Source organism: Variovorax sp. efr-133-TYG-130, from assembly GCF_030208835.1.
Lineage (GTDB): Bacteria > Pseudomonadota > Gammaproteobacteria > Burkholderiales > Burkholderiaceae_C > Variovorax.
Genome location: NZ_JARVTD010000032.1, coordinates 56,517 through 110,954 on the forward strand (window position 1 = coordinate 56,517; position 54,438 = coordinate 110,954).

60 protein-coding genes (2 of these 60 running past the window's edge) are annotated in these 54,438 nt (G+C 64.6%); 34 read left to right on the forward strand and 26 right to left on the reverse strand.

The annotated features are described in order from the left end of the window. Positions 1–766: the start of an FAD-dependent oxidoreductase gene (locus QRN67_RS26855; protein ID WP_350226948.1), read on the reverse strand. 908 nt of this gene lie to the left of the window's left edge; only the first 766 of its 1,674 coding nucleotides appear in the window; its start codon is at positions 764–766; its stop codon lies off the left edge, out of view. Positions 767–837: 71 nt separating this feature from the next. Here QRN67_RS26855 and QRN67_RS26860 point away from each other — a divergent pair, with 71 nt between their 5' ends. After that, a complete protein-coding gene (locus QRN67_RS26860) occupies positions 838–1,776 on the forward strand; it encodes a LysR family transcriptional regulator (RefSeq protein WP_285414343.1) in 939 nt (312 codons plus the stop codon). Positions 1,777–1,796: 20 nt separating this feature from the next. On the opposite strand, the gene QRN67_RS26865 is transcribed toward QRN67_RS26860, so the two are convergent. The 14 genes from QRN67_RS26865 to QRN67_RS26930 are packed head-to-tail and all read right to left on the reverse strand — an operon-like array spanning position 1,797 to position 13,947. Continuing rightward, positions 1,797–2,516, reverse strand: coding sequence for a class II aldolase/adducin family protein (locus QRN67_RS26865; RefSeq protein WP_285414344.1), 720 nt, complete (start codon positions 2,514–2,516; stop codon positions 1,797–1,799). A gap of 7 nt (positions 2,517–2,523) precedes the next feature. Next, positions 2,524–3,993 carry an NAD-dependent succinate-semialdehyde dehydrogenase gene (locus tag QRN67_RS26870; protein ID WP_285414345.1) on the reverse strand — a complete coding sequence of 490 codons (1,470 nt, stop codon included), beginning with the start codon at positions 3,991–3,993 and terminating at the stop codon, positions 2,524–2,526. After that, a complete protein-coding gene (gene hpaI / locus QRN67_RS26875; protein ID WP_285414347.1) occupies positions 3,993–4,796 on the reverse strand; it encodes a 4-hydroxy-2-oxoheptanedioate aldolase in 804 nt (267 codons plus the stop codon). Before hpaI ends, QRN67_RS26870 begins: the two co-directional genes overlap by 1 nt. 9 nt (positions 4,797–4,805) lie before the next feature. Next, positions 4,806–5,606: a 2-oxo-hept-4-ene-1,7-dioate hydratase gene (gene hpaH / locus QRN67_RS26880; RefSeq protein WP_285414349.1), complete on the reverse strand. Its 801-nt coding sequence runs from the start codon at positions 5,604–5,606 to the stop codon at positions 4,806–4,808. Positions 5,607–5,611: 5 nt separating this feature from the next. Further along, a complete protein-coding gene (locus QRN67_RS26885) occupies positions 5,612–6,022 on the reverse strand; it encodes a 5-carboxymethyl-2-hydroxymuconate Delta-isomerase (protein WP_285414351.1) in 411 nt (136 codons plus the stop codon). 22 nt (positions 6,023–6,044) lie between these two features. Further along, positions 6,045–6,968 carry a 3,4-dihydroxyphenylacetate 2,3-dioxygenase gene (gene hpaD / locus QRN67_RS26890; protein WP_285414353.1) on the reverse strand — a complete coding sequence of 308 codons (924 nt, stop codon included), beginning with the start codon at positions 6,966–6,968 and terminating at the stop codon, positions 6,045–6,047. 2 nt (positions 6,969–6,970) lie between these two features. Continuing rightward, complete coding sequence (hpaE, locus tag QRN67_RS26895; protein ID WP_285414355.1) at positions 6,971–8,431, reverse strand: 5-carboxymethyl-2-hydroxymuconate semialdehyde dehydrogenase; 1,461 nt, start codon at positions 8,429–8,431, stop codon at positions 6,971–6,973. 17 nt (positions 8,432–8,448) lie between these two features. After that, entirely contained in the window at positions 8,449–9,219 is a 771-nt protein-coding gene (locus tag QRN67_RS26900) for a fumarylacetoacetate hydrolase family protein (RefSeq protein ID WP_285414356.1), read from the reverse strand. After that, the gene (locus tag QRN67_RS26905; protein ID WP_285414357.1) at positions 9,216–9,899 is read right to left on the reverse strand and encodes a fumarylacetoacetate hydrolase family protein; all 684 of its coding nucleotides are present in this window, start codon (positions 9,897–9,899) and stop codon (positions 9,216–9,218) included. The genes QRN67_RS26900 and QRN67_RS26905 overlap by 4 nt, the downstream gene beginning before the upstream one ends. Before the next feature lie 56 nt (positions 9,900–9,955). Beyond that, entirely contained in the window at positions 9,956–10,138 is a 183-nt protein-coding gene (locus QRN67_RS26910) for a hypothetical protein (RefSeq protein WP_184605429.1), read from the reverse strand. Positions 10,139–10,151: 13 nt separating this feature from the next. Further along, positions 10,152–10,733, reverse strand: a complete 582-nt coding sequence (locus QRN67_RS26915) for a 3-phenylpropionate/cinnamic acid dioxygenase subunit beta (RefSeq protein WP_184605428.1) — start codon at positions 10,731–10,733, stop codon at positions 10,152–10,154. Positions 10,734–10,755: 22 nt separating this feature from the next. Further along, positions 10,756–11,544, reverse strand: a complete 789-nt coding sequence (locus QRN67_RS26920; protein WP_285414358.1) for an SDR family NAD(P)-dependent oxidoreductase — start codon at positions 11,542–11,544, stop codon at positions 10,756–10,758. 2 nt (positions 11,545–11,546) lie between these two features. Then, positions 11,547–12,914 carry an aromatic ring-hydroxylating oxygenase subunit alpha gene (locus tag QRN67_RS26925; protein WP_285414359.1) on the reverse strand — a complete coding sequence of 456 codons (1,368 nt, stop codon included), beginning with the start codon at positions 12,912–12,914 and terminating at the stop codon, positions 11,547–11,549. Positions 12,915–12,951: 37 nt separating this feature from the next. Beyond that, entirely contained in the window at positions 12,952–13,947 is a 996-nt protein-coding gene (locus QRN67_RS26930) for a 2Fe-2S iron-sulfur cluster-binding protein (protein WP_184605425.1), read from the reverse strand. 127 nt (positions 13,948–14,074) lie between these two features. Between QRN67_RS26930 and QRN67_RS26935 the strand changes: the two genes are divergently transcribed. The 7 genes from QRN67_RS26935 to QRN67_RS26965 all read left to right on the forward strand — a co-directional run bounded on the left by QRN67_RS26935 (position 14,075) and on the right by QRN67_RS26965 (position 22,203). Continuing rightward, positions 14,075–14,848, forward strand: a complete 774-nt coding sequence (locus QRN67_RS26935; RefSeq protein WP_184605424.1) for an IclR family transcriptional regulator — start codon at positions 14,075–14,077, stop codon at positions 14,846–14,848. Between the two features lie 152 nt (positions 14,849–15,000). Continuing rightward, positions 15,001–16,002, forward strand: a complete 1,002-nt coding sequence (locus QRN67_RS26940; protein WP_285414360.1) for a Bug family tripartite tricarboxylate transporter substrate binding protein — start codon at positions 15,001–15,003, stop codon at positions 16,000–16,002. A gap of 20 nt (positions 16,003–16,022) precedes the next feature. Next, positions 16,023–16,997 (forward strand): tripartite tricarboxylate transporter substrate binding protein, encoded by a 975-nt coding sequence (locus QRN67_RS26945; RefSeq protein ID WP_285414361.1) that lies wholly within the window; start codon positions 16,023–16,025, stop codon positions 16,995–16,997. An 11-nt stretch (positions 16,998–17,008) separates the two neighbouring features. Next, positions 17,009–17,980: a Bug family tripartite tricarboxylate transporter substrate binding protein gene (locus tag QRN67_RS26950; RefSeq protein ID WP_285414362.1), complete on the forward strand. Its 972-nt coding sequence runs from the start codon at positions 17,009–17,011 to the stop codon at positions 17,978–17,980. A 115-nt stretch (positions 17,981–18,095) separates the two neighbouring features. Further along, on the forward strand, positions 18,096–19,787 hold the full coding sequence (locus tag QRN67_RS26955) for a thiamine pyrophosphate-dependent enzyme (RefSeq protein WP_285414363.1): 1,692 nt from the start codon (positions 18,096–18,098) through the stop codon (positions 19,785–19,787). Then, a complete protein-coding gene (locus QRN67_RS26960) occupies positions 19,784–21,202 on the forward strand; it encodes an aldehyde dehydrogenase family protein (protein ID WP_285414364.1) in 1,419 nt (472 codons plus the stop codon). Before QRN67_RS26955 ends, QRN67_RS26960 begins: the two co-directional genes overlap by 4 nt. Before the next feature lie 125 nt (positions 21,203–21,327). Continuing rightward, a complete protein-coding gene (locus tag QRN67_RS26965) occupies positions 21,328–22,203 on the forward strand; it encodes a Bug family tripartite tricarboxylate transporter substrate binding protein (RefSeq protein WP_285414366.1) in 876 nt (291 codons plus the stop codon). Positions 22,204–22,396: 193 nt separating this feature from the next. Here QRN67_RS26965 and hisC read toward each other — a convergent pair whose 3' ends face one another. Further along, positions 22,397–23,509: a histidinol-phosphate transaminase gene (hisC, locus tag QRN67_RS26970; protein ID WP_285414367.1), complete on the reverse strand. Its 1,113-nt coding sequence runs from the start codon at positions 23,507–23,509 to the stop codon at positions 22,397–22,399. A gap of 94 nt (positions 23,510–23,603) precedes the next feature. Here hisC and QRN67_RS26975 point away from each other — a divergent pair, with 94 nt between their 5' ends. Then, on the forward strand, positions 23,604–24,533 hold the full coding sequence (locus QRN67_RS26975; protein ID WP_285414368.1) for a LysR family transcriptional regulator: 930 nt from the start codon (positions 23,604–23,606) through the stop codon (positions 24,531–24,533). 35 nt (positions 24,534–24,568) lie between these two features. Here the strand turns inward: QRN67_RS26975 and QRN67_RS26980 are convergent, their stop codons facing one another. Further along, entirely contained in the window at positions 24,569–25,543 is a 975-nt protein-coding gene (locus tag QRN67_RS26980; protein WP_285414369.1) for a Bug family tripartite tricarboxylate transporter substrate binding protein, read from the reverse strand. 1,039 nt (positions 25,544–26,582) lie between these two features. Between QRN67_RS26980 and QRN67_RS26985 the strand changes: the two genes are divergently transcribed. Further along, the gene (locus tag QRN67_RS26985; protein WP_285414370.1) at positions 26,583–27,470 is read left to right on the forward strand and encodes a substrate binding domain-containing protein; all 888 of its coding nucleotides are present in this window, start codon (positions 26,583–26,585) and stop codon (positions 27,468–27,470) included. Here the strand turns inward: QRN67_RS26985 and QRN67_RS26990 are convergent. Continuing rightward, positions 27,388–28,761, reverse strand: a complete 1,374-nt coding sequence (locus QRN67_RS26990; protein ID WP_285414371.1) for a tyrosine-type recombinase/integrase — start codon at positions 28,759–28,761, stop codon at positions 27,388–27,390. The genes QRN67_RS26985 and QRN67_RS26990 overlap by 83 nt on opposite strands. On the opposite strand from QRN67_RS26990, the gene QRN67_RS26995 reads away from it, so the two are divergent. Then, entirely contained in the window at positions 28,760–28,987 is a 228-nt protein-coding gene (locus QRN67_RS26995; protein ID WP_081266057.1) for a hypothetical protein, read from the forward strand. The two genes, QRN67_RS26990 and QRN67_RS26995, sit on opposite strands and share 2 nt — an antisense overlap. Positions 28,988–29,014: 27 nt before the next feature. On the opposite strand, the gene QRN67_RS27000 is transcribed toward QRN67_RS26995, so the two are convergent. After that, positions 29,015–29,782 carry an AraC family transcriptional regulator gene (locus tag QRN67_RS27000; protein WP_285414373.1) on the reverse strand — a complete coding sequence of 256 codons (768 nt, stop codon included), beginning with the start codon at positions 29,780–29,782 and terminating at the stop codon, positions 29,015–29,017. A 134-nt stretch (positions 29,783–29,916) separates the two neighbouring features. On the opposite strand from QRN67_RS27000, the gene QRN67_RS27005 reads away from it, so the two are divergent. Continuing rightward, positions 29,917–30,720, forward strand: a complete 804-nt coding sequence (locus QRN67_RS27005; RefSeq protein WP_285414403.1) for a sulfite exporter TauE/SafE family protein — start codon at positions 29,917–29,919, stop codon at positions 30,718–30,720. Positions 30,721–30,796: 76 nt separating this feature from the next. Continuing rightward, entirely contained in the window at positions 30,797–31,525 is a 729-nt protein-coding gene (locus tag QRN67_RS27010; RefSeq protein ID WP_106936632.1) for a glutathione S-transferase, read from the forward strand. A gap of 14 nt (positions 31,526–31,539) precedes the next feature. Here QRN67_RS27010 and QRN67_RS27015 read toward each other — a convergent pair whose 3' ends face one another. Beyond that, complete coding sequence (locus QRN67_RS27015) at positions 31,540–32,091, reverse strand: hypothetical protein (protein WP_285414374.1); 552 nt, start codon at positions 32,089–32,091, stop codon at positions 31,540–31,542. 43 nt (positions 32,092–32,134) lie between these two features. On the opposite strand from QRN67_RS27015, the gene QRN67_RS27020 reads away from it, so the two are divergent. Beyond that, positions 32,135–33,031, forward strand: a complete 897-nt coding sequence (locus QRN67_RS27020) for a LysR family transcriptional regulator (RefSeq protein WP_106936633.1) — start codon at positions 32,135–32,137, stop codon at positions 33,029–33,031. Continuing rightward, complete coding sequence (locus QRN67_RS27025) at positions 33,028–33,564, forward strand: RNA 2'-phosphotransferase (protein WP_285414375.1); 537 nt, start codon at positions 33,028–33,030, stop codon at positions 33,562–33,564. The genes QRN67_RS27020 and QRN67_RS27025 overlap by 4 nt, the downstream gene beginning before the upstream one ends. Here QRN67_RS27025 and rsmI read toward each other — a convergent pair. After that, positions 33,561–34,508 carry a 16S rRNA (cytidine(1402)-2'-O)-methyltransferase gene (gene rsmI / locus QRN67_RS27030; RefSeq protein ID WP_106936635.1) on the reverse strand — a complete coding sequence of 316 codons (948 nt, stop codon included), beginning with the start codon at positions 34,506–34,508 and terminating at the stop codon, positions 33,561–33,563. The two genes, QRN67_RS27025 and rsmI, sit on opposite strands and share 4 nt — an antisense overlap. 46 nt (positions 34,509–34,554) lie before the next feature. On the opposite strand from rsmI, the gene QRN67_RS27035 reads away from it, so the two are divergent. The 3 genes from QRN67_RS27035 (at position 34,555) to QRN67_RS27045 (ending at position 36,457) form a co-directional block, all read left to right on the forward strand. Continuing rightward, the gene (locus tag QRN67_RS27035) at positions 34,555–34,923 is read left to right on the forward strand and encodes a YraN family protein (RefSeq protein WP_081266049.1); all 369 of its coding nucleotides are present in this window, start codon (positions 34,555–34,557) and stop codon (positions 34,921–34,923) included. A gap of 86 nt (positions 34,924–35,009) precedes the next feature. Beyond that, positions 35,010–35,654: an SIS domain-containing protein gene (locus QRN67_RS27040; protein ID WP_081266048.1), complete on the forward strand. Its 645-nt coding sequence runs from the start codon at positions 35,010–35,012 to the stop codon at positions 35,652–35,654. Further along, the gene (locus QRN67_RS27045; protein ID WP_081266047.1) at positions 35,651–36,457 is read left to right on the forward strand and encodes a BON domain-containing protein; all 807 of its coding nucleotides are present in this window, start codon (positions 35,651–35,653) and stop codon (positions 36,455–36,457) included. The genes QRN67_RS27040 and QRN67_RS27045 overlap by 4 nt, the downstream gene beginning before the upstream one ends. Positions 36,458–36,500: 43 nt before the next feature. On the opposite strand, the gene QRN67_RS27050 is transcribed toward QRN67_RS27045, so the two are convergent. Continuing rightward, a complete protein-coding gene (locus QRN67_RS27050; protein ID WP_285414377.1) occupies positions 36,501–37,409 on the reverse strand; it encodes an NAD(P)-dependent oxidoreductase in 909 nt (302 codons plus the stop codon). Positions 37,410–37,496: 87 nt separating this feature from the next. On the opposite strand from QRN67_RS27050, the gene QRN67_RS27055 reads away from it, so the two are divergent. Together QRN67_RS27055 and QRN67_RS27060 are read left to right on the forward strand one after the other, a co-directional pair. After that, complete coding sequence (locus tag QRN67_RS27055; protein ID WP_285414378.1) at positions 37,497–37,979, forward strand: MerR family transcriptional regulator; 483 nt, start codon at positions 37,497–37,499, stop codon at positions 37,977–37,979. Then, positions 37,976–39,526 (forward strand): MFS transporter, encoded by a 1,551-nt coding sequence (locus QRN67_RS27060; protein WP_285414379.1) that lies wholly within the window; start codon positions 37,976–37,978, stop codon positions 39,524–39,526. The genes QRN67_RS27055 and QRN67_RS27060 overlap by 4 nt, the downstream gene beginning before the upstream one ends. Positions 39,527–39,630: 104 nt before the next feature. On the opposite strand, the gene QRN67_RS27065 is transcribed toward QRN67_RS27060, so the two are convergent. Continuing rightward, positions 39,631–40,767 (reverse strand): PilT/PilU family type 4a pilus ATPase, encoded by a 1,137-nt coding sequence (locus QRN67_RS27065; protein WP_081266043.1) that lies wholly within the window; start codon positions 40,765–40,767, stop codon positions 39,631–39,633. A gap of 136 nt (positions 40,768–40,903) precedes the next feature. Beyond that, complete coding sequence (locus QRN67_RS27070; RefSeq protein WP_081266042.1) at positions 40,904–41,947, reverse strand: type IV pilus twitching motility protein PilT; 1,044 nt, start codon at positions 41,945–41,947, stop codon at positions 40,904–40,906. 51 nt (positions 41,948–41,998) lie between these two features. Here QRN67_RS27070 and QRN67_RS27075 point away from each other — a divergent pair, with 51 nt between their 5' ends. Beyond that, positions 41,999–42,709 carry a YggS family pyridoxal phosphate-dependent enzyme gene (locus QRN67_RS27075; protein ID WP_285414381.1) on the forward strand — a complete coding sequence of 237 codons (711 nt, stop codon included), beginning with the start codon at positions 41,999–42,001 and terminating at the stop codon, positions 42,707–42,709. 4 nt (positions 42,710–42,713) lie between these two features. Here the strand turns inward: QRN67_RS27075 and QRN67_RS27080 are convergent, their stop codons facing one another. Both QRN67_RS27080 and QRN67_RS27085 read right to left on the reverse strand, forming a co-directional pair. Further along, positions 42,714–43,181, reverse strand: coding sequence for an Lrp/AsnC ligand binding domain-containing protein (locus QRN67_RS27080; RefSeq protein WP_081266040.1), 468 nt, complete (start codon positions 43,179–43,181; stop codon positions 42,714–42,716). A gap of 144 nt (positions 43,182–43,325) precedes the next feature. Beyond that, positions 43,326–43,748, reverse strand: coding sequence for a hypothetical protein (locus QRN67_RS27085; protein WP_285414382.1), 423 nt, complete (start codon positions 43,746–43,748; stop codon positions 43,326–43,328). Positions 43,749–43,978: 230 nt separating this feature from the next. On the opposite strand from QRN67_RS27085, the gene QRN67_RS27090 reads away from it, so the two are divergent. From QRN67_RS27090 to QRN67_RS27150, 13 genes are all read left to right on the forward strand, one after another. Beyond that, positions 43,979–45,253: a Glu/Leu/Phe/Val family dehydrogenase gene (locus QRN67_RS27090; protein ID WP_081266038.1), complete on the forward strand. Its 1,275-nt coding sequence runs from the start codon at positions 43,979–43,981 to the stop codon at positions 45,251–45,253. Positions 45,254–45,296: 43 nt separating this feature from the next. Beyond that, complete coding sequence (locus QRN67_RS27095; RefSeq protein ID WP_106936642.1) at positions 45,297–45,818, forward strand: alpha-ketoglutarate-dependent dioxygenase AlkB family protein; 522 nt, start codon at positions 45,297–45,299, stop codon at positions 45,816–45,818. Positions 45,819–45,843: 25 nt separating this feature from the next. Continuing rightward, complete coding sequence (locus QRN67_RS27100; protein WP_285414383.1) at positions 45,844–46,497, forward strand: nucleoside/nucleotide kinase family protein; 654 nt, start codon at positions 45,844–45,846, stop codon at positions 46,495–46,497. A 97-nt stretch (positions 46,498–46,594) separates the two neighbouring features. Further along, positions 46,595–47,284, forward strand: coding sequence for a DUF2242 domain-containing protein (locus tag QRN67_RS27105; RefSeq protein ID WP_081266036.1), 690 nt, complete (start codon positions 46,595–46,597; stop codon positions 47,282–47,284). Positions 47,285–47,325: 41 nt separating this feature from the next. Then, positions 47,326–47,799 carry a MarR family winged helix-turn-helix transcriptional regulator gene (locus QRN67_RS27110; protein ID WP_285414384.1) on the forward strand — a complete coding sequence of 158 codons (474 nt, stop codon included), beginning with the start codon at positions 47,326–47,328 and terminating at the stop codon, positions 47,797–47,799. Beyond that, entirely contained in the window at positions 47,796–48,833 is a 1,038-nt protein-coding gene (locus QRN67_RS27115; protein ID WP_285414385.1) for an FUSC family protein, read from the forward strand. The genes QRN67_RS27110 and QRN67_RS27115 overlap by 4 nt, the downstream gene beginning before the upstream one ends. A 56-nt stretch (positions 48,834–48,889) precedes the next feature. Then, on the forward strand, positions 48,890–49,408 hold the full coding sequence (locus QRN67_RS27120) for an RDD family protein (RefSeq protein ID WP_285414386.1): 519 nt from the start codon (positions 48,890–48,892) through the stop codon (positions 49,406–49,408). Positions 49,409–49,414: 6 nt separating this feature from the next. Next, complete coding sequence (locus QRN67_RS27125; RefSeq protein WP_285414388.1) at positions 49,415–50,152, forward strand: RDD family protein; 738 nt, start codon at positions 49,415–49,417, stop codon at positions 50,150–50,152. Continuing rightward, positions 50,149–51,150 carry a stage II sporulation protein M gene (locus QRN67_RS27130; RefSeq protein WP_285414389.1) on the forward strand — a complete coding sequence of 334 codons (1,002 nt, stop codon included), beginning with the start codon at positions 50,149–50,151 and terminating at the stop codon, positions 51,148–51,150. Before QRN67_RS27125 ends, QRN67_RS27130 begins: the two co-directional genes overlap by 4 nt. Beyond that, positions 51,140–51,871: a hypothetical protein gene (locus QRN67_RS27135; RefSeq protein ID WP_081266031.1), complete on the forward strand. Its 732-nt coding sequence runs from the start codon at positions 51,140–51,142 to the stop codon at positions 51,869–51,871. The genes QRN67_RS27130 and QRN67_RS27135 overlap by 11 nt, the downstream gene beginning before the upstream one ends. Then, positions 51,858–52,634 carry a DUF4129 domain-containing protein gene (locus QRN67_RS27140; RefSeq protein ID WP_285414390.1) on the forward strand — a complete coding sequence of 259 codons (777 nt, stop codon included), beginning with the start codon at positions 51,858–51,860 and terminating at the stop codon, positions 52,632–52,634. The genes QRN67_RS27135 and QRN67_RS27140 overlap by 14 nt, the downstream gene beginning before the upstream one ends. Next, complete coding sequence (locus QRN67_RS27145; protein ID WP_285414391.1) at positions 52,631–53,878, forward strand: DUF4350 domain-containing protein; 1,248 nt, start codon at positions 52,631–52,633, stop codon at positions 53,876–53,878. The genes QRN67_RS27140 and QRN67_RS27145 overlap by 4 nt, the downstream gene beginning before the upstream one ends. A gap of 17 nt (positions 53,879–53,895) precedes the next feature. Beyond that, on the forward strand, positions 53,896–54,438 hold the 5' portion of the coding sequence (locus QRN67_RS27150; protein WP_106936649.1) for an AAA family ATPase. 453 nt of this gene lie beyond the right edge of the window; only the first 543 of its 996 coding nucleotides appear in the window; the start codon lies at positions 53,896–53,898; its stop codon lies beyond the right edge, outside the window.

The window sequence follows — 54,438 nt, forward strand, 5'->3', positions numbered from 1 at the left end:
GCAGATAGTTGTGCAAAAGGAACGTTTCCCGACCATCGATTGCGTACACGTTCCCACTGCGCCTGGGGTTCAGTGAAAACGTAGCCCATGCCGGAGCGTCCTTGGCCCGAGAAAGCAGATCCGGCGCTCGAAAGAATGTCGACTGGACGCGGCCAACCACATCGGTGCCTGAGAACCTGGCACCGATCGCTTTTCTCACGAAAGATTTGCCGCCATCGCAGCCGATCATGTATTTGCAGCGAATCCGAATCCTCTTGCCGTCATCCAAGTGGATTCCGATGGCGTCTACGCCTTCAGCGTTCTGAGTGAACCCATCGACACGCACGCGATTGAGGATTCGAACTCCGGCTGTAGCTTGCGCGTGTGCGAACAGGATCGGTTCAAGATAGATCTGGTTGATCCGATGCGGGGGTTCGGGTGTCGGCCACCAGCCGTCTGGCCCGCTCTTGTCGGTGTATCGATGCTCGCGGGCCGGTATCTTGATGCGAGAGAGCTCGTCTCCTGTGAAAGTAGTCCGGTAGGAGACGTCGTTGGGATAGTGGGGCGGAAGGCCTGCGTTCCGAACCGCATGGGCTACTCCCAATCGACGGAAGATCTCCATAGAGCGAGCCGAAACATGATTGCATTTGACGTTTGGCGCCTCGCCCCGATGGCGAATCTCTGCGACGAGCACCGAGATGCCACGTTGAGCCAAGTCGATAGCGAGTGTCAGTCCAACTGGGCCGGCGCCCACGATCAGTACCTGAGAATGAAGAGGTGGCGACATTGTTTTCCTTGATCTTGAGAGCAGTCCCCTGATTACAGTCAGAGCCAAAGAAAATAGGAAATGAATCTTCCATGTCGATTCATAAAGCATCTTTATATTTTCTGCCCTCAGTACGCCAGCTGCGAGCTTTCGTGGCGGTCTATCAATCTGGCAGTGTCTCGGCCGCAGCTCGGGAGTTATCTCTGACTCAGCCGGCGGTGAGCGTTCTCCTGAAGGAACTGGAAGAGCGCTTGGGATTGCGCTTGTTCGATCGCAGTACGAGGATTCTGCGAAGAACCGAAGCCGCATCGCAGGTCATCGACTATGCGGAGCGCGCCCTGACAGAACTCCATGCGATGGCGGCGGCGACGCGGCGGCTGACGGATGTATCAGAGGGACGAATCCGAGTCGCGGCCACCGCCGCGGTCGCTCAGACTTTGCTGCCGCATGCACTTCGGCAGTTCGAGCGTGAACACCCCGGCATCACCATCGAGATCTTCGAAGTGACACCAAGTGATTTTGTGGAAGCTGTCGCTGCGGAGCGTGTCGATTTTGCGGTTGGAACCCTAGAGGCTCCAGTTCCCGGTCTTCGGGAGGACGCCGTGATGCACGACGTTCTGGTCGCTGCGGCGGGCACTTCGGATGGTTTTCCGGAAGGGACGTCAATGACATGGAGGCAGCTTTCCGCGCTGCCGATTGTGACCGTTCGCCCTGGCTATGGGATTCGTCGAAAGATAGAAATCGCGGCTGCAGAAGCGGGAGTGAGCCTACGGATCGCCCATGAGGTCACGCTGTTGGGGACCGCAGTCGCCCTTGCGGCTAGTGGCTTGGGTGTCACCGTCGTTCCCTCTTCTGTCGTTGCGCGCACGCCGGGTCTTGCCATCCGGCGCCTGACACGCCCTATCGTCGAGCGTGTCATCTCCATCGTGACCAAGCACGAGAGATCTCTCTCGCCGGCAAGCGAAGCTTTCGCCAAGTTCCTTCGTCGAACTAGCCTTGAATTTGCAACGCGGCACCGCGGCCGACGCTAGATGAGGAATGCCGGCGCTGATTACCCTGCGATGCCCGCTCGTCGCAGCATTGCATCGAAGATCAGGCGATGGATCTCACTGCCGCTAGCGACGCGCGTTTCCGGAACGGTCTTGAGGATTTCAGCCGGGATTTCCCGATTGGAGCCGCGACCACCGTCAGAGGCCAGTTGTATTTCGCAGCCGCGCTGCAAAGTCCACAACCTGTTGAATGCCGTGGGAATGTCGGGACCGACGACCAGCAGGCCATGGTTGCGAAGGATCAGATGGTTCTTCTTCCCGAGGGAAGCAACCAGCCGAGGCTGCTCGTCTTCATTGGTCGTGACGCCCTCGTAGTCGTGATAAGCGACATCCCCATACAGCATGGCGCTGTAGAAGTTGTCGTGACGCAGCCCTTCTTCCTTGCAAGAGATAGCGCACCCCGCAGTGGTATGCACGTGCATGATGCAGTGGGCGTCATCCCGTGCAGCATGGATGGCGCTATGGATGATGAAGCCAGCCTTGTTCACGCGTGCGGTGCTGCCGTCTCGGATATTCCCGTCGACGTCGATGCGCACCAGATTGTGTGGCGTGACCTCTGAATAGTGCAGGCCGAACGGGTTGATCAGGTACTGCGGCTTTTCCTCCGCAGGCGCCGGTACGCGGGTCGTGATGTGGTTGAAGATGAGTTCGCTCCAGCCCAGCCAGTCGAAAAGCCGGTAGCAATTGGCGAGATCAGTTCGAAGGTTTGCTTCGGTTTCCATCGTGCGTTCACCTCTTTTCCTGGTTCAAGCCGCCGACACACATGTACTTGGTGTGCATGTACTCTTCGATGCCCACTCGCGATCCCTCGCGGCCCATGCCCGATTGCTTGATGCCGCCAAAAGGGGCGACCGCGGTGCTGATGATCCCCGTGTTGATGCCGACCATCCCGGCTTGCATGGCGTCGGCCACTCTCCAGACACGAGCGATATCGCGCGAGTAGAAGTAAGAGGCGAGACCGAACTCCGATGAGTTGGCGATCGCGACGGCCTCCTCTTCTGTACTGAACCGGATGATCGGGGCCACCGGACCGAAGATTTCTTCATTAGCAATCTTCATCTCGCCCGTCACGTCGGCAATAACCGTCGGCTCGAAGAAGGTACCTCCCAGAAGATGGGGTGTTCCACCCGCGACGATCCGCGCGCCCTTGCCGAGCGCGTCTGCGAGCAGCGTCTGCACCTTGTCCAACGCATCGGTGTCGATCAGCGGGCCTTGCTGAACATTGGCGTCCCGACCATCGCCGACCTTAAGGGCTTTCACGGCGGCAGACAGCTTGGCGACGAAGACGTCGTGGATGCCTTCTTGCACAAGAAGTCGGTTCGCACAGACGCAAGTCTGGCCGCTGTTGCGGTACTTGGAGGCGATTGCACCCTCGACGGCAGCGTCGACATCCGCATCGTCGAAGACGATGAATGGCGCATTGCCACCGAGCTCGAGCGAAAGCCTCTTGAGAGACGGAGCGCACTGAGCCGCAAGGATGCGGCCAACCTCCGTGGAGCCCGTGAAGCTGAGCTTGCGAACGACCGGATTGCTCGTCAGCTCTGCGCCGATTTCCCGCGCCTTTCCTGTTATCACGTTCAAGACGCCTGCAGGAACGCCGGCTCGTTGTGCGAGGGCCACCAAGGCCAGCGCTGAAAGCGGCGTCTGTTCCGCCGGTTTGACGATGATCGTGCATCCCGCGGCCAAAGCCGGTGCCACCTTGCGGGTGATCATGGCTGCAGGGAAGTTCCAGGGCGTGATGGCTGCACAAACACCCACCGGCTCGCGTTTGACCAGAATCTGCTTGTCGGACCAGGGGGATGGCACGACGTCCCCGTAAGTGCGTTTGGCCTCCTCGGCGAACCATTCGATGTAAGAGGCGGCATAGCCAATCTCGCCCTTGGCCTCCGCGAGCGGCTTTCCCTGCTCTGCGGTCATGATCGCTGCCAGGTCGTCCTGGTGCGCAAGCATCAGCTCGTACCAGCGGCGCAAGATGCGCGCCCGGTGCTCGGCGGTGGTGCGGCTCCAGTCGCGGAAGGCTGCATCTGCGGCCAGGATTGCTCGACGAGTTTCGAGTCCGCCGGCGCACGGGACAGTTCCGACAAGGGAGCCATTGGAAGGATTGCGAACCTCGATGGGTTGGGTGCCCGCATCGTTGAGCCACTGGCCGTCCACGAAGATCTGCGAGCGCAGCAGAGATGAGTCTTGAAGCTGCAGCATCAGTATGCTCCTGAAGAAAGAGCGGGCGCGGCAGGCGCTCCCCTGAACTGGCCCAGCAGATCCTTGGCTGCGCGCACCAGAAGCGTCGTATCGACGCCTACGGCAGTGAAGGTCGCACCTGCCTCCAGATACTTTCTGGACAGCGACTGGTCTGCGGACAATACGCCTGCCGCCTTGCCCGCGGCGACAACCGAGCGGATGCCCTGGATGATGGCTTCCTGGACTTTAGGATGGCCAGGCTGACCCAGCAGGCCCATCGAAGCTGACAGGTCCGCCGGTCCGAAGAACACGCCATCCACGCCATCGACCATCGCAATTTCACCAACCTGGGTGAGTGCTGCAGCGCTTTCGACTTGAACCAGAAGGCAAATGTCGTCTGCGGCCTTGGTGAGATACCCGTCGATCTGGTTCCAGCGGGAGGATCGCGCGAGAGCGCTACCCACGCCCCGGATGCCTTCGGGCGGGTAGCGCGTTGCAGCCACGAGTTGCCCAGCCTGCTGCGCTGTCTCCACCATTGGGATCAGCAGAGTCTGTGCACCGAGATCTAGAAGCTGCTTGATACCGGCCACCGTTCCCTCGGGAGGACGCACGACCGGGTGAGACCTGTACGCGGCGACTGCCTGCAGTTGAGCCAGGACGCTCCTCAGATCGTTGGGGGCATGTTCTCCATCGATGAGGAGCCAGTCATAGCCAGTTGTCGCGAGTGCTTCTGCGACATAGGGGTCGGCGAATCCGACCCAGAGACCCAGTTGGACTTGTGCGCTGCGAATCGCTTGCTTGAAGGTGTTCAGAGGCATATGCATGACCAGCCCTCAAATGAAGCGGAACTCGAACCGGCCCAACGTACCGTAGTCGGCATCGAAAACGTCGCCACGTTTCGCCGCGACGGGCCGGGTGAACGATCCTGCGAGGACGACCTGACCGGGCTGCAGGGACTCACCCCAAGGCGCAAGCTTTTGAGCCAACCAAGCAATCCCGACCGCGGGGTGCCCTTGGACGCCGGCGGCAAGACCGGTCTCCTCGACGACGCCGTTCTGCCTCAACACGGCACCGCACCAGGGGAGATCGATCTCGGAAGGTGTGGCCTTTCGGCCACCGAGAATGATCCCCGCGTTGGCGGCGTTGTCGCTGATCGTGTCGTACACCTTCCGCATGACCTTCGTGTGCCGGTCGAACTGTTCGATCCGAGAGTCGATGATCTCAATCGCGGGCTGGACATACTCGGTGGCCGCGAGCACATCGGCGACCGTCGTACCTTCGCCTTCGAGCTTGTCCTTAAGGATGAAGGCGAGCTCGACTTCCACGCGAGGTGCGATGAAGCGGTCGGAGGGGATGTCGCCGGGCTCGAAGAACATGTCGTCGAGCAGTGTTCCGTAGTCGGGCTCGGTGATCTGGCTGGCTTGCTGCATGGCGCGAGAAGTCAGGCCGATCTTGTGTCCCTTGATGATGCGGCCTTCGGCCAGCTTGAGCTTCATCCAGGCGCGCGAGATGGCGTAACCATCCTGGATGTTCATTTCCGGAAAACGCTTGGAGAAATGCTCGACTTGTACGCGGGATTTCTCGCTCGCGTAAAGCTCAGTCGCGAGCTGATGAATCAAGTTGTCATTGAGCATGAAGATCACTTTTCCTTGTTGAAGAGGGGGTGCAGGTTGCTGTGCTTTCCGTCGTAAACCTGTCCTGGACTCTCGTCGATCTGCAGAGTGCAGCCCATCAGCTGATTGCTGAAGATCGGTTCGAAATGGGCTTTGACTGCATCCATGAGTTCGTCGCCGGCCCTTTTTTTCACTGCCGCCGAACGGCCTGAGCCCATTCGCAGATTCAGGTAGACGAACGCATAGTCGTTCTTGCCGTCGGCCACGGCATGGTGCGCAGCCGGATAGGCCAACACTCGTGTGCCGCCCGTCGGGAAAACTTGACGGCCCGTCTCGTCGCGCTGCTCGAGCATGACGTCGGCCAGGCGCCGACATAGCGCTGTCAAATCGGTGCGGCTTTCGGTGTTCGGTGTGTAGAGAACGATCAGATGAGGCATTGTTCGATAGATGCTGGACAGCCTACAGTCGAGAGACTGTCTGGAAGCCGTCGGCACTGGACGCTTGTGGTTTCGGAATGGCTCGACCGTCTTGCGGCGTCACTGGGAAGAGCGCGTTGATCTGTCCTGTGGCCGAAGAGCCGAAGTAGGGTGTAACCACCTCGGCCCTGCCGTCATAGGCAGACCACCCCAGTGCGCCAAGCACCATGGCTGTGTCGTGCATGAACCCCTCGCCGTGGCCTTTGGACGCGTACTCGGGAAGCATTGCGCAGAAGTCGGCCCATTCGCCGTCCTCCCACATCTTCACGACGTCATGATCCATGCGCTCGAGCAGCGGGCTCCAGACCCGGTCGGCATACCGTGGCGCGAGCCCGTTCTGGGCAAATCGATGAGACAGGGAGCCGCTCGCAAAAAATGCCACGGTCCCGTCGTAATGCTCCTCCACCGCGCGGCGCATGGCCCAACCCAATCTGGCGCTGTCGTTCAAGTAGTGGCTGGTGCACAGGGCCGAAACGCAGATCACCTTGAAATGCAGGTCCTCGTTCATGTATCGCATGGGAACCAGGGTGCCGTATTCCGGCCCCAGCGTAGTGGCATCATGCGCGAGCGTCTCGACGCCCCATTCGTTGCAGGATTTCGCCAACAGCCTGCCGAGACCCGGGTTGCCTGGAATCTCATACGGCATGTTGCTGATGAAATGGGGAAGCTCGTTGCTGGTATAGACACCTTTGAAATGAGGGGCGCAATTCAGGTGGTAACTCGCGTTGACCAGCCAATGTGTGTCGAAGACCACGATGGTGTCGACGCCCAGCTCGCGGCAGCGCAAACCGATCGTCTTCAGGCCGTCTATCGCAGATTGACGACTGCCCTTGCGCGGTCCATCCAGCTCGCTGAGATAAAGCGAGGGAACGTGCGTGATCTTGGCCGCGAGGGCGAGCGTCCCCATGCTCAGACTCCCCAGTGCGGAATGTGGTGCGAGCCCAGCGACACCGCCACGTTCTTCGGCTCGCAGAACACCTCGTAGCTCCAGGTGCCGCCTTCGCGGCCCGTGCCCGAGGCCTTGGTGCCGCCGAAGGGCTGGCGCAGGTCGCGCACGTTCTGGCTGTTGACGAAGCACATGCCGGCTTCCACGGCCGCGGCCACGCGGTGCGCCTTGCCGATGTTCTCGGTCCACACGTAGCTGCTCAGGCCGTACTGGATGTCGTTGGCCAGGCGAATGGCATCTGCCTCGTCCTTGAACGGAATCAGGCATGCCACCGGGCCGAAGATCTCGTCCTGCGCAATCTTCATGCGGTTGTCCACGTCGGCGAACACGGTGGGCACCACGTAGTTGCCCTTCTTCACGCGATCGGGCAGGTTGGCCGGGCCTTCGAGGCCGCCGCACAGCAAAGTGGCGCCTTCCTTCGGGCCCAGCTCGATGTAGCTGCGCACCTTGGCCAGGTGGGCCTGCGAGATCATCGGGCCGACGATGGTCTTCTCGTCCAGCGGGTCGCCCACGGTGATGCGCTTCGCGCGCTCGGCGAACTTCGCGGCGAAGTCGGCGTAGATCGACTGCTGCACCAGGATGCGCGAGCCGGCGGTGCAGCGCTCGCCGTTGTTGCTGAAGATCATGAACACGGCCGCGTCGAGCGCGCGGTCGAGGTCGGCGTCCTCGAAGATCACGAAGGGGCTCTTGCCGCCGAGCTCCATGCTGAACTTCTTCAGGCCCGCGCTCTTCACGATGCGGTTGCCGGTGGCGGTGGAGCCGGTGAACGAGATGGCGCGCACGTCGGGGTGGCTCACCAGCGGCTCGCCGGCCTCCTTGCCGTAGCCGTGCACCAGGTTCAGCACGCCGGGCGGAATGCCGGCCTCCAGCGCCAGTTCCCCGAGGCGCGCGGCCGTCAGCGGCGAGAGCTCGCTCATCTTCAGCACGGCGGTGTTGCCGAAGGCCAGGCAGGGCGCGACCTTCCAGGTGGCCGTCATGAAGGGCACGTTCCACGGGCTGATGAGCGCGCACACGCCCACCGGGTGGAACAGCGTGTAGTTCAGGTGCGTGGGCGTGGGGTAGGTGTGGCCGTCCACGCGCGTGCACATCTCGGCGAAGTAGTAGAAGTTGTCGGCCGCGCGCGGCACCAGCTGCTTGCCGGTCTGCGCGATCACCTGGCCGCAGTCGTTGGTCTCGGTCTGCGCGATCTCGGGCACGTTCTTCGCGATCAGGTCGCCGAGCTTGCGGATCAGCTTCGCGCGCTCCGGCGCGGGCATGCCGGCCCACTTGGGGAAGGCTTCCTTGGCGGCGGCCACGGCCGCATTCACCTCGGCTTCGCCGCCCGAGGCGACTTCGGCCAGCACTTCCTGCGTGGCGGGGTTGACGGTTTCGAAGTATTCGTTGCTGGCGACGGACTTGCCGCCGATGAGATGATCAACTCGCATGTGTGATTCCAATGGTTTCAAATGGGGGCGCCTTGGCGACCAAAGAGTTCGTCGCCAGCGATGGTGTTCACGAGACAACCGATGCCGTCGATCTCGCAAACGACCTCATCCCCGACCTTGACGTCGACCACGCCCTCGGGCGTCCCTGTGAGGATGACGTCGCCCGGAGAGAGCGTCATGAACGCGCTCAGGTATTCGATGAGGTACGGAATGTCGAACACGAAGTCGCGCGTATTGCCTTGCTGCGTCACTTGTCCGTTAACTAACGTGCGCAGCTGTAGCTCTACCTTCTCTCCGATATCGGCTGCATCGACAAACCAGGGGCCTAGTACGGTGCCGCCGTCGCGGTTCTTGACGCGCAGGTTGGGGCGATACCAGTTCTCAAGGTAGTCCCGGATCGCGTAGTCATTTGCCACCGTGTAGCCGGCCACATGTTCCATTGCGTTGGCGCGATTGACATTGCGTGCCTCCTTGCCGATCACGACGGCGAGTTCGCACTCGTAGTGCATGAACTTGACGTCTGCAGGGCGCCTGGTCACAGCTCGATGTCCGATCACGCTGCCAGGGCCCTTGAGGAAGGCCAAAGGCTCATCCTGCGCTCCGAACGACAGTTCCTTGGCGTGGTCGGCGTAGTTGAGACCCAAAGCGATGATGGTGCCGACTTCGAAAGGAGGAAGCCAGACCACGGATTCTTCGCCGACGATCCGGCCATCGGCGAGAAGCAACCCATCTGAATGAGGAATTGCCTCGTGGATAGCGCCTGCATAGGCGACGCGTGCGCGTTTCATTCAGCACCTCCAACGAAGCTGGCATGTGCGGTTCCGACTTGGTCGATCTCGACTGCGACGTCCTGTCCCGCACGTGCGCGCGGCGCACCATTCGGTACACCGAGCAGCAAGATGTCTCCAGGGGACAGCGTCATGAAATCCGTGACGTCTGCCAGAAGTTGTGCCGCCGGTCGGATCATTGCGTCGAGACTCCCCTCTTGAACAAGCTTGTTGTCGAGATAGGTTCTCAAGGTCAATGCGTTGGGATCTACGATGCTTGCGCTTGACACAACGCCATTGCTCAGGATCAGTGATCCATCCCTGGCCTTGAATCGGATGGCGGGGCGGTAGAAGCTTGCATGAGGTACGCTCAAGTCGATCGCCACGGTGTAGCCGGCGATGTAGTCCAGTGCATCGCCCGCGGAAATGCGGCAAGCGGTGCGTCCGACGATCAAGGCGAGCGAGCCACCGACCTCCCACTCGGGAATCGTCTTTGTCGTGGCGACATTCATGCCGGAAAGACGGAACGTGTTTCGTGGCTTGACATACAGCACCGGCGCCTGAGGGGGCGCCTTGTAGGGGGGGTGCAACGCACTCTCACCCAGTGCTTCGAGTGAGTTGCGGTCGTTCAGAAGGGGACCGTAGACCGTGCCGGTCAGGCGGTACGGTGCAAATGCAAATTGATAGTCGTGGGGATTCACACTCAGATCTCCGCGGGCCACGGACGCGGCCATCGAGTCATTGGTTGACGGTGGTGTCAATCGGCCGCCAGCTCGGCCAACTCCACCATTTCTTCGCAGTGGACGAGCTCGTCGTCTCCGCTTTCGGGGTTGCGCAGCATCAGCCAGATTCCGTCACCGATGTTCTCGACGACTTCAGCCACCGTGCCGTTTTTCAGCCGGATACCTTGTCCCGGCTTGACACTCATGAGATTGAGCATGGCGTGAACCTCCTCAGAAAAAGATGCTGAGGTTCTTGGCCAGAAGCACATTCTGGTGAATGCGGATCTCGCGTCGGCAGAGCTTCCAGCCGTCAGCAGTCTTGCGGATTCGATCCTTTCGGTCACCCACGAAGAAGTATTGTTCATACTCGCAACGGTTCTGGTAGGTCAGGAAGCGACTCGACACATCGACCTCCAGATCGCCGTCGCCGTTGGCCTGCATGGCCGTGAGCTGCACGTTGCTCACGAGGCGGCTGACGCGAGACAAGGGCTCTTCGGCCCAGTGCACGCCGGTCATGATCTGCTCTGCGCGCTTGGTCAGGGTCCACTTGCCTTCGTTGAACCAGCTCATCTGCTTCTCACGCGTGGTGAGCTCGCGGCGAGCGTGTTCGCCCGCCTTGACGTTGTACTCCATGGGCATGAAGTACTCGAGGTCCTCCGCGAGTGTGTCGATCCACTCCTTGAACTGCCGGTCGTCCAGCAGGTTGGCCTCGTCGTAGAGGAACTCCTCGATCTCGCGCTTGACTTCGTAGTATTTGGCGTCGCGCGAAAGACGGGTGGCGAGTTCAACCACCGGTTCTGCGAGTTCAGACATGATTTCTCCTGGTATTTGGGGGTCAGTGGGTGACTGGAATGGGGCCGCCCTGGTGAGCGAAGCAGCCGACGTCAATGACGGTTCCCGAGATTGCCGCTGCATCTTCGGAAAGCAGAAACGCGACGGCGTTGGCAAGGTCTCGCCCATTGGCCGGACGGCCGGCGACTGTTCCGGGCGCCGGTTTGCTCTTGAAGGCGTTTACATCTCCGCCCACGCGGCCAACGCTCATGCCGGACACGATGCCGCCCCCTCCTGGAATCGCGACGTTGACACGGACGTGATCATGGAAGTGGTCATATGCCATGGCGGTGCTCAAGGCGACGATGGCCCCCTTGCTGGCGCTGTAGATCGCCATGTTGGGCTTTCCCCAGCCTGCACCGGAACCGATGTTGACGATCGAGCCGCCGCCGGCGCGGATCATGTGAGGCAGGACGGCGCGCGACATCAAGTAGGTGCCCTTGAGGTTCACGTCCACGATGCGATCGAATGTCGACTCGTCTGTCGTGAGGACCGTTCCCAGCGGTCCGATCGCCGCGTTGTTGACCAAGCCATTGATCGCGCCATACTTCTTGAGCGTGTGCTCGACGACCTTCTGGACGTCCGCCGGATTGGAGACGTCCGCCTCCAGAACCTCGGCCTCGCAGTCCACGCTTTTGAGCTCAGCCTTCACATGGTCGAAACCGTGAGCGGTACTGGATACCTGCGGCTGAGCCAAGCCAAAGGCCACGACCTGATGCCCCCGTTTGGCGAGCTCGACCGTGATCGATTGACCCAGGCCGAACGTGCCGCCAGTGACGATAACAACGCCCATGATCAGGCGGCGAAGCTCGCCGGCTCCTTGTCCTTGCGTCCCAGCAGGGTGTCCCAATCGGCACCATTCATGTAGTCGCGCCAACGGCGATAGAACTGCCGCGGGTTTTCTTCGCTGACCTGCAAGCTCACACTGCCTGCCACAGGGCTGTTGACCTCGACCTTGCCCAGCGACTGGGCATAGTTGTACGGGTAGCGCTTGGCAATCACCCCGCGGCTGCCCGCCGTGGCGTAGTTCCAGTTCTCCATGTCGTCTTGCTCCGTCATGCCAGCCGGACCGGAATAGCGCATGTAATAGGTGCGCAGGAAGTCTTTGACTTCCTGGGGTGCGTCAGCGTCCACAAGGAAGAAGCGCCAGGCTTCTGTCGACTCGGGACCATGCGGATGCCATACGCACAGGTTGCGCGGCTGGTTGCCGTGGAACGAGACATTCGGATAGATCGTGCCGACGAATGGCACAAGCCGATGTTGTTCGGCGCCGAGCCGTTCCTTGCGCTTGGCGTGAGCCTCCCGGAAGTATTCGGCGACGATGGGGTTGTTCTGGTAGGTGTCCAGGAACTCCCATGTCTCGGGCATGATCGCGCTGTGGACGCCGTGGCCGGCAGGGAAGTTCACCCACAGATGCTTGGCTTTCTCCAGCTCATTATCGCGGCGACCTTTGGCGCCCGCTTCAGCGGAGGGGCCGATACCGATCATGTCCACGGAGCGGTGGCTGACGTTGTGATAGGTGTCGCCGAGGAAGTTCTCCGCTGCGAATTTCCAGTTGCACGGGATGATCCACTTGTGCACGCCGAACAGCACCTCAGAGCCGCCTTCGCGGCCGTCTCTGCAGTCGAGCGCGAGATCCAGGTGCATCTTGGCATCGCCAAGGTACGTCATGAAGTCCGGCGCGTCCTTGTCCCAGGTTGCCCACACCGTGCCTTTGTAGATTTCCATCTTCGGCACTTCGATCAGCGACCAGTCTTCCTTTTCCAAGCAGCCTTCGTAGAGGTTCTTGTATTGGGGCACGCCGAACAGCTTGCCGTCCGTGGTGTAGCTCCAGCTGTGATACGGGCAGGTGAACATCTGCGTGTTGCCGTGGTCGTACTGGCAGACCTTCATCCCGCGATGGCGGCACGAGTTCAGGAACACGTGGACTTTCTTTTTCTTGTCGCGAGCCAGGATCACCGACTCACCCCCCATGCGGGAGGTGAAGAAGTCACCGGGATTGGGCACTTGGCTCTCGTGGCCGACGAACAGCCACGCACGGGTAAAGACCTTCTCCAGTTCTTCCTGGTAGATCTCCTTGTCGGAGAAGATTTCGCGGCTGATCTCGCCCTTGCGCAGGTTGATCATCGCGTTGTAGCGGGATTCGGTAGTGATCGGAATCATGGGTTATCTCGGTTGGGATTGAGCGAGGGCTGGGTAATCAGGCAAATCGTTCGCAGAGCACGTCCTGCTTAGGCAGGCCAGCCGCTTCCGCGGCCTTGCGGCCGGCTTCGACCATCGGCGGTGGACCGCAGAGGTAGACCCTGGTGGCAGGGTCGAGGCCAAGGCCGGAGATGAGATCGGTCGCATAGCCTTCATGGCACTCCGCATTCGCGTCTTGCTCCACAGCCAGCCTTACCTGCACATGTGGCACTGCTTCACGAAGTGCCTTGAGTTCGTCCAGCGCGAACAGGTGCCCGGGGGTGCGAGCACCAATCAGCACCGTGGTCGGCTGGCTCTGGCTCTTTCCATTCATGCTGCGCAACATGGAAAGAAAGGGGGCTACGCCGGTGCCACCCGCGACGAAGAGTCGTGGGCGTTCTTCATCGCGCAAGAAGAACGTCCCATGGGGAACGCTCAACTCGACTTTGTCGCCCGCCTTGGCGCCGTTCAGCCAGTTGGAGAACGAACCATCAGGCACAAGGCGGACGAAGAACTCCAGATGGTTGCTGCCAGGCAGATTGGCCATCGAGTACGAGCGATGGAAATCGGTGCCCGCCGGGTGAATGCGGACGTACTGCCCCGGTTCAAACTGAATGCTCTCAGGAATGGAGATTTCGAGCCGCATGGTCTCGCTCGCGATCCGACTGACAGCGACGACCTCGCCATCGATGGGGGCGGGCTCTTCTGCGAGTGCTTCCGCGGACTCGTAGGGGAGCTCGACTGCACAGGGACCGGTCACGCGGCAGACGCAGGGCAGGACGGTGCCGGCGTCGCGGTCTTCGTCAGGCAGTACTGCTGTGTCGTAGTCCTCCATCTCCACCGTACCCGAGAGGAGTTGTGCGGTACAGGTGCCGCACTGTCCATTGGAACAGTCTGTCAGGAGATTCAGTCCGGCCTCGCTAGCAGCTTCGACGATTTTCTTGCCGCACGGCACGTCCAAGCGATGCGCGACGCCGTCTGAAAAGAGCAACGTGACCGGGACGATCGAACTCATGGTGGGTCTCCTTTTTTTGTCCGCTCAATGGACTTGAAATCCATTGTATGGACTTTTTTGGTTTTGGGTCAACTTGTCCATGTGGCGGACAATATGACCTCGCCCATCAAAATTGAGAGGAGTTCCCTTGGCTACTGCGGAAAAGAACGAAAACGTGCGCGCTGTAGGACGTGCGCTGGAAATCCTGCTGGCATTCACGGCGCAGGATTTCGAGCTTTCACCGTCCGAATTGCTCAAGCGCGTAGACCTGTCGCGGCCGACGCTGTATCGGTTGCTCTACACCCTGGAGGAGCAGGGATTTCTTGTCTCTGTTGGCGAGCCCCAGCGCTTTCGGCTCGGTCCTGCGGTCGCTCGGCTTGCGCATGTGTGGACGTCAAGCCTGGATCTCGCAGCCGTGGCTGAGCCAGTCTTGAGACGGATTTGGCGGACCACCAACGAGACGGTGGCCATGTTCATTCCGCAGCGCGAACTGCGCTTGTGCGTGGCCGAGTTGCCAAGTCCGCAGCCCCTGAATTTCAAGCGTGGAGTTGGCTACACCGAGCGCATCGCCCTCGGGGCGACAGGGCGCGCAATCCTGGCTTACATGGAGGCGAGTTCCGAAGAACTGCGTGACTACGTGCAGGGCACCAAAGTCAACGTCAAGGAGTTGGAGGCGGAGCTGGTGCAGACCCGGAAACGGGGATTTGCAAGCAGCCATAGCGAACTGATTCCCGGCGCGGTGGCTGTCGCAGTCCCCTTCTTTGACAGGCATGCCCAAGTCGCCGGCTCGATCGGGGTGTTCGGACCCGAAGTCAGGTTGGACGGCGCGCGTCTCAAGCAGATCACGAAGCTATTGCAGACGGAAGCCCAGAGTCTGTCGGCAATGCTGGGCTATGGAAGCAAGGAGGCTGCTGTCTCATGAATTAAATCAGTTGCCTGCGATTTGTCCGCCAAGCGGACGACATGATCAGAATTTGACGCAAGTCGAACGATGTCCATAAAATGGACTATCGATCCACCCTGCGGACATGGATTGATTACGTCGCCCCTACCGGCCCAACGGAGACAAACGCAATGCATAAGCCACCGGCACACTCGCGCAGGATCATCCTGCGCATTCTTGGCAGCACGCTCGCTACCACTACTTTTCTTGGAGTTCCGCCGCTCGCGGCTGCACAGGAGTACCCCGACAAGGCTGTCAAGATCGTCGTGGGCTTCGCCCCTGGCGGCACCAACGACATCCTGGCCCGCTTGGTTGCGGCCAAACTTCAAGACCGCCTGAAGCAGGCGTTCGTGGTCGACAACAAGCCTGGCGCGAACTCAGCCGTTGCCACCGACTTCGTGGCGAAAGCCAAGCCGGATGGCTACACGCTGCTTGTGTCATCCAGTGGAGGGCTGACAGTGAATCCGGTGCTCATGAAGAGCATCGGATACGACTCTGTCAAAGATTTCGAACCGATCGCGCTGCTCGGCTCATTTCCGCTTGTCGTGACGGTCCCCGCAGGCCTGCCTGTGAAGAGTCTCTCGGAGCTGCTCAGCTACAGCAAGAAGACCAAGGACGGCATGCTTGACCACGGTGTGGCTTCCTCGTCGTTTCAACTGGTTGCCGAGACGCTTTCTAGCGCGTCGAACGTCAAGTTCAACCACGTCAACTACCGCGGCTCGGGCCCGGTGGTTGCAGCGCTTTTGGGGGGAGAGGTCCAAGTCGGGATCCTCGACAGCGCCGCCGTAATGCCCCAGGTCAAGGCGGGCAAGCTCAAGGCATTGGCGGTGACGACCGGCAAGCGCTCGGCCGTCTTCCCGGACATTCCCACGGTAGCTGAATCAGGGTTCCCCGGCTACGACGTCCCCATCTGGACTGCATTGATGGCCCCGAAAGGGACGCCCGAGCCGGTGCTTATCAAGCTGCGCGCCTCGGTGGCCGAGATCCTCAAGGAAAAGGACATGGTGGACAAGATGCACGCGCAGGGCATGGACCCCGGTGATACCGATGCATCCGCGCTGTCCAAGCGCATCGCCAGTGACATTGCGCGTTGGACCAAGGTGGCCAAGGCCGCCAACCTCCAGCCCGAATAAGAAAACCCAGGAGACAAACCATGAAAACTTCAATCTGGCGTCTGATCGCCACGTTCGCCCTTTCGTCCGCTGCCTTCGCGACAGCGAGCGCGCAGCAGTTTCCCTCGAAACCCATCACCCTGGTCGTGCCGTTCGCTCCTGGGGCTTCTGCCGACGCCATCGCACGCGTGGTCGGCAAGGAGATGTCCCAGCTGTTGGGCCAGCCGGTTGTCGTCGACAACAAGCCAGGCGCAGGCGGCGCCTTGGGGCTGATGGCGGTGGCACGCGCAAGCGCGGACGGCTACACCATCGGCCTGGGGGCCACGGGTGCTATCGCGGTGAATTCTCATCTGCCAGATGCGCCGCCTTTGAAGCCGCAGAGCGATCTGTCTCCCCTCGGAAAGATGGCCGACATCCCGCTGGTCGTCGTAGCCTCCGGCTCCGCCGGGTACGGCAACCTGCAGGCGTTCCTGGCCGATGCGAAAGCAAAGCCCGGCAAGATCTCGTACGCAACTCCTGGACAGTACACATCCCAGCATCTGTCGGGGGAACTGCTCGCGAAGATGGGTAATGTCTCCATCTCGGCGGTGCCTTATCGCGGAAGCGGCCCTGCGGTCACCGATCTGCTTGGCGGCGTCGTGCCGGTCGCCGTCGTCGACCTCACGTCTGCCTACCCCCACATCAAGGCGGGAAAACTCGTTGCACTGGGTGTGACCAGTGCGGAGCGAAGCAAGGTTGCCCCGGAGCTTCCGACGATTGCTGAGGCAGGTTTGAAGGGATATGCAGCGCCCGCGTGGATGGGGCTTTTTGTCGCCGCAAAGACCCCGGCCGATGTGAAGGCGAAGCTCTCCGGTGCACTGCAGAAGGCGCTGTCCAACCAGGAGGTGCGTCACCAAATCTCGAATTTAGCTGCAGAGCCTGCCTACATGGATCCGCAGGACTTCGGTCAGTTCATCGCCGGTGAATCCAGGAAATGGGGTGACCTCATTTCGCAGATGCCTCCACCCGCGAAATAGGAGGATGCGTCATGATGCTCAGAGCATTCGCCGCTTGGCTTGGGATGATGGTTCTGGCCTTGTCCTTTCCTTCGATGGCTCAGGAATGGGCGCCGTCGAAGCCGATCAAGATCGTGGTGCCGATCGTAGGCAGCACCAATGATGCGCTGGCTCGGCTGATCGCACCGAAGCTTCAGGAAGCATTGGGCCAGCCTGTGATCGTCGACAACAAACCCGGCGCAGGGGGCAACATCGGCGCGGAGTTCGTCGCGAAAGCTCCGCCCGATGGGCACACGCTGCTCGTAGGGTACAACGGGCCACTGGCCATCAATCCGTCGCTCTTCGAGAAGATGCCCTTCGACCCGAAGACGGATCTGGCGCCGATCACGCTGGCGGTGAAGTCACCGCAGTACCTGGTGGCGGGACCCGCGGCGGATTTCTCCACCGCCAAGGAGTTCATCGCCAAGGCCAAGGCGAGTCCGGGCAAATATTCCTATGCCTCAGTGGCCATGGGCAGTGCTTCCCATCTGACGATGGAAATGCTCAAGGCGGCGGCGCGTATCAATGTCACGCACATCCCCTATCGGGGTGCCACTCCCGCCGTGACGGACCTGCTTGCAGGCAATGTGCATGTCGCATTCATGGTGCCCGGAAATGTCCAGCAATTCGTGGCCACCGGGCGGCTGAAGCTGCTGGCAACAACGGGAGAAAAGCGGTTCCGGAGCTCTCCCGAAATTCCCACGCTCATGGAACTCGGCTATAGAGATCTCGAAGCCACCAGCTGGGTTGGATTGCTCGCTCCGGCGGGAACGCCCAAGCCGATCATTGACCGCTACCACGCCGAGCTCGTCAAGATTCTGAATTCCCCGGAGATCACTGCGCGGCTTCAAGACATGGAGTTCGAGGTTGTCGCTAGCACGCCGGCCCAGTTCGCGACCTGGATTGCATCCGAGTCCAAGAAATGGGGCGCTGTCGTCAAGTCGACCGGAGCCAAGGCCGAATGAGCGAGGTGATTGCCCCAGTTCGGCCGGACGCCTGCTTTCCCTTCGAGCGCGGAGTCAAAGTTTTGCGCTCGACTTTTTTTCCTCCCCATACCTTTTCACTTCACGCGATATACACATGACCGCCAAACCGCAATCCACCGGGGGCCAAGCATTGGTCGATGGCCTGATCAAGCACGGCATCAAGGATCTCTTTCTGATTCCAGGCATTCAGCTCGACTGGGCCGTTGACGCATTGCGCCAGCGAAGCGAGGAAATCCGTCTGTTCATTCCGCGACACGAGCAAACGACTACCTACATGGCAGACGGCTACTACCGCGTGACCGGCAAGGTCGGTGCCGCCATGGTGGTGCCAGGCCCCGGAGCGCTCAATGCCGGCGCGGGGTTGGCGACGGCCTATGCGTCTAACTCGAAGGTCCTTTTCGTGACCGGTCAAATTCATTCCAGCGGCATTGGCAAGGGCTGCGGTTTGCTGCACGAGATCAAGGACCAGTCTGGCTTCGTTCGAGGGCTGACCAAATGGAATCACATGGTCACCGCGCCTTCCGATATCCGCGTCTCTCTGGACAACGCATTTCGCGAACTTGATCGCGGTCGCCCGCGTCCGGTTGGCCTGGAAATTCCGCATGACTATCTCAGTGCGTCGGCCAGCATCGATCCAAGAGCCGCAGATGCCGCACAACCGTCAACCACGCTGAGCCCGGAAGATCTGATTCAGATTCAAGGCGCGGCCAAACTGTTGGACGGAGCACGCTTCCCAGTGATCTATGTAGGTGGCGGCGTGATCGCAAGTGGGGCTCACGCCGAACTGCAGCGCCTTGCAGAACGGATCGGTGCACCAGTTGTCATGAGCGACAACGGAAGGGGCGCCCTTGACGACAACCATCCGCTGGCGATGAACGCGCTGGCAGGACGCGCGGTGTTCGAGCATGCTGATGTGGTGCTCGTCGTCGGCAGCCGGTTCGTGGACGTGCTCACTCCCACAGCTTCGTGGCCCGCCGGAAAGGTGCGGTACATCCACATCAATATCGATGAAGCGGACTTGGGTGCACCGAGGACGCCCGAGGTCTCTCTTGTGGCCGATGCGCTGCCGGCCTTGCGCGAACTCGCAGAACGAGTCAAAGCGAATGTCCGCTTGTCCAATGAAAGCGCAGAGTCGGTCAAGGTCTGGGCGCAGGGTCAGATCGACTTGGTCGAGCCGCAAGCATCCTATGTGCGAGCAATCCGCAGAGCGATGCCGCACGATGGTGTTTTCGTCAACGAGCTGACTCAGGTCGGCTATCTGGCCCGAATCGCATTCCCCGTGCATGCACCGCGCACCTACATCGGACCAGGGTATCAGGGCACATTGGGCTACGGTTTTCCCGTTGCGTTGGGCGCAGCGGTCGGTGCAGCAGGCCGCAGGGTCGTCTCCATCACTGGCGATGGAGGCTTCGGTTGGAACATGCAGGAGCTGGCGACTGCGCAACGCTATCGGCTTCCCATTACGTTGATCGTTTTCAACGACGGTCACTATGGCAATGTCCGCGCCATCCAAAAGCGGGAGTTCGGCGCGGAAGTCGGTGTTGACCTGACCAATCCAGATTTCGAATTGCTGGCGCGCGCTTTCGGTGTCGCGTTCCAGGCGGTTGGCTCGCCGTCGCAGTTGGAGGCGGCAGTGCGCGAAGCGAATGCACATCCTGGGCCTGTACTGATCGAAGCGAAGGTGGGCGTGATGCCGAGCCCGTGGCACCTCCTGCGGCTTCAACCCATGAAGGGAATGAGCGGTCCGGCGGCACCAGCCAATCCGCTGGGCGAGGCTGCACGATGAGATCCTATGACAGCTTCTATGCCGATGGCGCTTTCGTTAGATCCGGCGGTGGCGCTGCAATGCCCGTGGCGGACCCTTCGACCGGGCGTGTCATTGGCGAAGTTGTCCCCTGCTCGCCGGAGGACGTCGATCAAGCTGTCAGAAGTGCTTCCGCTGGTTTTCAACTGTGGTCCCGGTCTTCGCAGGAAGAACGCAGCGAAGCCCTGACTCGTCTGCATGCAGAGCTTCACAAGCGTGTCGATCAGGCGGTCTCGGCGCTGGCCCTTGAAATGGGATGTCCTGTCTGGCTGGGCCAGCTCATGCAGCTTCCGATGGCCTTGAAGGGCCTGGAGTTCGCGAGAGACGGTATCGAGCAGATCATCTGGACCGAGCAGATCGGCAATGGGAAGGTTGAAAGGGTACCGGCTGGAATCGTTGCCGCAATCACGCCCTGGAACTTTCCGCTGCATCAGATCGTCGCCAAGGTCGCACCGGCGATTGCTGCCGGGTGTTCGGTCGTCTTGAAGCCGAGCGAGGTGTCCCCGGGGGCCGCGCAGGTGTTCATGGAGGCAGTCCACTCTGCCGGCATTCCTCCCGGCGTGGTGAACCTGGTTTGGGGCGGTCCCGACGTTGGCGAAAGGCTCGTTCGGCATGCCGATGTTCACCACATCAGCTTCACCGGGTCCACAGCCGTCGGCCGCCGCATCATGATCGCGGCGGCGGAAGATCTGAAACCAGTCACGCTCGAGTTGGGCGGAAAGTCTGCTGCGGTCCTTCTCGATGATGCGGATCTGGACGCGGCTCTGGCCGCCGTGGTTCGCTTGAGCATGGCCAACTCCGGGCAAGCGTGCGTGAGCCAATCGCGCCTCATTGCACCGCGCGGACTGCTCGGTCAGATTGAAGAACGCCTTGAAGCCGCATTGACGCAGTGGCCGATCGGAAATCCGCTGGATATGCGGACACGTTTGGGGCCCGTGGCGAGCCGCGGTCAGCAGGAGCGCGTACTGAGCATGATCGCTCATGCACGTGAGCAGGGTGCTCGTCTTGTCTTAGGTGGGGACAAGATGCCGGAACACCTCGCTCGGGGCTGCTATGTCTTGCCAACCGTTTTCTCGGATGTCCGGTCCGACATGGAGATTGCTCAGGAGGAAGTCTTTGGCCCCGTCCTCTCGGTGATTTCCTATGACTCGGAGGGGGAGGCTGTGGCGTTGGCCAATTCGACCCGTTACGGACTGTCTGGCGCGGTGTGGTCAGCAGACCCTCTCCGAGCCCTCGCGGTTGCCCGAGATATGAAGACTGGCCAGGTAGTGATCAATGGTGCGGCGCAAAACCTTGCGACGCCGTTTGGCGGATGGGGATGGTCTGGTTTCGGACGAGAAAACGGCCGATTCGGGATCGAGGATCTCTTACGGTACCGCTCCCTGCACGGAGCTTGATTCAGGCTCTTGGTGCCATGCACAGGTAAAAAATGCTTAGAAGAAATTTCCTCGCAGCCACCGCGGCTTGCTTGCTCGCTCCCGCTGTGCATGCCGCTCAGAGCTATCCGCAGCGGCCAGTCAAGATGATCGTCCCCTTCGCCGCTGGCGGAGGGACCGACATCGTGGCCAGACTCGTGGCGGCGGAGATGGGGGCCGCGTTGGGGCAGCCCGTGATCGTCGACAACCGTGCGGGCGCCGGGGGAAGTCTGGGTTCCGATGTCGTTGCCAAGTCACCTACGGATGGATACACCATCCTGATGGCGACCGTATCTACGCACGCGATCAATCCGGCTCTTTATGCGAAGCTGCCCTATGACCCGATACGAAGCTTTGCACCCATCTCCTTGATCGCGCGTGTAGGTGGAGTAGTCGTAGTTCAGGCCTCTTCGCCGTACAAGTCCTTGCGGCAACTTGCCGATGCAATGCGAAAGGATCCTGGCAAGTTGACTTTCGGTAGCCAAGGCGTTGGCGGGGTAAGCCATCTCATGGGAGAAATGTTCAACACCCAGGCACACGTGCAATCTACGCATGTCCCGTACAAAGGGGCCGCGCCTGCACTGCAAGATCTGCTGGCGGGAAACATCGACATCGTCTACGACACTGTGCCCGCGCTGCTACCCCATATCCAGTCGGGGAAGTTGCGCGCCCTGGCAGTCACCACGCCGCAGCGGCTCACCAATCTTCCGGAAACCCTCACTTCTTCCGAGGCTGGATTCCCTGAGTTTCTTGTCGCGACGTGGAACGCGTTGCTGGCGCCTGCCAACACGCCGCCGGCCGTTGTGGACCGGCTCAATGGCGCCGCCTTGCTCGCGCTGAAGAATCCGGCAATACGCAGGCGAATGGATGAACTGAGCGCGGAGGCGGTAGGTTCAAGTCCCGCCGAGCTGGCGCGCTTCATGAAAGATGAAGTGAAGCGCTGGGCTCCCGTGGTGCGCGCTTCTGGCGCCCGGGTCGAATAGGGCTGGCATTTCGACCTGCCTACGCCCAGAGGAAAGACCGGACCGATCAGAGCGCGTCTTGCGGCGATACCTTGTGCCAGCAGTCAAGCGAGAAGGATCTTTCGGTACTACCGTCTTTCGACGGCACCGGCAAAAGATTTTCTCCTCTCTATCGAGCACTGGAGGCGGCAGCACTTCAAGATAACTGCCCCGGCTAGGCTGCAGTCACCGCCGGCTTGCCCAGTTCAGCCTTGCATGCTTCGATGAGCAGTTGCGTGTCTTCCATCGTGCCAATGCTGATCCGAATCCACTCGCCGAGGCCGTACGAACTTACGGGACGAACGATCAGGCCACGCTGTTCGAGGCGATGAGCCCAGTTCGCTCCATCCGCCACCTTTACAAGAAAAAAATTCGTGTGCGAATTGATGACCGTCAGCCCCAATGCCGTCAAGCCTTCTTGCATGGCCGCCTTGGAGCGAGCATTCGTCTCCACCGTTCGAGTGAGGAAATCCTGATCATCAAGCGCTGCGATCGCTGCTCGCTGAGCCGCTTCGGAGACGGTGAATGGTGCCCTCACTCGGCGCAGCATTGCAGCGAGACCGGGGTGTGCGATGCCGTACCCGATCCTCAGCCCTGCAAGACCGTACGCCTTGGAGAAGGTCCGGGTGACCAGGACGTTTGGCAACGTGGTCGCCAGCCGGATCGAGTCCAGCCGCCGATCTGCTGGCATGTATTCGTAGTAAGCCTCGTCGAGCAGTACCACGACATGGGACGGAACCGAACGGATGAATGACTCAAGCTCCATCGGATCCACGCAGGTCCCGGTCGGATTTCCAGGATTGGCTATATAGATCAGCGTCGGGTCTTGTGCCAGCGTCTGCCGCAGGCCGGAGAGGTCGACGTGAAAATCCGGCGAAGCCACTTGCAAAGGGGTTGCTCCTACGCGCTGAGCCGCGTTCACGTAGGCTTGAAAGGAATATTGAGAAAAGGAGGTTCGCCTGCCGATCGAAAGCAAGGTCGAAACCGAGGTGCCGATGATGCTCTCGGAGCCCGCACCAACGACGACCGTCTCGCGGTCCACGCCGTGGAACTGAGCGATAGCCGACACCATATCTGCGCAATCGTTGTCTGGGTACAGCGACAGATTGATCTGGGCTTGGGCGAGAGCTTCCATGGCCTTGGGGCTGGCGCCAAGTGGGTTCTCATTGGAAGCAAGCTTGACGATTCGCGCACCCGGCAGAAGCCGCGCGACTTCGCTGATGGGTTTGCCCGGAATGTAGGGCTTGATGGCGGCGATGTGATCGGGGTAGGAAACAGGAGAGGTCATTCAACGAATATGCTTGAGGTGACGCAGGATTGCCATCGCTTGCAGCACTTCGTGATTGCCTATGGTTATCGCTTCGGACTACTATTGCAGAACGATGACTTTGCAGCAGTTAAGAGATCTCCTCGCCGTTGTTGCGTATGGCGGATATCGCGCAGCGGCCAGAGCGTTGGATGTCTCGCAGGCAGGTCTTACGAAGAGCCTTGCCAATCTCGAAGCTGAGTACTCTGTCACCTTCTTGCAGCGCACTGCCAAGGGAGTTCTGTTGACTCCCGTGGGGGAGGAGTTTGTTGTCCAAGCCAGAGCCATTCTGCAAGAGGCAGAGAGAGCCGAGGAATGGCTGCAGAACGTCAATCGGCCGGCAACAGGTCAGATCCGATTGGGGGTTTCCATCGATCCCTCGCTGCGTTTGGCGCCGGCGGTCCTCAAGGATTTTCGACTGGCGTTTCCGAGCACGACAATTCACATCACTCAACGTTCGACGTCGGAACTGCTTGCAGGCATCCGGGACAACAGACTGGATCTTGCGGTCACCCGACTACCGGAGTCATTCGAATCCGGTGATCTGACCATCCACTTTCTCTATGAAGGCCGGGCTGCCATCGCTGCGCGCAAGGGGCATCCCCTCGGTGCGGCCCGCTCAGTGCGAGATCTTGCGGCGAGCGAGTGGATCGTCGTCGGAAACCCTAGTATGGCGGGACAGCATGACGAAAGCGTCCAAGAATTGTTCCTCCGGCATCAGCTTGGTAGCCCGCGATTCGCGGCAGTTTCGGATTCGCTGTTCGGCGCCATCTCGATGCTTCTCGAATCGGATTGCGTGGCCCGTCTGCCGTCCGTGCTGCTTCAACACCCGCTAGCCATCGGGAACTTGTCCGAGATCAGAATCAAGGAGCAGGTGGATCTGGCCTATCAAGTTGGAATCGTCTTCAAGGCGGGGCGGCGCCTTGGCCGCGAAGCCACTCAGTTGGTGTCCATGCTCAAGTCGTTCTCGCGGCTTGCTCGCGCGCTGGAGACGCGCCGCACGTGAAGTATGACGCCGGCTTGCCGGCATCGCCTCGATGATCAATCGGGTGTGAAGCCCGAGGCCTTCACAACAGGCTCCCACTGCTGCAGTTCTGCCACTTGGAGCTTCGTGAACTCCTGCGAGGGAAGATAGCTCGGCTCCAGCATGAGCTTGTTCAGTCTGGCTTTGAAATCCTTTTCCTGGATGACCTTGGCGATCGCTGCATCGATGCGCGCAACGGTTTCCTTCGGTGTGCGTGCGGGAACGAATGCGCCGAACCAGCCCTCCACGGGTGCCACCTTCAGTCCCTGTTCAGCCAGCGTGGGAATCTCCGGTGCCAGCGCGTAGCGATGAGGACTGAAGATGCCCAGGATACGAATCTTTCCTCCTCGCTGGTGCTCGATCTGATCGACCAATGTATCCACGCCCACCGGAATGTGACCGCCGATGAGGTCTGTGACCAGCGGCGCGCCACCTTTGAAGGCCACATGAGTCCAGTCGACACCCGCTTCCTTGCCGAGCGCGATCGCTGCAAAGTGGGCCATACCTCCGGCTCCGGATGTGCCATAGGATGCCACGGAGGGGTTGGCCTTCATGGCCCTCAGCAGGTCAGGGACGGACTTTGCCGGGGAGTTCGTGGGTACTGCAACACCAAAAGGATAGGACGCGAGACGTGAAACGGGAGTGAAGTCCCGCGTGACGCTGTAGTCGATCTTCCCTGCATAAGTGAGCGACTGGATCGTTGTCAGTGCATTCGGTGCGATAAGAATCACACTGCCGTCGGCGGTGTCTCGCTTTAGTTGCGAGGCTGCAATCCGCCCACCTGCGCCTGGCCGATTGTCGACGACCACGGACGTCTTGAGTTCATCGGAAAGGGGCTGCGCCAGCAGACGGGCCATCGTGTCGACACTCCCTCCCGGCGGATAGGGAACTACGAGCTTGATGAGTGCTGGCGTTTGTGCAGTTGCCGGCATAGCGGCCGCGGCGCTGAGCGAGAGAAAAAGGACCACTACACGGCGCGAAAAATTAATCATGGGATCTACTCCACCGGAACAAAGGAACTCGCATGGTCACTCGTGGCCCTTTGGTTGATCAATGCAAGCAAGTGGCATCGTGATCACTCAAGGCAATCGCATGGATGAGGGCAAACGTATGAGTGCGTCACAGTGGAAGTTTGAAACTTTGGTTGGATTGCACTGACCTGGCGCATCCTGAAGTCCGAGTCCTATTGGCAGAAGTTCCGAGAGCAATTTCGCACCTTATGTACGCAGCCTGATGCACCACATTGCTGCAGCACACGACCGTCAGCTTCAACTTAAGAAAAATTGATAATGGTTATCCCTTGATGCTGAGGCGCAACACTTTGTTTTCCGCAATCTGTGCACTGGGTGACACCGCCGCGCCCATAGAGGGGAGGTAGGCGGCCCTGCTTCGCGAGGCGACGGCGACTCGACGAGAATGATCAAAACTGTGGCTGCCGATGTTTTGTGCGTGCAGCATGACCTGCCCCCTGTAGACGTGCCAATGTTGAGCTAGCGAGTCCAGGATTGTGGCGACTACTTAATCTCCGGTGATTGCCTTGCATCGCCAGCGCGCTGGCGATGCAAGGCAGCGAAGCTGGCCGTCGGGATGTTTTGTGGCGGGCGCTCCAGTCCACACCAATATCTCGACATCCCGTACGCAGTTCGATCAGCCCAACTCAACTTCGCGCAATGCAAACCTGCTCGCAGTCTTGGATCGATCCCGAAACGGGCATCGCCCTCCGACCGGTCGACTGCAAGCGATGTGTTGCGAGATTGCAGCAGTTTGGTTTAACCCATCACGGAAAGGCGTACGCGGCTTTCGCCGATCTTGTGGCCGTTAGATTAGTTCTGTTCCGAGCAGGTGATAAGCCATCAACGAGATCGACAGCGGCTCCTAAACCGGGGAACAACTCGGGGAACAAATTCTTGAAATTAAAGATTGGCTCCAGTATCGATGGGCCTTTCAGATGATCATTCAGTAGACCCCAGCTCGGTCTCCCTCACCGACGCAGGCCGGTTGCTGCAGGCGCGATGTGCGCCCTTGATGGAGATGATCGAGCAGACCACGAGCGAACTGCAGGCACGCGGCTCGCACCCCAGCGGTCGCCTGTTGATCACCGCGCCCCACGGAATGGTCCAGACGGCGTTTCCGCGCCTGCTGGGAGACTTCCTCACTTGCTATCCCGACGTGCAATTCGACCTGAAACTGAGCAACCGCATGATCGATCTTGTCGACGAGGGAGTAGACATCGCCTTGCGGTTCGGGCGGATCGGCGACGAGAACCTGATCGTGCGGCGCCTGCGCCGGATGGGGCTCACACTTTGCGCCGCGCCGCGCTACTGGGCGCGGCGCGGCATCCCGCTAGAGCCCGATGACATGCGAAAGCACGACGTCCTCGCATACTCCGTCACGCCAGGGCCTCCACAGATCGCATTCGAAGTGGACGGCCAGCCGTACAACGTGCCCATCCGGGGACGCATGGACGCCAACGATGCGAGTGCGTTGATTGGCGCAGCACTGGCGGATATCGGCGCGGTGTGCGTTCCCGACCTGCTTGCGCAACCCTACGTGGACGGCGCTCACCTGGTCCCGGTTCTCCAGGATTTCATGCCCAGCGACATCTGGCTCTATGCAGCCTACACACAGCGCCGCCAGAATAGCGCCGCGCTGCGTGCACTGCTCGCGATGCTGGAAGTTCGCATGCGCGACAGCGCTGCTTCCCTTCCGGTCTTGACAGGTGCTGCAATTGCACCTCTTGCATGGGGACAGACCCAAGCCTCATCGGTTCGAGTATCTTCCGCTGGTTTGCCAGCGAGATCGGGCGGCGCCACGTTGACGAGTCAATCCACTGATGTCAGGCTGCGAGCTGATGTAAGGGGACCACTTTTCCGACGCGCCGGCTGTCGAGATAGTTCGCCCACCATTCCATCAACTTGACTCGCTCAGGCAAGCGGCTTCCGCGATCGTACGCAGCACGTACTTGGTCTCGTTCCGCGTGCGCAAGCTGACGTTCGATGGCATCCGCGTTCCAGCCGGCTTCGTTGGCTACCGTCGAGAAAAGCGCCCGAAAGCCGTGTGCGGTTGCCAAGTACTTGTAGCCCATCCGAGCCATCGCGCTATTGAACGTGTTCTCGCTGAGAGGCTTCGACGGATAGAAGGGGCTCGGAAATACGAGGTCTCGATGGCCGCTCATTGGTTTCATGGACTCGACGACAGCAATGGCTTGAGCTGAAAGCGGGACCACGTGCTCTGTTCGCATCTTCATGCGTTCAGCGGGAATGCGCCATAACTTGGCCGCCAAGTCGAATTCAGTCCAACAGGCACTCCGAATTTCGCCTGGTCGTGCGGCGGTGAGCATCAATAGTCTTAGGGCATGAACGGTGTGCGGGTCGCCTTGATAGGCGTCCAGCTTGGAGAGAAATTCAGGCAGATCAGCAGGTCCCAGCGCGGCTCGATGCTGAACGCGCCTTGGCTTCAGAATTTCGGAAGGGACAAGGTCCCCCATCGGGTTACGATCAATGTGCTGGTGTGTGGTGGCATAGCGGTAGATCGCCTTGATGCGTTGCAGAACTCGCATTGCGATTTCTCCGGCGCCGCGCGCTTCGATCTTCTTAACTACTTCCATGACCTGCCGTGTGGTGATTTCTGCGATGGGCGTGCTGCCAAGTGCAGGAAAGACATCTGCCTCCAGTGAGGCTCGGGTACGCGCCAATGTGTTGGCCTCCCAGCGTCCCGCCTGATGAGAAAGCCATTCCTCGGCGACCGCCTGAAGTGTGCTAGTTGTTTCTTGGAGGACCTTCTGCTTGGCGGCCTTCTTGATAGCTCCAGGATCCTCGCCCCTACTCAGGGCCTGCTTGGCCGCGAAACGCTTTTCGCGTGCTTCTTTGATTCCCACGACCGGATACACACCAAAGGCAAGCAGTTTCTCTTTGCCACTGAATCGGTACTTCATACGCCAGTAGCGTCTGCCGTGGGGCGTGACTTGCAAATACAAGCCTTCGCCATCGGCGTAGCGACCGGGCTGGGTGAGATTGCGGACTTTGACGTCGGATAACGGCATGATGCAGAACGTTCTGGGGTCGGGGTACTTTTGGGGGTATGTGCCAAAATCGAACTCAAGAATAACAAGGATTTGTGCGGGTTCAGGACACAGGTTTGGTTCCTGGCGGCGACCACATACCAGACCGGAAGCTCCCAAAAGCTTCCGGTTTTTCTTTTTCCCACCCATGACGGAGTTGACTGATCTGGACGAGGCCAGCCTGGCAGCGCATGCCGCCGAATGGCGGCGGCGCGCGTTGCGCGGCGAGAAAAAGGCGCGCGGCATCGCACATGCCCTCGAAACCGAAATGCGGCGCCGCTCGGGCGACACCATCGCGCCGCAGAACACCGACGACCTCGACACCCGCCCGCTGGCGTTGCGGCAGGCGCCGCGGCCATGGTGGAAGTTCTGGTGAGCCTGCGCTCCGGCCCCCGAAGCGCCGCTACGCCATCGTGAAATGCGAGGGCGGGCGCCCCAGCGTCTTGCGGAACATCGTCGAGAACGCGCCCGGGCTGTAGTAGCCCATGTCCAGCGCCACCACCGTCACCGGCTCTCCCGCCGCGAGCCGTGACAGCGCCACCAGCACGCAGGCGCGCTGACGCCACTTGCCGAAAGCCATGCCCGTCTCGAGGCCGAAGCGGCGGTTGAAGGTGCGTTCGCTGACGTTCAACTGCGCCGCCCATGTCGACGGCGCCACGTGGATGCCGGGCCGCCTGAGAAATTCCACGCAGAGCCCCGCCAGCGCCGGGTCGCGCGGCAGCGGCACATGCAGCAGCGGCAAGGCCTCGGCGCGCGCCAGCTCGTGCAGCACGAGGCGCATCAGCACACCATCGCGGCCTTGTCTGTCGTATTCGGGCGGCACCTCGATCGCTTCCATCAGCAGCTGGCGCAGCAGCGGCGACACGTTCAGCACCTCGCACTGGTCGCCCTTGCGCGGCACGTCGCGCGGCTCGATGTAGAGGCTGCGCGTGCTCACCCCGAGCATGCGCACCCGGTGCGGCTTGCCGGCCGGGATCCACACGCCGCGCTGCGGCGGCACGACCCAGGCGCCGTCATCGGTGCCGACCTCCATCACCCCGGTCGCCCCGTAAAGAAACTGCGCGCGCCGGTGGCTGTGCGTGTGCAGCATCGTGCCCGGCGGGTAGTCGGTGCCTATGGCCAACACCGCGCGGGCGATGGCATCCACGGAGTCGAGCGGAACATTGCGCATAGGGTCGGCAAAAAAAGCGGGTTGGCCGGAACGCGAACATTATTGGCCCACATGCGCAAGCGCGCCAAGCCGCGCCGACCTATCGTGACGGTCTTGTCCTCAATGCCCAGGAGCGTTTCGTGTCGATCCATCTCATGCTTGCCGGCTTCGGTTGCCTGGCAGGCGCCACCACCGTGCTGTTCGGCTTTGGCGGCGGCTTCGTCGTCGTTCCCTTGCTTTACCGTGCGCTGATCGCGAAACACGGCGCGGGCAGCGCCACCGGCCAGTCCGCCATGCACATCGCCGTGGCCACTTCGACCTGCGTGATGATCGTCAGCGCCATGCTCGCCACGCGGCGGCACCAGCGCGCCGGCACGCTCGACTGGGCGCAGGTGCGTCCGCTGCTGCGACCCATCGGCGCAGGCGCCGTGGTGGGAGCTGCGGCGGCCGTTGCGGCCGATGGCGAGTTCGTGCGCTGGGCCTTCATCGCGTACCTCGGCGCGACCATCCTCGATTGCGTGTTCCGCCCCGGTTTTCTCAAGCACACCGCATCCGCCGCGGCACGCCCGCTGTCGGGCCGGGTCGCGAGCTTCGGCAGCTTCGTCATCGGGCTGATCGCCGCGTTCCTCGGCGTGGGCGGCAGCGTCATGACCGTGCCGCTGATGCGCCGCCGGGGCGCCGCCATGACGCATGCCACCGCCATGGCCAACCCGTTGTCGCTGCCTGTTGCGCTGGCCGGCACCGCGACCTACATGGGGCTCGCATGGAACTCGGCCTCGTCGCTGGAAGGGTGGCACATCGGCTACGTGGACGTGCCCGCGTTCGCCGCGCTGGTGGCGGGTTCGCTGGTCGGCGTGCGCATGGCCGCGCCGCTGATCGGCCGCATTCCGGACCGCATCCACACCTGGGTGTACCTGGGCCTGCTGGTGGCGGTGCTGGCGGGCATGGTGCTGCGCTGAGCGTGCATGTCAGCCGAAGCCGATGCTTCGCGCCAAAGCCTTGCAGCGGCCCGCCGAGCCATGACACCATGGCCGCATGCCATACCAACTCCATTACTGGCCCACCATCCAGGGCCGCGGTGAATTCGTGCGGCTCGCGCTCGAGGCGGCCGGCGCCGACTACGTCGACGTGGCGCGGCTGCCCGAGTCGAAAGGCGGTGGAGAGTCCGCGCTGGGCCGCCGCCTCGGCGATGCAGGCAATGCGCGCCCCGCGTTCGCGCCGCCCTTCCTCGTCGACGGGGACATCGTGGTCGGCCAGACCGCCGCGATCCTGCTGTACCTCGGGCCACGGCTGGGCCTGTCGGGCGTGGGCGAGTCCGACGGGCTGTGGACGCACCAGCTGCAGCTCACCATCGCCGATGCGGTGGCGGAGGCGCACGACACGCACCATCCCATATCGACCGGCGCCTACTACGAAGACCAGCGCGACGCCGCCATGCAGCGCGCGAAGGCCTTTCGCGAAGAGCGCATCCCGAAGTTCCTCGACTGGTTCGAAGAGGTGCTGCAGCGCAATCCGGCGGGCAGCCTGCACCTGGTCGGCGACACGCTGACCTACGCGGACCTGTCGCTGTTCCAGCTGGTGGATGGCCTGCGCTATGCATTCCCCAAGGCCACGGCGCGCGCGCTGGCTGCAACGCCGGCGGTCGAGAAGCTGCATGGCAACGTCAAGCGCCGCCAGCGGGTGCACGACTACCTGCAGAGCCCGCGGCGCATTGCGTTCAATGAAGACGGGATCTTCAGGCGCTATGCGGAGCTGGACGGCTGACGGCGCCTGAACCTTCAGGCCACGATTGCAGCCGCATCGTTCCACGACGGCAGCAGCACCAGTCCTGCGACTGTCACCGGCTTGCTCTGCGGGCCGAAGAGATACCGTTTCGGCACGATGCCCTCCAGATGGCGCAGCACGTCGGTGCGGTCGTCGATGAAGTGCGTGATGCGCAGGTCGCGGCAGTGATCGGCCTTTTGCGGCCTTTGAAGGCAGAAGCGCAGGTTGGCGGGTGCGATGCCGGTGCGTTCGAAAAAGCGGTGGTGCTGCAGCCACGCACGGCTCTTTGCCTGAACGCTGGGGCCGCACTTCGAGACCAGCCAGACGCGGCCGTCGAACCTTTCGACCAGCGGCGCGACGGCGTCGAACATGCCTTCGTACGGCGGCGTCGCCAGTGCGTCTTGCAGCGAGCCGCCGATGAACGAGGTGTCCGCGCCGCCAGCGCCTTCGGCGGCGATGAGCACCCGGCCGATGTCGATGCCGAGCCTGGGGAGACAAGTGGTGTTTTGCATTTCTGATTCCCTTTGTGTTTGAAGCAGGCGAATCGTAGAAATGAAGCCAATCATCAGGAACTACTGATATTGGATGTACTATCCATAAAATGGATAGATGGATGTTCCTCGCACCAATCTCGACGCCCTTCAGTCTTTCGCAGTGTTCGCGGACACGCTGAACTTCAGCGAGTCGGCGCGCCTGCTTCACATCAGCCAGCCGGCCCTGCATGCGAAAGTGCGCAAATTGGCCGAACAGCTTGATGCAAGGCTGTACATGCGGATCGGTGGCGCGCTAGAGCTCACCAGCGCGGGTGAGCAGGTCGCACGGCATGCGCGGGAGCTGCTCGCGCTCAACCAACGCTTCGTCAAAGGCCTTGCAGCCGGGCGAGACCAGCCGGTCGTCACGCTGGCTGCGGGCGAGGGGGCTTATCTCTATCTGCTGGGCAAGGCTCTGTCGCAGTTCTCGGGTCCTGGCGCCTCGCCGCACCTGCAATTGCTCACGCGCAACCGGGACGAAGCAATACAGGCGGTGCGGGCCGGACAGGCGCAACTCGGCATTGCGCCCCTGGGCACTGCGCCTGAAGACCTGGCGGCGGTGCGCCTCACGGTCGTGGGCCAGGTGCTGGTCGTACCGCGCGCGCATGCCCTGGCTTCACGCAAATCGGTGCGCCTGCGCGACTTGAAGGACGCTCAACTGATCGTGCCACCGGAAGGGCGGCCGCACCGCGAAATGCTGGGCCGGCTGCTTCAGGCGGAGTCGGTGCCGTGGCAGCCGTCGCTCGAAGCCAATGGCTGGGAACTGATGCTGCGTTTCGCTCAGCTGGGTTTCGGGCTTGCCGTGGTCAACGCCTGCTGCCGCATTCCAAAGGGTCTGGTGGCGATTCCGTTGCAGGGCTATCCGCCGCTCGAATATCACATGTTCCACGGTGCCGATCGCCCTCCGACACCGCACGCACAGAGGCTCATGGACGCGCTGCTGACGCATCGAGATCACTGGAAGGCCGCGCCATGACGCCCGAGAGCGCCAGCAAGTTCATCGCCTACGTGTTGCGTCACGCGCCGGAATCGGTCGGCCTGCGGCTCGATGCGGAAGGTTGGGCCGACATCGATGCGCTGGTGGCGGGCGCCGTAGCCGGAGGGCGCGACCTCGCGCGGGCGGACGTCGTGCAGGCGGTCGACTCGGGCACGAAGAAGCGCTATGAGCTGTCCGCCGACGGGCGCCGCATCCGCGCCCTGCAAGGCCATTCGACGCAGCAAGTCAGCCGTGGCTTCGAAGCGTTGGCACCGCCAGCATTGCTTTTTCATGGCACGGCCACTCGTTTTCTCGACGCGATCCGCGCGCATGGTCTCCTGCCGGGAGCCCGGCAGCATGTGCATCTGTCGGCCGATGAAGCCACCGCGGTGCAGGTTGGGCGCCGGCATGGCAAGGCGCATGTGCTCGTGGTTGACGCAGGCCGCATGCATGCGCTGGGCCACGCCTTTCATTGCGCCGAGAACGGTGTCTGGCTGACGGCGGCCGTGCCGCCGGAGTTTCTGTCGGGCTAGGCGTCTTCGGCCCCGTTGCGAATGCGCAGCGCCAGTTCATACAGGGTATTGCGCGGCGCACCGCTGATTTCCGCGGCCAGCTTCACCGCCGTCTTCACCGGCAGTTCCGCCAGCAACAGCCGCAGCACCCGTTCGCCCTCGGCACCGCCGTCGCCGCTCACCGCCACCGGATGCAGCACCAGCGCGAACTCGCCGCGCGTGCGGTCGCGGTCGGCGCCGAACCAGTCGGGCAGGGTGCTGGCCGCGACGGTCGCGATTTCCTCGAACTGCTTGGTCAGTTCGCGGCCCACGGTGATGCGGCGTTCGCCCAGCGTGGCGAGAGCGCGCGCCAGGCTCTCGATGCGGTGCGGCGCCTCCAGCAGCACCACGGCGCGGGGCTCCTGCGACAGCGCCTGCACCGCGGTGTCGCGCTCGCCGGCCTTGCTCGGCAGGAAGCCGGCGAACACGAAGGCGCTGCTGGCGTTGCCATCGCCGCCGTCGGCCACCAGGCCCGCCGCGCCGACCAGCGTGGTCACGCTGCTGGCACCGGGCAGCGGCAGCACGCGCTGGCCCGCCGCGCGCACGGCGGCGGCCAGCCGCGCGCCGGGGTCGCTCACGCCGGGCGTGCCGGCGTCGCTGACGTAGGCGATGCGCTCGCCCTGCGCGAGCCGCGCGACCACGGCCTGCGCGGCTTCGGCCTCGTTGTGCTGGTGCACCGCGAGCAGCCGTGCGCCGGGGCGGTCGATACCGTAGGCGCGCAGCAGGCTCTGGGTATGGCGCGTGTCCTCGCAGGCGATCGCGTCGACCAGCTGCAGCACATGCAGCGCGCGCAAGGTGATGTCGGCCAGGTTGCCGATCGGCGTGGCGACCACGTAGAGGGTGCCTTGCGGATAATGCTGCGCACCCGCGGCGTCGTGCGCGGCCGCGAGGGCGGCGCCGAAAGAAGCAGGGGCGAGTGAAGCCAAGAGGTTTCTCCGTCAGATCGAACAAGAAGATTGCAGGCAGGGAGCCATGAAGACCGACACCACAACGAAGCATCGCGGCGATGCGGCGGAAGACGCCGCGCTCGACCATCTGCAGGACGCCGGCCTGGTGCTGGTCGCGCGCAATTATCGGACGCCCGGGCGCGGCGGCGGCGAGATCGACCTGATCATGCGCGATCCGCGCGACCACACGCTGGTCTTCGTCGAGGTCCGCCAGCGCAGCAGCGGCACGCACGGCGGCGCGGGCGGCAGCATCACCGGCCTGAAGCAGCGGCGCATCGTGTTCGCGGCGCGGCACTACCTGAACCAGCTGCGCACGCTGCCGCCGTGCCGCTTCGACGTGGTGCTGGTCGAGGAGAAAATCACCTGGTTGCAGGCGGCCTTCGATGCCGGCTGATGCCTCTTTCGCGGGAACTGAAGCCCTCTTGAAGGCTCCACAACTCACACGTCTTGTTTCACAGCCCCCAGTTATCATCCCGCCTCATGCTCGAGCAACGGATTCAGCAGCACTTCATCGATAGTGCCGACCTCAAATACCAGACCGGACCGGTCCTCAGCAAACCCATCTCTCAGGCAATGCAGGCCATCCTGGCCTGCGTGACCAGCGGCGGCAAGGTGCTCGCCTGCGGTGCCGGCGTGTCGGGGCTGCTGGCGGCCCAGTTCGCCGCGCAGTTCGTGGGTCGCTTCGAACGCGAGCGGCCCGAGCTCGGCGCCATCGCGCTGCCCGGCGACACCACCGACCCCAATGCCGACAGCGCCAACGCCATCGACGCCGACCGCTTCGCCCGCCAGGTGCGCGCGCTCGGCCAGGCCGGCGACGTGCTGCTCGCGCTGAGCGCCAGCGGCCAATCGGCCGCAGTGCTCGCGGCCGTGACGGCCGCGCACGAGCGCGACATGACCGTGGTCGCGCTGCTGGGCAATGCCGCCTCGGGCGCACCTTCGGCGCCGGGCGCCGGCAGCAGCGGCACCGGCGGCGCCATCGGCCGCGCGCTGCGCGAAACCGACGTCCAGATCAGCGTGCCGCACGAGCGTGCGGCGCGCATCCACGAAGTCCATCTGCTCGCGCTGCATTGCCTGTGCGACGGCGTGGATGCCCAGTTACTCGGAGAACAGGAAGTTTCCCCATGAACCTCGCAACCATGAAGACGACACCGGCCCGACGTTTCGCCATCGCGCTCACCCTGGGGGGCGCGCTGGTCGCGGGCCTTTCCGCCTGCGTGCCGCTGGTGGTGGGCGGCGCCGCGGTAGTGGGCGTGGGCATGGTGGCGACCGACCGCCGCAGCTCGGGCGCCCAGCTCGACGACCAGGGCATCGAGCTGCGCGCCGCTGCCCGGGTGCGCGACATCGCCAACGACCAGATGTACGTGAGCGTCACCAGCTACAACCGCCAGGTGCTGCTGACCGGCGCCGTCGGCAGCGACGCCGACCGCCGACGCGTCGAGGACGAGGTGAGCCGCATCGTCAATGTGCGCTCGGTGGTCAACGAACTGACCGTGGGCAGCTCGAGCACCTTCCAGGACCGCTCGAACGACCTGTACATCACCGGCAAGGTGAAGGCCTCGCTGCTCGACGCCAAGGACATCTTCGCCAACTCGTTCAAGGTGGTGACGGAGCGTGGCGTGGTCTACCTGATGGGCATCGCCACCCGCCGCGAAACCGACCGCGCCACCGAAATCACGCGTGGCGTGACGGGCGTGGTGAAGGTGGTGCGCGTGGTCGAGGTCGTCTCCGAAGCCGACCTGGCCGCCAGCCAGGCGGCGAACCAGGCCGCGGCGCAGCGCGGCGGCCAGGGCCCCGCGCCGGTGACGTCGGCTACGCCGTCGGCGCCTTCGTCGACGGTGGTGCCGGCTTCTTCTTCATCGTCGCGCGTGCCGCTGCCGCCGATGGAGCCGCTGCCGGCCAGCGGCGCGACGACAGCGCCGGTTCGCTGAAAGAAAGCGCCCGAATTGAAAAAGCCCGCTCAGCGGGCTTTTCTTATTTGAGGCGGGTGATGAGGCTGGAAGTGTCCCAGCGCCGCCCGCCAGCCTGCTGCACGTCGGCATAGAACTGGTCGACCAGCGCCGTCACCGGCACGCGCGCGCCGTTGCGCTTGGCTTCGTCGAGCACCAGGCCCAGGTCCTTGCGCATCCAGTCGACCGCGAAGCCGTAGTCGAACTTGCCCTCGATCATGGTCTTGCCGCGGTTTTCCATCTGCCAGCTCTGGGCCGCGCCCTTGCTGATGACGCCCAGCACGGCTTCCATGTCGAGCCCGGCGCGCTGGCCGAAGGCGATGGCTTCGGACAGGCCCTGCACCAGCCCCGCGATGGCGATCTGGTTCACCATCTTCGCGAGCTGGCCGGCACCGCTTTCGCCCAGCAGCGTGACCGCGCGAGAGAACGCCATGGCCACCGGCTTGATGCGCTCGAACACGGCCGCGTCGCCGCCGCACATGACGGTGAGCGCGCCGTTCTGCGCACCGGCCTGGCCGCCCGAGACGGGGGCGTCGATGAAATGCAGGCCCAGCGCCTGTGCCGCCTTCGCCAGCTCGCGCGCCACGTCGGCCGAGGCGGTCGTGTGGTCGACGAATGCCGCGCCCTTCTTCATGCCGGCGAAGGCGCCGTCGTCGCCCAGCACCACCGAGCGCAGGTCGTCGTCGTTGCCGACGCAGCAGAACACGATGTCGGCGCCCGCGGCGGCCTCGCGCGGGGTCGGTGCATGGCGGCCCGGTGCGCCGAATTCGGCGACCCAGGCCTGGGCCTTGGCGGGCGTGCGGTTGTAGACCGTGACGCTGTGGCCTGCCTTGGCCAGGTGGCCGGCCATGGGGCCGCCCATGACGCCGAGGCCCAGGAAGGCGACGGTCTGCGCGGGGACGGATTCGTAGGTGCGGGGGTTGATGCTGCTCATGGGGCGACAGCTTAAAGCCATTCCGCGACCGGTGCGATGGCCCAAACCTGTACGTGAACGTACAGGTTTGGGTAGAATGGAACCATCATGACCACGCCGAACCCCGCCAGGACCATCACCGTGCGCGACGCCGCGGCCCGGCTCGAGGTCACGCCGCGCACGCTCAAGTACTACGAAGAGCTGGGCATCGTGGTGCCGGATCGCAGCGAAGGCGGCTACCGCCTCTACGAGCAGGCCGACCTCGACAAGCTCGCGCGCGTGCTGCGCATGCGTTCGCTGGGCTTCTCGCTCACGGCCATCACCACGATGCTGCAGCAGCCGATGGAAGCGCCGGCCGAAGGCGGCCGTCCGCGCCTGTCGAACGCATCGCTCAAGACCTTGCGCGAAACCTTGACCGGGCAGCTCTCGACGCTCGATGCGCGCGTGGCCCAGGTGCGCCGCGAACTCAAGGAAGCCGCGGCGCTGCAGGCGCAACTGCGGCGCGACCTCGACTACGTGGAGCGCCGCCTTGCCGGCGAGCCGGTGGAAGAGGCGCTGGAGCAGCGCCGCAAGGAGCGGCCGGCGCCATGAGCTCCCCGGCCCTGGCGCGACCTTCGCTCGGCAATGCCGCGATCGCGCTGCTGCCCTGGGCCATCGGCCTCGTCACGGCCATCGACTACTTCGACAACGCGCTGTTCGCCTTCTTCGCGAGCTACATCGCCGGCGGCGTCAACGCCTCGCCCGACGAACTGGTGTGGGCCTCCAGCGCCTATGCGCTGGGCGCGGTGCTGGGCATCCTGCACCAGCATGCGTGGGTCGAGCGGCTGGGCTACCGGCGCTACCTCGCGGTCTGCATGTTCGCCTTCGCGCTGGGCGGCGTGGGCGCCGCGCTCTGCGACAGCTCGATGCAGCTCACGGCCGCGCGCGCGGTGCAGGGCTACTTCGTCGGGCCGATGCTCGGCGCCTGCCGCATCCTGATCCAGATCGGCATCGCGCCCGCGCGGCGCGGCCAGGCGCTGAAGGCCTTCATGGTGCTGATCGTGTTCGGCGGCGCGCTGGCGCCCATTGCCGGCGCCTTTCTGGTCACCAACTTCGACTGGCGCTGGCTGTTCGCCAGCACCGCGCCGGTTGCGGTGCTGATCGGCCTGCTGGTGCTCTGGACGCTGCCCGACATCGGCGACGTCGCGCCGCACGAACGCACCGAGCCGCACTACATCGCCTACGTCGTGTTCGCGCTGGCGCAGGCCGCGTTGCAGGTGGTGCTCACGCGCTCGCACTTCGAGCTGTTCACAGGCTCGCCCGCGCTGATCGGACTCACGCTCGCCGGCGTCGCGGGGCTCGCATGGTTCGGCTGGCAGCAGTGGCGGCACCCTGCGCCGCTGGTGCGGCTGCATGCGCTGCGCAATGCGTCGTTCCGCGTGGGGCTCGCGCTCTACGTCGTCTATTACTACCTCTCGACGGGTTTCAGCTACCTGCTGCCGCGCCTGATGGAAGGCGGGCTCGGCTTCACGGTGGGCAATACAGGCTACTTCACCGGCGCCGCCTCGCTCGCGACCGGGCTGCTGGTGTTCGTCTACCTGCGCTATTCGGCGCGGCTCACGCGCAAGAAGTGGCTCATCGTCGCGGGCTTCGGCATCGCGGCGCTGGCGGCGTGGTGGCTGTCGCGGGTCACGCCGCAGGCGGGGCGAGAGGCCCTGCTGGCCCCGCTGCTGCTGCGCGGCCTGCTGATGCTGTTCGTGGTGCTGCCCGTGGCCAACCTCACCTTCAGGCCCTTCGCGGCGGAAGAATTCGCGCACGGCTACCGGCTCAAGAACCTCGTGCGCCAGCTGGCGATTTCATTCGCCACATCGAGCGTGATCGCGCTGCAGCAGCACCGCCTGGCGCTGCACGAAGTGCGCCTGAGCGAGTCGGCCAACCCCGCGAACGCCGCCTTCATGCAGGCGCTGGAGTCGCTGACCCACGGTTTCGCCGCGGCCGGCCATGCGGCGGGCGAGGCCCATGCAATGGCGCTGGGCACGCTCTGGCGAACGCTCGAACAGCAGGCCACCTTCATGGCCTCGCTCGACGGCTTCACCGCGATGGCGGTCATTGCGCTGGCGGCGGGCGCGTTCGCCGCGTGGCAGAAGACGATCGACTGATTCGGCGGGCGCCGCCGGGCCGCTCCCAAGGCGGCCCGCGCCTCCCCCATGGGGGGTGGAGTTACACGCAGCGAAGCGAAGTGAAAAGCCGGGGGGCTGCTGTTTCAGACGATCGCGAAATGCTCCGTGCCGGCGGCCAGGTCGGTGCTGCGCGCGCGCTGGCTGTTGAGCTTGATCTGCAGACGCAGGTCGTTGGCGGAGTCGGCGTTGCGGATCGCGTCCTCGAAGGTGATCGAGTGGCTCTCGAACAGGTCGAACAGCGCCTGGTCGAAGGTCTGCATGCCCAGGTTGCGGCTCTTCTTCATGATCTCCTTGATCTCGCCCACCTCGCCCTTGAAGATCAGGTCGGAAATCAGCGGCGTGTTCAGCAGCACCTCGACCGCCGCCACGCGGCCCAGGCCGTCCTCGGTGGGCACCAGCCGCTGCGACACCAGCGAACGCAGGTTCAGCGACAGGTCCATCAGCAATTGCGCGCGGCGCTCCTCGGGGAAGAAATTGATGATGCGGTCGAGCGCCTGGTTGGCGCTGTTGGCGTGCAGCGTCGCCATGCAAAGGTGGCCGGTCTCGGCGAAGGCCACCGCGTGTTCCATGGTCTCGCGGTCGCGGATTTCGCCCATCAGGATCACGTCGGGCGCCTGGCGCAGCGTGTTCTTCAGCGCGGCTTCCCAGCTGTCGGTGTCGATGCCCACTTCGCGCTGCGTCACCACGCAGTTCTTGTGCGGGTGCACGAATTCCACCGGGTCCTCCACCGTCACGATGTGGCCGAACGAGTTCTCGTTGCGCCAGTCGATCATCGCGGCCAGCGTGGTCGATTTGCCCGAGCCCGTGGCACCCACCAGGATGCACAGGCCGCGCTTGCTCATCGTCACTTCCTTCAGCACCTGGGGCATGCCCAGGCTGTCGATGGTGGGTAGCTTGGCGGGAATGGTCCGCAGCACCATGCCGACCTTGCCCTGCTGCACGAACGCGTTCACGCGGAAGCGGCCGATGCCGGTGGGCGAGATCGCGAAGTTGCACTCCTTGGTGCGCTCGAACTCCGCCGTCTGGCGGTCGTTCATGATCGAGCGCGTGAGCGCCAGCGTGTGCTGCGCGCCCAGCGCCTGCTGCGACACCTTGGTCACCTTGCCGTCGACCTTGATGGCCGGCGGGAAGTCGGCGGTGATGAACAGGTCGCTGCCGGCGCGGCTCACCATGAGCTTGAGCAGGTCGTTGATGAACTGGCTGGCTTGATCGCGTTCCATGAGAGCGCTCCTTGATCTGTTTAGATTGAACCCGCTGGCGGCCGACCGCCGGGCCGCCCCAAGGCGGCCGCGCCTCCCCCCTGGGGGGTGGAGTTACACGCAGCGCAGCAAAGTGAAAAGCCGGGGGGCCTCATGACTAGCCGGGGAAATTCTCGGGGATCTTGGCCTTGCCGCGGGCTTCCGCAGCCGAGATGGTATTGCGCCGCACCAGATCCGTCAGGTTCTGGTCGAGCGTCTGCATGCCCTGGCCCTGGCCGGTCTGGATGGTGGAGTACATCTGCGCCACCTTGGCCTCGCGGATCAGGTTCCGGATGGCCGGCGTGCCCAGCATGATCTCGTGCGCCGCCACGCGGCCCTGGCCGTCCTTGGTCTTGCACAGCGTCTGCGAGATCACCGCCTGCAGCGACTCCGACAGCATCGCGCGGATCATTTCCTTTTCCTCTCCCGGGAACACGTCGATGATCCGGTCGATGGTCTTGGCGGCCGACGAGGTGTGCAGCGTGCCGAACACCAGGTGGCCCGTTTCGGCCGCGGTCATGGCCAGGCGAATGGTTTCCAGGTCGCGCAGCTCGCCCACCAGGATCGCGTCCGGGTCTTCGCGCAGTGCGGAGCGCAGCGCGTTCGAGAACGACAGCGTCATCGGTCCCACTTCGCGCTGGTTGATCAGGCACTTCTTCGACTCGTGCACGAACTCGATCGGGTCTTCCACCGTGAGGATGTGGCCGTACTCGTTTTCGTTGAGGTAGTTGACCATCGCCGCCAGCGTGGTCGACTTGCCCGAGCCCGTGGGGCCCGTCACCAGCACCAGCCCGCGCGGCTTGAGCGCCAGTTCACCGAAAATCTTGGGCGCGTTCAGCTGCTCCAGCGTCAGGATCTTCGAGGGAATGGTCCGGAACACCGCCGCCGCGCCGCGCGCCTGGTTGAAGGCGTTGACGCGGAAGCGCGCCAGGCCGTCGATCTCGAACGAGAAGTCGACCTCGAGGAACTCTTCGTAGTGCTTGCGGTGCGTGTCGCTCATGATGTCGTACACCATGGCATGCACGCCCTTGTGGTCGAGCGCGTCGACGTTGATGCGGCGCACGTCGCCGTTCACGCGGATCATGGGCGGCAGGCCCGCGGAAAGATGCAGGTCGGAGGCTTTGTTCTTGACGCTGAATGCCAGCAGTTGGGTGATGTCCACGGGGCTCCTCGAATCGAGTTCGGTGACGTTTTGATACGATTTTGGACGATTATGACGATGATTGGCGACGACCTCCAGCAAGTAAACAACCGGATCGCACAGGCGTGTGTAACGGCCGGCCGCGACCCGGCCGGGGTGCGCTTGCTGGCGGTGTCCAAGACCTTCGGGCCGGAGGCGGTGCGCGAGGCGCATGCGGCGGGCCAGTCGGCCTTCGGCGAGAACTACGTGCAGGAGGGGCTGGACAAGATCGAAGCATTGGCCGACCTGCGCGCCCAGCTCGAATGGCACTGCATCGGCCCCCTGCAGAGCAACAAGACACGGCCCGTGGCCGAGCATTTCGACTGGGTCCACAGCGTCGACCGGCTCAAGATTGCAGAGCGCCTGTCGGCCCAGCGGCCGGCGCACCTGCCGCCGCTGAATGTATGCCTTCAGGTTAATGTGGACGGCGGCGCCAACAAGTCCGGCGTTACGCCCGAAGAGGCACTGCCGCTGGCGCAGGCTGTGGCGGCCTTGCCACAGCTGCGGCTGCGCGGGCTCATGGCGATCCCCGAGCCGGCGCCGGACTTCGCTTCGCAGCGCGAACTGTTCCTGCGGGCGCATGGCATCTTCGAATCGATCCGCAACGCGGGCATCGCGCTCGACACGCTCTCGCTGGGCATGAGCGCCGACCTCGAAGCCGCCATCAGCGCGGGCAGCACGATGGTGCGCGTGGGCACGGCCATCTTCGGCGGCCGGGCGCGCAAGCCCGCCGGCCCCGCCTGAAAGCTCAGATCCCTAGCGGCAGACGTGCGCTGCTCTTGACCTCTTCCATCACCGCGTAGGTCCGCGTCTCGCGCACGCCGGGCAACTGCCACAGCACGGTGCCCGCGAACTCCCGGTAGGCGGCCATGTCGGCCATGCGGGTCTTGAGCAGGTAGTCGAAGCCGCCGGCGACCATGTGGCATTCCATGATCTCGTCGCGCACCTGCACGGCGGCCTTGAACTGGTCGAACACGTTGGGCGTGGTGCGGTCGAGCAGCACCTCGACGAACACGGTGAAGCCGCGCCCCAGCTTCTGCGGATCGAGCCGCGCCTCGTAGCCCTGGATGAAGCCGTCGCGCGTCAGGCGCTGCACCCGAGCCAGCACCGCGGTAGGGGACAGCGCCACCGCCTCGGCCAGCTTGAGGTTGGTGATGCGGCCATCCTCCTGAAGAATCTTCAGCAGGCGCAGATCGATGCGGTCCAGGTCGAGCATCGGAGGATTATCCGGCTCGCCCATCGATCACTTGAAGAAAATGCGGCCTGCGAGTGCCGGCCATAGGAGATAGAACCAAGGAAATGCCTTGGCCTACCCATTGCCTACCCTTGTCGCGAAAGCAGGGGCATTTTTTGCCGCCGCTCAGCGCAGCGCGGTGCCCGGTTGTGCCTGGGCCTGCGCCGCAGCCTTGCGGCTGCTGTAGTCCGCGGCGGCCTGGCGGTAGCCCGGCTGCGCTGCATCGGCGCCGGCTTCGCCGTTCTGCTTGGCCGCGAGCCCCGACTGCAGCCACAGCCGCGTGTCGGCCGCCACGGCGGCGCGCGTGTTCGTCGAGACCACGGCCGGCGCCTGCGCGATGGCGTCGGTGTAGCCCTGCGTCGGCGCGGCCTTCAGCCACTGCTGCGCGTCGGCGGCCACCGCGGCGCGGGTGGTGGACGACGCCATCGGCACCGGGCGCGGATCGCCTTCCGCATAGTTGCCGGCAAGGCTGGGCGCGGCGGCTGCGCCGAGCAGGGCCGCGACGGCGGTGGTGGCCAGCAGACGGGCGGTGGACGAGGGCTTCTTCATGCGTAACTCCTTGATGTGGTTGCTTGTGTGTTGATCGGTGGAGACAACTCTAAGAAGTGGATCCGCCGGATCGATAACCCGTCGATGACGGTTCTGTCATCTGCGCCGCTCACTCGCGCGAGGCGCCCTAACGTCTCTTGCATAACCGCCAGCGCGGCGCGCATAAGCCATGGCGCAACGCGCGGTGGAGGTCTATCGTTGCGGCCACCCGTTCAACCAAGGGATCTCTCATGAGCGAAAAACTCTCCTTCGTCAGCCCTACCGCCAACAGCCCGTGGGGCACCTATCTTTCGCAGGTCGACCGCGTCGTGCCGTATCTCGGCCCGCTGGCCCGCTGGGTCGAAACCTTGAAGCGCCCAAAGCGCGCGCTCATCGTCGACGTGCCCATCGAGATGGACGACGGCACCATCGCCCACTTCGAGGGCTACCGCGTGCAGCACAACATGAGCCGCGGCCCCGGCAAGGGCGGCGTGCGCTTCCACCCCGACGTCACGCTCGAGGAAGTGATGGCGCTGTCGGCCTGGATGACGATCAAGACCGCGGCCGTCAACCTGCCCTACGGCGGCGCCAAGGGCGGCATCCGCGTCGACCCCAAGAAGCTGTCGCTGCAGGAGCTGGAGAAGGTCACGCGCCGCTACACCAGCGAGATCGGCATCATCATCGGCCCGCACACCGACATCCCCGCGCCCGACGTCAACACCAACGCGCAGATCATGGCGTGGATGATGGACACCTACTCGATGAACGTCGGCGGCACCGCCACCGGCGTCGTCACCGGCAAGCCGCTGCACCTGGGCGGCTCGCTCGGCCGCGTGAAGGCCACCGGCCGCGGCGTGTTCGTCACCGGCCGTGAAGCAGCGCGGCGCCTGGGCATGGACCTGCGCGGCGCGCGCATCGCGGTGCAGGGCTTCGGCAACGTGGGCTCCGTCGCTGCCGAACTCTTCGCCGAAGCGGGCGCCAGGATCGTCGCGGTGCAGGACCATACCGGCACCATCGTCAACAGCAACGGGCTCGACCTGGCCAAGCTGATTCCAGTGGCCAACAAGGAAGGCGTGGTCGCCTTCAAGGCCGGCGGCGACATCGTGCCGAACGAAGACTTCTGGAACGTCGCCTGCGACATCCTGATCCCGGCCGCCCTCGAAGGCCAGATCACCGCCGAGCGCGCGCAGAAGACCACCGCCAAGCTGGTGCTCGAAGGCGCCAACGGCCCCACGGTGCCGACCGCCGACGACATCCTCGCCGAGCGCGGCGTGCTGGTGGTGCCCGACGTGATCTGCAACGCCGGCGGCGTGACCGTGAGCTACTTCGAATGGGTGCAGGACTTCTCGTCCTTCTTCTGGGACGAGGACGAGATCAACGTGCGCCTCGACCGCATCATGATGAACGCGCTCAACCAGATCTGGGACACCGCGGACAAACACAAGATCACGCTGCGCACCGCGACGTACGCGGTTGCTTGCGAGCGCATCCTGATGGCGCGCCAGGAACGCGGCCTGTATCCCTGATCTCCCTGATCGCAGGGCGCCGGTCCTTGTATGCTGCGGACCCATGAGCGGTCCGCCAATTCACCTCGATCCCGCGTTCGTCGCGTCGCCCGATGCCCTTCTCGAATGGCTCCGGTCCGCGGTGACGTGGGACGAGCGCATGCGCGCACGCCAGACCGCCAGCTTCGGCGTGCCCTACGATTATTCGCAGATCGCCTACGAGGCCGTGCCGATCCCCGCCCAGCTCGAAGCGCTGTGCGACCGGATCGAAGCCGCGCTCGGCTTTCGTCCCAACAACTGCCTGCTCAACCGCTATGCCGACGGCGCGTCGTCGATGGGATTTCATTCGGACGCGCTCGACGCACTGGCGCCCGGCACGGGCGTGGCCATCGTGTCCGTCGGCGCTACGCGGTCGATCGCGTATCGCAGCAAGTCCGACAGCAGCGCCCGATTCGACTACCCGCTGCCGCACGGATCGATGCTCTACATGTCGGCGGCCGTTCAGCAGGAATGGCTGCACGCGATTCCCAAGGCCGATGGCGCGGGGGAGCGTATCAGCCTGACGTTCCGCGAGATTCTGAAATAGCGCCGCGGGACGCTACCCTCCGGCAATGACTACCCATTCCGCGCAGATCCTTCCTCCCCTCCCGCTCGACAGCGCCGCCCGCCTGCAAGCCCTGCTGGCCGGCGGCCGGCGCAAGCTCCTGGGCCTGGTCGGCGCGCCCGGCGCGGGCAAGTCCACGCTCGCTGCGGCGCTGCTCGCGCTGGTGGGCGCCGACCGTGCGCAGGTCGTGCCCATGGACGGCTTCCACCTGGCCAACGTCGAGCTGCAGCGGCTCGGCCGCGCCGGCCGCAAGGGGGCGCCCGACACCTTCGACAGCGCCGGCTACGTCGCGCTGCTGCAGCGCCTGCGCGAGCAGCGGCCCGACGGCGACATCGTCTATGCGCCGGAATTCCGCCGCGAGATCGAGGAGCCGGTGGCCGGCGCCATCGCGGTGCTGCCGACGACGCAGCTCGTCATCACCGAAGGCAACTACCTGCTGCACGACGCGGGTCCGTGGGCCGGCGCGGCGGCGATGCTCGACGAGGTCTGGTACGTGGACATCGACGACGCGCTGCGCGAAGAGCGGCTGGTGCGGCGCCACCAGCAGTTCGGCCGCAGCCTCGAAGAGGCGCGCGCTTGGGTGGCCGGCACCGACGCGCCCAATGCGCGGCTGATCGCGGCCACGCGGGTGCGCGCGCACCACGTGCTGCCCTGGGGCTGAGTCCGCCAGGAAAACTTTCATGCCGGACAGGGAACGCCGGCGCGCCGCTGCGCTCGAAGCCTTGCCGGCAAATGCGCCGGTTAGCATTCGCCGCTCCATGCCGTCCATGCACCCCATGCACTTCCGTTCTCTTCGCGCACCGATCCTCTTGCTGGGTCTTTCGTCCGCACTCGTACTGGCCGGCTGCGGCGGTGTCGCCCAGCGCAAGGTCAACTACGAGCCCGAGGCCTTCGGCTCCACCACCACCCACACGCGCGACTACCAGGCCACCGAGGCCGAGACCTGCGAAGCCGCGCGCCGCGCGCTGCTGAGCCAGGGCTACATGATCACCGCGGCCAACGCCGACCTCGTGACCGGGCGCAAGAGCTTCCAGCCGGCGGCCGAGGTGCATGTGGAGGTCGAGTTCCGCGTGGTCTGCGCGCGCGAGAGCACGCGGGGCGGCGGCAAGGCCAGCAAGAACACCGTGGCCTTCGCGACGGCGCTGCAGGACCGCTACGGCATCAAGAAGGTCAACAACTCGGCCAGCCTCGGCGTGGGCGCGATCGGCTCGCTCTCGCTGCCGTTCTCGGGCAGCGACGACGCCATGGTCAAGGTCGCGAGCGAGACGCTGACCGACGAGCGCTTCTACGACCGCTTCTTCGCGCTGCTCGACCGCTTCCTCGACGGGCCGCAAGACGAGGCCGACGCGCCCCAGGAAGAAAAGCCCGAGAAACCGGCCGCGGCCCCGGTGCCCGCCGAAGGCCCCGCCACCACCTACCCCGTGAACTCGTCGCCGAACCGGGGCTGATGCCGGTCGCCAGATAATAAGATGAGTCTTACAATCCGGGCATGGCTTCGACCTCCCCGGATCCGGCGCAGTGCGCCACGCGTCTTCGCAACTCCGTCGCGCTGCTGTCGCGGCAACTGCGCAGCGGCAGCGCCACGCCCGACGGCCCGAGCGTGGCCAAGCTCAGCGTGCTCGGCCAGTTGCACCGCCACGGCCCCAGCACCTCGACCGCGCTGGCTGCGCTGGAGCGCGTCAAGCCGCAGTCGCTGACGCGGCTGCTGGCCGAGCTCGAAGCCGAAGACTGGATCGCGCGCGCGCCGCATGCCAGCGACGGGCGGCAGTCGGTGCTGTCGCTCACGCCCGAAGGCACGAAGCGGCTGAGGGCGATCATGCGGTCGCGCGAATCGGCGCTGGCCGAGGCGATCGGCGCCACGCTGGATGCGCAGCAACGCGCCGTGCTGCTGCAGGCCTGCGAACTGATCGACGGCCTCGGCGCCGCGCTGGCCGTCGATGCCGCCGGAGTGACGAAGCCATGAACGCGATGCCGGCGCTGCAGCACTTCGCCGGGCTCTGGCGCCACGGCCGCTGGCGTCCCGGCGTGCAGCTGGCCGGCGCGGTGGCGCTTGCCTGGATCGTGTCCGTCGCGCTGCGCCTGCCGGAGAGCTTCTGGGCCGTGATGAGCGTGCTGATCGTCATGCGGCCGAGCGCGGGCTCCACGCTCGATGCCGGCTGGGACCGGGTGCGCGGCACCGCGGCCGGCGCGCTCTGCGGCCTGGCGGGTGTCTACCTGCATCACCACGGCGCGCCCGTGCTGCCGGTCACGCTGGCGGTCGTCATGCTGCTGGCCTTTGCCGGCGCGGCGGTGCCGGGCCTGCGCAGCGCGCCCGTGGCGGCGCTGATCATCCTGTCGGCCGGCGGCATCCCCGGCCACTCGGCGTTGCAGGTGGCGCTGCTGCGCATGGCGCAGATCGGCATCGGCGTGGGCGTGGCGATGGCGGTCTCGACGGTGATGTCCGAATACCACGCGGGCGTGCGCTTCGACGAAGGCTGCGCCGCCTTGCTGCGCGGTATCGCCAGGCGCATGGCGGCCACGTCCCGGCCCACCGATGCCGAGAGGGAACGCATCGACACCGGCACGCGCGCAGCGCTGGGGCGGCTGGCCGTGCTGGCCGGCAGCGCCGACCTGGAGGCGCGATGGTGGCGACGCGGCACGGCTGCGGGCAATGCGCGCACCTACCGCGACAGGGCGCGGCTGGCGGCGCGCATCTTCCAGGATGCGGTCGTGCTGGACCGCGTGTTCCGGCTGGAGAAGGGCGACGAAGCGCCGGACTCGTTCCGGCATGACGCGGCGCGAGCGGCCGCCAGGGCCATTGCCGCAATGGCCGACGCACTCGAGGGCAAGGGCGCGCCGCCGGACACCGCGGAACAGCTCGAACGCTGCGCGCACGCGTCGCGCGGCACCCCGTCGAACGCGATGCTGGCCGCGCCGCTGAAACTGTTGCTCGACGACCTCCGGCTCTTCCGTCACACACTGCAACCCGCCCGCCATAGCCCGTCCGGCGCCGGCTGAGTCTTCGAATCACCCTAGAATCTTCCGGAAATCAATCGTTTCGGAGAGGGACGGGCATGGAAGACCAGACGCAGGACGCGCGCTACGCGCCGCCGCAATCCCATGTGGAAGACGTGCAGCAACCCGGCCAGCCGCAGCCGGGGCAGCTCGCGACGCGCGGCAAGCGCTTCCTGGCTGCCATGGTCGACGGTGGCATCGCGGTCGGCGCGCTGTGGCTGCTGTCGATGTTCACGCCCTACGACATCTGGAGCGACGACGGCCTCGGCCTCTGGACACCCCGCGTGACCGACACCGCCGTCGGCATCGTCCTCTACCTCGCATTGCACGGCTACCTGCTGGCCACGCGCGGCCAGACGATCGGCAAGGCGCTGTTCAAGATCCGCATCGCGCGGCCCGACGGCTCGAAGCCGTCGATCGGCCGCATCCTCGGCTTGCGCGAGAGCCCGCTGTTCCTGGCGAACATCGTGCCGATGCTCGGGCAGATCTTCGTGCTGATCGACAGCCTCCTCATCTTCCGTGAGTCACGCCGCTGCCTGCACGACCAGATCGCCGATACGGTCGTGCTGCAGGCCTGAGCGTTGGTGCGCCTCGACACCCTCTACACCGCCGAGACTCCGGAGGGCATCGCGCTCTCGCTGCGCCCGGCCGGGATGTTCGCGCGCGGGCTGGCTTACCTGATCGACTTCGCGATCCGGCTGGGCATCTTCGTCGGCATCTCGATCACGGTCGGCATGCTGGGCAAGATGGGCTTCGGCATCCTGCTGGTCGCCTACTTCTGCCTCGAGTGGTTCTATCCGGTGATCTTCGAGCTCACGCGCGCGGCGGCCACGCCAGGCAAGCGCGTGATGGGCCTGCGTGTGGTGATGGACTCCGGCCTGCCCGTGACGCCCGCCGCCTCGCTCACCCGCAACCTGCTGCGCGCGGCCGACTTCGTGCCTTCCTTTTACGGCGCTGGCATCGTGTCGATGCTGTGGCGGCGCGACAGCAAGCGGCTGGGCGACTTGGCCGCCGGCACGCTGGTGGTGTTCAGCGACCAGGTGAGCCTGCACGGCAGCGTGCCCGCCGCCGAGCCGCAGGCGCCCGCGCGGCCGCTGACCGCGCGCGAGCAGATGGCCGTCGTCTCGTGGGCTGGCCGCGCGACGCGCCTGACGCCCGAGCGTTTCGACGAACTCGCCCGCATCGCGCAGCCGGTGCTGGGCCCCGACACCTCCGCGGGCGGCGGTGCCTCCGCGTCGCAGCGCCTGCTGGGCGTGGCGCAGTGGGTGCTGGGCCGGCGCGGCGGCGGCGCAGCCCAAACCAGAGGAGGCACGACGCGATGACGCCGCTGGATTTCGAAGCCGCCTATGCGCCCCTGTGGGCCGAACTCGAAGCCGTCATCGGCGTGGCGGAGACCAAGCGCAAGTTCGACGGCGCGCGGCTCGCCACGCTGTACCGCCGCGTGTGCGAGCACCTCGCGCTGGCGCAGGCCAGGGCTTATCCGATCCACCTCACGCAGCGGCTCGAAAGCCTGACGCAGAGCGCACACCGGCTGATCTACCGGCAGCACGACTACGGCCTGGCGCGCTTCGCCCGTCTGGCGCTGGTCGACTTTCCCGAAGCCGTGCGGGCGCACCGCGTCTACCTGTGGGTGTCGGCGCTGATGTTCGTGCTGCCGCTGCTGGTGGCGGGCTGGGCCGCCTGGCGCGACCCCGGCTTCATCCTGCACCTGCTGGACGCCGACAACGTGCAGCAGTTCGACGCGATGTACAGCGACGACGCCGACGCCTTCGGCCGCACGCGCAGCGCCGGCGACGACTGGCAGATGTTCGGCTTCTACGTGATGCACAACATCGGCATCGGCTTCCGCTGCTTCGCGGCCGGCATCTTCGCGGGCGTGGGCAGCGCGGCGCTGGTGGTGTTCAACGGCATCCAGATCGGCGCGGTCGGCGGCTACCTGATCGGCGCGGGGCATGCGCAGAACTTTCTCTCCTTCGTCGTCACGCATTCGGCCTTCGAGCTCACGGCCATCGTGCTGGCCGGCGCGGCCGGGCTGCGGCTGGGCTATGCGTGGATCGCGCCCGGGCGCCACACGCGGCTCGAAGCCCTGCGGCTGGCCGCGCGCCATGCGGTGGTGATCGTCTACGGCGTCATCGGGCTGCTGCTGATCGCCGCCGCGGTCGAGGCCTTCTGGTCTTCGGCGCGCTGGATCGCGCCGGCCGTGAAGTACGGCGTGGGCGGCGCCTGCTGGGTGCTTGTACTGGCGTACCTGGGCTGGCAGGGCCGGCCGCGCGGCGGCGCGGAAGCGGCGCCGGAAAAGGAGCCCGGCCGTGCAGGTTGACGGCCTCGCCATCGCGCTGCGGCCACGCCCCATGGCCGAGGCCGCGGACCTGGGCGCGCAGCTCGTGCGCAGCCATGCACGCTCGGTCTGGCGCACCTTCCTGCCGGTGTACCTGGCCACGGTGCTGCTGGCCTTCTGCACCGTCGAGATCGCGGGCTGGCTGCCGAGCCTGCTGATCTTCTGGCTCAAGCCCTGGCTCGACCGCAGCCTGCTGTTCGTGCATTCGCGCGCGGTGTTCGGCCAGGAGACGCGCTGGGCTGACCTGTGGCAGAACCGCCGCGCCGTATGGGGCGGGCAACTGCTGCGCACGCTGGTGTGGCGGCGGCTGTCGCCCTGGCGCTCGTTCACCCAGGCGATCGACCAGCTCGAAGGCCAGCGCGGCGGCGCACGCAGCAAGCGGCGCGCGCAGTTGCTGCGCGGGCGGCGCGGCGCGGCCACGGGCATGCAGCTGGTGTATGCGAACGTGGAGATGGCGCTCGACATCTGCCTGCTGTCGCTGCTGTTCTGGTTCGCGCCGGAAGGCAGCGCGCGCGAATTGTTCGGCTGGCTCACGCAGTCGGACGCGCCGCTGCAGAGCCTGCTGGCCGCGGGCGCCTACGCCATCGTCGTCGGCGTGCTGGAGCCGTTCTACGTGGGCGCCGGTTTTGCGATGTACCTCAACCGCCGGGTCGAGCTGGAAGCCTGGGACATCGAACAGGAGTTCCGCCGTGGCTTCCGCTGACGTCCGCCGATGGCTGTTCGCTGCCGTGCTGGCCGTGTGCTGCGCGGCGGGCACGGCCTCGGCCGCGACCGATACCGCCCCGACGCGGGAGCAGGTCAGGGCGGCCGCCGACAAGGTGCGCGCCGACCCCAACATGCCCGGCGTCAAGACCGAGAAGAAGCTGCGCTTCAAGGAGCGCGACGACGACGAGGAAGAAGAGCCCGAGAAGAAGACCGACAGCCTCGACTGGCTGCGCGACTTCGTGAGGGCCGTGGCCGAAGGCGCGCGCTGGCTCATCTGGGGGCTGGCCGCGCTGGCGCTGGCCTGGCTGGCGATCCGCATCCACCGCTGGGCGCGGGTGCGTGCCGGCGGCGCGCGGCCCGGCAAGGCGCCGCTGCCCAGCCATGTGGGCAGCCTCGACATCCGGCCCGAGAGCCTGCCCGACGACGTCGGCAATGCCGCCGCGGCGCTCTGGCAGCGCGGCCAGCACCGGCCGGCGCTGTCGCTGCTGTATCGCGGCGCGCTGTCGCGGCTCGTGCATGCGCACGGCGTGCCGGTGCGCGCGGCGAGCACCGAGGGCGAGTGCGTGGCCCTTGCCGCCGGCCGGCTGCAGCCGCAGGCACAGGCCTTCTTCGTGCGGCTGGTGGATGCCTGGCAACTGGCGGCGTACGGCGGGCGCCTGCCTTCCACCGCGCAGGTGCTGGCTCTCTGCGGCGAGTTCGACCTGCACCTGCCGGCAGTCGCCGCGCCCGTGCCCGGCTTCGCGCAGGAGGCCGCCGCATGAAGGCCTGGGCGGTCCGCATCGTCGCGGTGCTCGTGCTGGTGCTGGCCGGCGGCTGGCTGGTTTCCGCCACCGAATGGGCGGAAACCGAAGTGCCGACGCCCGCGAGCGAGGAGGTCAGGAAGAACTCCTTCTATGCCGTGCAGTCGCTGCTGCGCCACCTCGGCGCCGAGGTGGTCAGGCGCGAGAACCTGGACGAGCTGCCGCCCGCGCAGGCGCGGCTGGTGCTCGCCTCCAGCTACTGGGACATGTTCCCCGAGCGCGGGCAGCGCCTGCGCCGCTGGGTGGAGCAGGGCGGCCATCTCGTGATGCCGGGCCACCTCGCGAGCGGGGACATGCTGGAGAGCTGGATTCCGCTGGTCCGAGAAAAAACCGTGCGGCCGGACGAGTCCGACGAACCCGTCGCGCCGAAGAAGAAAAAGTCCCGCTCGCAGCGCGACGAACAACGCACCAAGGATGCCGACTGCCGCATGCTGGCCGAGCCCGACACCGTGCCCGCGAGCTTTGCGGGCGGGCGGGGCTTTCGCATCTGCACCTGGGCCGAGCCCGTGCAGTTCAGTCCCTCCGACAAGCGGCAGCCGCCGCTGTGGATGGCGCGCGGCGCACGCGGCGCCGAGGCGATCCGCGTGCGCGTCGGCCAGGGCACCGTCACCTTGCTGCCCTCCGGCGTGTGGCACAACCAGAACCTGCTGCGCGGCGACAACGCGCTGTTCGCCGTGGCCGCGCTGCAGCTGCGCGCCGGCTCGCAGGTCTGGTTCGTCGCCGAGGAGGCGCGCGAGCCCTTCCTGCGTTGGCTCTGGCACAAGAGCTGGGTGGTCTGGGTCGTGGGCCTGCTGGCGCTGGCCGCCGCGCTCTGGCGCGCGGCCGTGCGCTTCGGCCCGCTCGCGCCTTCGGCCGGCACGCATCGGCGTTCCATGGCCGAGCAGGTGCGCGGCACCGCCGGCTTCCTGCACATGCACGGCGGCGACGCGCTGCATGCGGCGCAGCTGCGCGCACTGAACGAATCCGCCACCCGCCAGCTGCGCGGCTATGCCCACCGCGACGCGTCGGCACGCGCCGACGCCATCGCCAGGGCCACTGGTCTGGAAGCGGCCATGGTCGTGCGGGCGATGGCCGAGCGCGCCCGCAACCCCGGGGCCATGGCCCTCGACCTGGAAGTGCTGGAAACCGCACGCCGGCGGCTCGATGCCAACGGGCCGTTCGTGCCTTCGCCTCCTTCCGCTTCTTCTTCCCCCTCCACACCCTGAACCGAGAGACGACGCCCATGCAAGCCATCCAACCCGAAGAACTGACGCGCGCGGCCCAGTGGCTGCAGACGCTGCGCGCCGAGGTCGGCCAGGCCGTGGTCGGCCAGCTCGAGGCGGTCGACCAGACGCTGGTGGCGCTGGTCGCGTCGGGCCATGTGCTGATCGAAGGCGTGCCGGGCCTGGGCAAGACGCTGCTCGCGCGCGCGCTCGCGCAGGCCATGACGCTGCGCTATGCGCGCGTGCAGTTCACGCCCGACCTGATGCCCTCGGACATCACCGGCCACGCGGTGCTCGACATCGCCTCGCGCGGCGACGGCAGCCTCGGCACCCTGCGCGTGCACCAGGGGCCGGTGTTCACCAACCTGCTGCTGGCCGATGAAATCAACCGCGCGCCGGCCAAGACCCAGAGCGCGCTGCTCGAAGTCATGCAGGAGTACCAGGTCACGCTCGAAGGCACGGCCATGCCGCTGCCGCGTCCCTTCATGGTGATGGCGACGCAGAACCCGATCGACACCGAAGGCACCTACCCGCTGCCCGAAGCGCAGCTCGACCGCTTCCTG

Bases quoted from the DNA above. Each gene is read 5' to 3' on its own strand.
- QRN67_RS26860 (WP_285414343.1), top strand. From the start codon at position 838: ATGTCGATTCATAAAGCATCTTTATATTTTCTGCCCTCAGTACGCCAG.
- QRN67_RS26865 (WP_285414344.1), bottom strand. From the start codon at position 2,516: ATGGAAACCGAAGCAAACCTTCGAACTGATCTCGCCAATTGCTACCGG.
- QRN67_RS26870 (WP_285414345.1), bottom strand. From the start codon at position 3,993: ATGCTGCAGCTTCAAGACTCATCTCTGCTGCGCTCGCAGATCTTCGTG.
- hpaI (WP_285414347.1), bottom strand. From the start codon at position 4,796: ATGCATATGCCTCTGAACACCTTCAAGCAAGCGATTCGCAGCGCACAA.
- hpaH (WP_285414349.1), bottom strand. From the start codon at position 5,606: ATGCTCAATGACAACTTGATTCATCAGCTCGCGACTGAGCTTTACGCG.
- QRN67_RS26885 (WP_285414351.1), bottom strand. From the start codon at position 6,022: ATGCCTCATCTGATCGTTCTCTACACACCGAACACCGAAAGCCGCACC.
- hpaD (WP_285414353.1), bottom strand. From the start codon at position 6,968: ATGGGGACGCTCGCCCTCGCGGCCAAGATCACGCACGTTCCCTCGCTT.
- hpaE (WP_285414355.1), bottom strand. From the start codon at position 8,431: ATGCGAGTTGATCATCTCATCGGCGGCAAGTCCGTCGCCAGCAACGAA.
- QRN67_RS26900 (WP_285414356.1), bottom strand. From the start codon at position 9,219: ATGAAACGCGCACGCGTCGCCTATGCAGGCGCTATCCACGAGGCAATT.
- QRN67_RS26910 (WP_184605429.1), bottom strand. From the start codon at position 10,138: ATGCTCAATCTCATGAGTGTCAAGCCGGGACAAGGTATCCGGCTGAAA.
- QRN67_RS26915 (WP_184605428.1), bottom strand. From the start codon at position 10,733: ATGTCTGAACTCGCAGAACCGGTGGTTGAACTCGCCACCCGTCTTTCG.
- QRN67_RS26920 (WP_285414358.1), bottom strand. From the start codon at position 11,544: ATGGGCGTTGTTATCGTCACTGGCGGCACGTTCGGCCTGGGTCAATCG.
- QRN67_RS26925 (WP_285414359.1), bottom strand. From the start codon at position 12,914: ATGATTCCGATCACTACCGAATCCCGCTACAACGCGATGATCAACCTG.
- QRN67_RS26930 (WP_184605425.1), bottom strand. From the start codon at position 13,947: ATGAGTTCGATCGTCCCGGTCACGTTGCTCTTTTCAGACGGCGTCGCG.
- QRN67_RS26940 (WP_285414360.1), top strand. From the start codon at position 15,001: ATGCATAAGCCACCGGCACACTCGCGCAGGATCATCCTGCGCATTCTT.
- QRN67_RS26945 (WP_285414361.1), top strand. From the start codon at position 16,023: ATGAAAACTTCAATCTGGCGTCTGATCGCCACGTTCGCCCTTTCGTCC.
- QRN67_RS26950 (WP_285414362.1), top strand. From the start codon at position 17,009: ATGATGCTCAGAGCATTCGCCGCTTGGCTTGGGATGATGGTTCTGGCC.
- QRN67_RS26955 (WP_285414363.1), top strand. From the start codon at position 18,096: ATGACCGCCAAACCGCAATCCACCGGGGGCCAAGCATTGGTCGATGGC.
- QRN67_RS26960 (WP_285414364.1), top strand. From the start codon at position 19,784: ATGAGATCCTATGACAGCTTCTATGCCGATGGCGCTTTCGTTAGATCC.
- QRN67_RS26965 (WP_285414366.1), top strand. From the start codon at position 21,328: ATGATCGTCCCCTTCGCCGCTGGCGGAGGGACCGACATCGTGGCCAGA.
- hisC (WP_285414367.1), bottom strand. From the start codon at position 23,509: ATGACCTCTCCTGTTTCCTACCCCGATCACATCGCCGCCATCAAGCCC.
- QRN67_RS26975 (WP_285414368.1), top strand. From the start codon at position 23,604: ATGACTTTGCAGCAGTTAAGAGATCTCCTCGCCGTTGTTGCGTATGGC.
- QRN67_RS26980 (WP_285414369.1), bottom strand. From the start codon at position 25,543: ATGATTAATTTTTCGCGCCGTGTAGTGGTCCTTTTTCTCTCGCTCAGC.
- QRN67_RS26985 (WP_285414370.1), top strand. From the start codon at position 26,583: ATGATCGAGCAGACCACGAGCGAACTGCAGGCACGCGGCTCGCACCCC.
- QRN67_RS26995 (WP_081266057.1), top strand. From the start codon at position 28,760: ATGACGGAGTTGACTGATCTGGACGAGGCCAGCCTGGCAGCGCATGCC.
- QRN67_RS26990 (WP_285414371.1), bottom strand. From the start codon at position 28,761: ATGGGTGGGAAAAAGAAAAACCGGAAGCTTTTGGGAGCTTCCGGTCTG.
- QRN67_RS27000 (WP_285414373.1), bottom strand. From the start codon at position 29,782: ATGCGCAATGTTCCGCTCGACTCCGTGGATGCCATCGCCCGCGCGGTG.
- QRN67_RS27005 (WP_285414403.1), top strand. From the start codon at position 29,917: ATGCTTGCCGGCTTCGGTTGCCTGGCAGGCGCCACCACCGTGCTGTTC.
- QRN67_RS27010 (WP_106936632.1), top strand. From the start codon at position 30,797: ATGCCATACCAACTCCATTACTGGCCCACCATCCAGGGCCGCGGTGAA.
- QRN67_RS27015 (WP_285414374.1), bottom strand. From the start codon at position 32,091: ATGATTGGCTTCATTTCTACGATTCGCCTGCTTCAAACACAAAGGGAA.
- QRN67_RS27020 (WP_106936633.1), top strand. From the start codon at position 32,135: ATGGATGTTCCTCGCACCAATCTCGACGCCCTTCAGTCTTTCGCAGTG.
- QRN67_RS27025 (WP_285414375.1), top strand. From the start codon at position 33,028: ATGACGCCCGAGAGCGCCAGCAAGTTCATCGCCTACGTGTTGCGTCAC.
- QRN67_RS27035 (WP_081266049.1), top strand. From the start codon at position 34,555: ATGAAGACCGACACCACAACGAAGCATCGCGGCGATGCGGCGGAAGAC.
- QRN67_RS27040 (WP_081266048.1), top strand. From the start codon at position 35,010: ATGCTCGAGCAACGGATTCAGCAGCACTTCATCGATAGTGCCGACCTC.
- QRN67_RS27045 (WP_081266047.1), top strand. From the start codon at position 35,651: ATGAACCTCGCAACCATGAAGACGACACCGGCCCGACGTTTCGCCATC.
- QRN67_RS27050 (WP_285414377.1), bottom strand. From the start codon at position 37,409: ATGAGCAGCATCAACCCCCGCACCTACGAATCCGTCCCCGCGCAGACC.
- QRN67_RS27055 (WP_285414378.1), top strand. From the start codon at position 37,497: ATGACCACGCCGAACCCCGCCAGGACCATCACCGTGCGCGACGCCGCG.
- QRN67_RS27060 (WP_285414379.1), top strand. From the start codon at position 37,976: ATGAGCTCCCCGGCCCTGGCGCGACCTTCGCTCGGCAATGCCGCGATC.
- QRN67_RS27065 (WP_081266043.1), bottom strand. From the start codon at position 40,767: ATGGAACGCGATCAAGCCAGCCAGTTCATCAACGACCTGCTCAAGCTC.
- QRN67_RS27075 (WP_285414381.1), top strand. From the start codon at position 41,999: ATGACGATGATTGGCGACGACCTCCAGCAAGTAAACAACCGGATCGCA.
- QRN67_RS27080 (WP_081266040.1), bottom strand. From the start codon at position 43,181: ATGCTCGACCTGGACCGCATCGATCTGCGCCTGCTGAAGATTCTTCAG.
- QRN67_RS27085 (WP_285414382.1), bottom strand. From the start codon at position 43,748: ATGAAGAAGCCCTCGTCCACCGCCCGTCTGCTGGCCACCACCGCCGTC.
- QRN67_RS27090 (WP_081266038.1), top strand. From the start codon at position 43,979: ATGAGCGAAAAACTCTCCTTCGTCAGCCCTACCGCCAACAGCCCGTGG.
- QRN67_RS27095 (WP_106936642.1), top strand. From the start codon at position 45,297: ATGAGCGGTCCGCCAATTCACCTCGATCCCGCGTTCGTCGCGTCGCCC.
- QRN67_RS27100 (WP_285414383.1), top strand. From the start codon at position 45,844: ATGACTACCCATTCCGCGCAGATCCTTCCTCCCCTCCCGCTCGACAGC.
- QRN67_RS27105 (WP_081266036.1), top strand. From the start codon at position 46,595: ATGCCGTCCATGCACCCCATGCACTTCCGTTCTCTTCGCGCACCGATC.
- QRN67_RS27110 (WP_285414384.1), top strand. From the start codon at position 47,326: ATGGCTTCGACCTCCCCGGATCCGGCGCAGTGCGCCACGCGTCTTCGC.
- QRN67_RS27115 (WP_285414385.1), top strand. From the start codon at position 47,796: ATGAACGCGATGCCGGCGCTGCAGCACTTCGCCGGGCTCTGGCGCCAC.
- QRN67_RS27120 (WP_285414386.1), top strand. From the start codon at position 48,890: ATGGAAGACCAGACGCAGGACGCGCGCTACGCGCCGCCGCAATCCCAT.
- QRN67_RS27130 (WP_285414389.1), top strand. From the start codon at position 50,149: ATGACGCCGCTGGATTTCGAAGCCGCCTATGCGCCCCTGTGGGCCGAA.
- QRN67_RS27145 (WP_285414391.1), top strand. From the start codon at position 52,631: ATGAAGGCCTGGGCGGTCCGCATCGTCGCGGTGCTCGTGCTGGTGCTG.